This is a genomic window from Rhizobium sp. BK591, assembly GCF_014195045.1.
GTDB lineage: Bacteria > Pseudomonadota > Alphaproteobacteria > Rhizobiales > Rhizobiaceae > Rhizobium > Rhizobium anhuiense.
The window spans coordinates 229,187-286,225 of the sequence record NZ_JACIAZ010000001.1; the positions used below are offsets into that span (position 1 = coordinate 229,187).

The 57,039-nt window shown below is 60.9% G+C and carries 52 protein-coding genes, 1 tRNA gene and 1 pseudogene (2 of these 54 only partly in view); 27 read left to right on the forward strand and 27 right to left on the reverse strand.

The window, feature by feature from the left end; translation table 11 throughout:
* The 4 genes from FHX10_RS01055 to FHX10_RS01070 form a co-directional block, all read right to left on the reverse strand.
* A protein-coding gene (locus FHX10_RS01055; protein ID WP_063474444.1) for an NAD-dependent epimerase/dehydratase family protein crosses the window boundary here: on the reverse strand, positions 1–809 show its 5' portion. The gene continues 148 nt to the left of window position 1, outside the view; the window shows 809 of its 957 coding nt (coding positions 1–809); it begins with the start codon at positions 807–809; the stop codon falls past the left edge of the window.
* An 831-nt stretch (positions 810–1,640) separates the two neighbouring features.
* A complete protein-coding gene (locus tag FHX10_RS01060) occupies positions 1,641–2,501 on the reverse strand; it encodes a DUF1236 domain-containing protein (RefSeq protein WP_063474445.1) in 861 nt (286 codons plus the stop codon).
* Positions 2,502–2,600: 99 nt separating this feature from the next.
* A complete protein-coding gene (locus FHX10_RS01065; RefSeq protein ID WP_063474446.1) occupies positions 2,601–2,996 on the reverse strand; it encodes a DUF1236 domain-containing protein in 396 nt (131 codons plus the stop codon).
* Positions 2,997–3,136: 140 nt separating this feature from the next.
* A complete protein-coding gene (locus tag FHX10_RS01070) occupies positions 3,137–3,409 on the reverse strand; it encodes a BON domain-containing protein (RefSeq protein ID WP_063474447.1) in 273 nt (90 codons plus the stop codon).
* Positions 3,410–3,653: 244 nt separating this feature from the next.
* On the opposite strand from FHX10_RS01070, the gene FHX10_RS01075 reads away from it, so the two are divergent.
* Complete coding sequence (locus FHX10_RS01075; RefSeq protein WP_047611492.1) at positions 3,654–3,929, forward strand: DUF982 domain-containing protein; 276 nt, start codon at positions 3,654–3,656, stop codon at positions 3,927–3,929.
* A 45-nt stretch (positions 3,930–3,974) separates the two neighbouring features.
* Here the strand turns inward: FHX10_RS01075 and FHX10_RS01080 are convergent, their stop codons facing one another.
* The gene (locus FHX10_RS01080; protein WP_063474448.1) at positions 3,975–5,351 is read right to left on the reverse strand and encodes a DUF882 domain-containing protein; all 1,377 of its coding nucleotides are present in this window, start codon (positions 5,349–5,351) and stop codon (positions 3,975–3,977) included.
* A gap of 416 nt (positions 5,352–5,767) precedes the next feature.
* Here FHX10_RS01080 and FHX10_RS01085 point away from each other — a divergent pair, with 416 nt between their 5' ends.
* Positions 5,768–6,706 (forward strand): sialate O-acetylesterase, encoded by a 939-nt coding sequence (locus FHX10_RS01085; RefSeq protein WP_063474688.1) that lies wholly within the window; start codon positions 5,768–5,770, stop codon positions 6,704–6,706.
* A gap of 74 nt (positions 6,707–6,780) precedes the next feature.
* Here FHX10_RS01085 and FHX10_RS34890 read toward each other — a convergent pair whose 3' ends face one another.
* Both FHX10_RS34890 and FHX10_RS01090 read right to left on the reverse strand, forming a co-directional pair.
* The gene (locus FHX10_RS34890) at positions 6,781–7,143 is read right to left on the reverse strand and encodes a hypothetical protein (protein WP_245294557.1); all 363 of its coding nucleotides are present in this window, start codon (positions 7,141–7,143) and stop codon (positions 6,781–6,783) included.
* 816 nt (positions 7,144–7,959) lie between these two features.
* The gene (locus FHX10_RS01090) at positions 7,960–9,174 is read right to left on the reverse strand and encodes a phosphotransferase family protein (protein WP_063474449.1); all 1,215 of its coding nucleotides are present in this window, start codon (positions 9,172–9,174) and stop codon (positions 7,960–7,962) included.
* Between the two features lie 199 nt (positions 9,175–9,373).
* Between FHX10_RS01090 and FHX10_RS01095 the strand changes: the two genes are divergently transcribed.
* On the forward strand, positions 9,374–9,574 hold the full coding sequence (locus FHX10_RS01095; protein WP_063474450.1) for a hypothetical protein: 201 nt from the start codon (positions 9,374–9,376) through the stop codon (positions 9,572–9,574).
* A 99-nt stretch (positions 9,575–9,673) separates the two neighbouring features.
* Complete coding sequence (locus FHX10_RS01100; RefSeq protein ID WP_143541105.1) at positions 9,674–9,901, forward strand: hypothetical protein; 228 nt, start codon at positions 9,674–9,676, stop codon at positions 9,899–9,901.
* Between the two features lie 138 nt (positions 9,902–10,039).
* Here the strand turns inward: FHX10_RS01100 and FHX10_RS01105 are convergent, their stop codons facing one another.
* Entirely contained in the window at positions 10,040–10,393 is a 354-nt protein-coding gene (locus FHX10_RS01105; RefSeq protein WP_063474452.1) for an RT0821/Lpp0805 family surface protein, read from the reverse strand.
* 197 nt (positions 10,394–10,590) lie between these two features.
* Between FHX10_RS01105 and FHX10_RS01110 the strand changes: the two genes are divergently transcribed.
* Positions 10,591–11,040 (forward strand): hypothetical protein, encoded by a 450-nt coding sequence (locus FHX10_RS01110; protein ID WP_063474690.1) that lies wholly within the window; start codon positions 10,591–10,593, stop codon positions 11,038–11,040.
* 64 nt (positions 11,041–11,104) lie between these two features.
* Positions 11,105–11,218: pseudogene (locus tag FHX10_RS35635) on the forward strand (transposase domain-containing protein); the annotation flags it as partial.
* A 578-nt stretch (positions 11,219–11,796) separates the two neighbouring features.
* Here the strand turns inward: FHX10_RS35635 and FHX10_RS01120 are convergent.
* From FHX10_RS01120 to xylF, 4 genes are all read right to left on the reverse strand, one after another.
* Positions 11,797–11,873: transfer RNA gene (locus tag FHX10_RS01120), tRNA-Arg, on the reverse strand.
* A gap of 204 nt (positions 11,874–12,077) precedes the next feature.
* Complete coding sequence (locus FHX10_RS01125) at positions 12,078–12,860, reverse strand: ATP-binding cassette domain-containing protein (RefSeq protein WP_047611477.1); 783 nt, start codon at positions 12,858–12,860, stop codon at positions 12,078–12,080.
* A 14-nt stretch (positions 12,861–12,874) separates the two neighbouring features.
* Positions 12,875–14,188, reverse strand: a complete 1,314-nt coding sequence (locus tag FHX10_RS01130; RefSeq protein WP_063474454.1) for a sugar ABC transporter permease — start codon at positions 14,186–14,188, stop codon at positions 12,875–12,877.
* Positions 14,189–14,452: 264 nt separating this feature from the next.
* Positions 14,453–15,493 (reverse strand): D-xylose ABC transporter substrate-binding protein, encoded by a 1,041-nt coding sequence (gene xylF, locus FHX10_RS01135; protein ID WP_047614359.1) that lies wholly within the window; start codon positions 15,491–15,493, stop codon positions 14,453–14,455.
* Between the two features lie 229 nt (positions 15,494–15,722).
* Here xylF and FHX10_RS01140 point away from each other — a divergent pair, with 229 nt between their 5' ends.
* Positions 15,723–16,946 (forward strand): ROK family protein, encoded by a 1,224-nt coding sequence (locus FHX10_RS01140; protein ID WP_063474455.1) that lies wholly within the window; start codon positions 15,723–15,725, stop codon positions 16,944–16,946.
* Between the two features lie 129 nt (positions 16,947–17,075).
* On the opposite strand, the gene iolG is transcribed toward FHX10_RS01140, so the two are convergent.
* On the reverse strand, positions 17,076–18,068 hold the full coding sequence (gene iolG, locus FHX10_RS01145) for an inositol 2-dehydrogenase (protein WP_063474456.1): 993 nt from the start codon (positions 18,066–18,068) through the stop codon (positions 17,076–17,078).
* A gap of 313 nt (positions 18,069–18,381) precedes the next feature.
* Between iolG and FHX10_RS01150 the strand changes: the two genes are divergently transcribed.
* Positions 18,382–18,663, forward strand: coding sequence for a hypothetical protein (locus FHX10_RS01150; RefSeq protein ID WP_063474457.1), 282 nt, complete (start codon positions 18,382–18,384; stop codon positions 18,661–18,663).
* Here FHX10_RS01150 and FHX10_RS01155 read toward each other — a convergent pair whose 3' ends face one another.
* Positions 18,664–19,134 (reverse strand): hypothetical protein, encoded by a 471-nt coding sequence (locus FHX10_RS01155; RefSeq protein WP_063474458.1) that lies wholly within the window; start codon positions 19,132–19,134, stop codon positions 18,664–18,666.
* A 74-nt stretch (positions 19,135–19,208) separates the two neighbouring features.
* Positions 19,209–20,213: a LysR family transcriptional regulator gene (locus FHX10_RS01160; RefSeq protein ID WP_063474691.1), complete on the reverse strand. Its 1,005-nt coding sequence runs from the start codon at positions 20,211–20,213 to the stop codon at positions 19,209–19,211.
* 271 nt (positions 20,214–20,484) lie between these two features.
* Between FHX10_RS01160 and chvE the strand changes: the two genes are divergently transcribed.
* The 6 genes from chvE (at position 20,485) to araD (ending at position 28,810) form a co-directional block, all read left to right on the forward strand.
* Positions 20,485–21,549, forward strand: coding sequence for a multiple monosaccharide ABC transporter substrate-binding protein (chvE, locus tag FHX10_RS01165; protein WP_047611463.1), 1,065 nt, complete (start codon positions 20,485–20,487; stop codon positions 21,547–21,549).
* Between the two features lie 96 nt (positions 21,550–21,645).
* Positions 21,646–23,184, forward strand: coding sequence for a multiple monosaccharide ABC transporter ATP-binding protein (gene mmsA / locus FHX10_RS01170; RefSeq protein ID WP_063474459.1), 1,539 nt, complete (start codon positions 21,646–21,648; stop codon positions 23,182–23,184).
* Positions 23,181–24,392: a multiple monosaccharide ABC transporter permease gene (gene mmsB, locus FHX10_RS01175; RefSeq protein WP_047614346.1), complete on the forward strand. Its 1,212-nt coding sequence runs from the start codon at positions 23,181–23,183 to the stop codon at positions 24,390–24,392. Before mmsA ends, mmsB begins: the two co-directional genes overlap by 4 nt.
* A 119-nt stretch (positions 24,393–24,511) precedes the next feature.
* On the forward strand, positions 24,512–25,507 hold the full coding sequence (gene araD1 / locus FHX10_RS01180) for an AraD1 family protein (RefSeq protein WP_063474460.1): 996 nt from the start codon (positions 24,512–24,514) through the stop codon (positions 25,505–25,507).
* A gap of 68 nt (positions 25,508–25,575) precedes the next feature.
* Positions 25,576–27,009 (forward strand): aldehyde dehydrogenase family protein, encoded by a 1,434-nt coding sequence (locus FHX10_RS01185; protein WP_047611439.1) that lies wholly within the window; start codon positions 25,576–25,578, stop codon positions 27,007–27,009.
* A gap of 61 nt (positions 27,010–27,070) precedes the next feature.
* Positions 27,071–28,810, forward strand: a complete 1,740-nt coding sequence (gene araD / locus FHX10_RS01190; RefSeq protein ID WP_047611438.1) for an L-arabinonate dehydratase — start codon at positions 27,071–27,073, stop codon at positions 28,808–28,810.
* A 136-nt stretch (positions 28,811–28,946) separates the two neighbouring features.
* Here the strand turns inward: araD and FHX10_RS01195 are convergent, their stop codons facing one another.
* Genes FHX10_RS01195 through FHX10_RS01205 form a run of 3 tightly spaced genes read right to left on the reverse strand, consistent with a single transcriptional unit; the run spans position 28,947 to position 32,134 of the window.
* The gene (locus tag FHX10_RS01195; RefSeq protein ID WP_063474461.1) at positions 28,947–29,771 is read right to left on the reverse strand and encodes a transglutaminase domain-containing protein; all 825 of its coding nucleotides are present in this window, start codon (positions 29,769–29,771) and stop codon (positions 28,947–28,949) included.
* Between the two features lie 12 nt (positions 29,772–29,783).
* Positions 29,784–30,725, reverse strand: a complete 942-nt coding sequence (locus FHX10_RS01200) for an alpha-E domain-containing protein (protein WP_063474462.1) — start codon at positions 30,723–30,725, stop codon at positions 29,784–29,786.
* Positions 30,725–32,134 (reverse strand): circularly permuted type 2 ATP-grasp protein, encoded by a 1,410-nt coding sequence (locus FHX10_RS01205; protein ID WP_047611432.1) that lies wholly within the window; start codon positions 32,132–32,134, stop codon positions 30,725–30,727. Before FHX10_RS01205 ends, FHX10_RS01200 begins: the two co-directional genes overlap by 1 nt.
* Before the next feature lie 362 nt (positions 32,135–32,496).
* On the opposite strand from FHX10_RS01205, the gene FHX10_RS01210 reads away from it, so the two are divergent.
* On the forward strand, positions 32,497–33,399 hold the full coding sequence (locus FHX10_RS01210) for a DMT family transporter (protein ID WP_063474463.1): 903 nt from the start codon (positions 32,497–32,499) through the stop codon (positions 33,397–33,399).
* 160 nt (positions 33,400–33,559) lie between these two features.
* Here the strand turns inward: FHX10_RS01210 and FHX10_RS01215 are convergent, their stop codons facing one another.
* From FHX10_RS01215 to FHX10_RS01225, 3 genes are all read right to left on the reverse strand, one after another.
* Complete coding sequence (locus FHX10_RS01215; protein ID WP_063474464.1) at positions 33,560–35,239, reverse strand: DEAD/DEAH box helicase; 1,680 nt, start codon at positions 35,237–35,239, stop codon at positions 33,560–33,562.
* Between the two features lie 246 nt (positions 35,240–35,485).
* Positions 35,486–36,601, reverse strand: a complete 1,116-nt coding sequence (locus FHX10_RS01220) for a DNA alkylation repair protein (RefSeq protein ID WP_063474465.1) — start codon at positions 36,599–36,601, stop codon at positions 35,486–35,488.
* Positions 36,602–36,741: 140 nt separating this feature from the next.
* A complete protein-coding gene (locus tag FHX10_RS01225; protein WP_183844618.1) occupies positions 36,742–37,770 on the reverse strand; it encodes a LacI family DNA-binding transcriptional regulator in 1,029 nt (342 codons plus the stop codon).
* A 160-nt stretch (positions 37,771–37,930) separates the two neighbouring features.
* On the opposite strand from FHX10_RS01225, the gene FHX10_RS01230 reads away from it, so the two are divergent.
* On the forward strand, positions 37,931–38,878 hold the full coding sequence (locus FHX10_RS01230) for a dihydrodipicolinate synthase family protein (protein WP_047611424.1): 948 nt from the start codon (positions 37,931–37,933) through the stop codon (positions 38,876–38,878).
* A gap of 197 nt (positions 38,879–39,075) precedes the next feature.
* On the forward strand, positions 39,076–40,461 hold the full coding sequence (locus FHX10_RS01235) for an MFS transporter (RefSeq protein ID WP_063474468.1): 1,386 nt from the start codon (positions 39,076–39,078) through the stop codon (positions 40,459–40,461).
* 172 nt (positions 40,462–40,633) lie between these two features.
* Here the strand turns inward: FHX10_RS01235 and FHX10_RS01240 are convergent, their stop codons facing one another.
* Positions 40,634–40,942, reverse strand: coding sequence for a hypothetical protein (locus FHX10_RS01240; protein WP_063474469.1), 309 nt, complete (start codon positions 40,940–40,942; stop codon positions 40,634–40,636).
* Between the two features lie 295 nt (positions 40,943–41,237).
* On the opposite strand from FHX10_RS01240, the gene FHX10_RS01245 reads away from it, so the two are divergent.
* Positions 41,238–44,603 (forward strand): response regulator, encoded by a 3,366-nt coding sequence (locus FHX10_RS01245; RefSeq protein WP_184389036.1) that lies wholly within the window; start codon positions 41,238–41,240, stop codon positions 44,601–44,603.
* On the opposite strand, the gene mnmD is transcribed toward FHX10_RS01245, so the two are convergent.
* A complete protein-coding gene (mnmD, locus tag FHX10_RS01250; protein WP_063474471.1) occupies positions 44,600–45,340 on the reverse strand; it encodes a tRNA (5-methylaminomethyl-2-thiouridine)(34)-methyltransferase MnmD in 741 nt (246 codons plus the stop codon). The two genes, FHX10_RS01245 and mnmD, sit on opposite strands and share 4 nt — an antisense overlap.
* On the opposite strand from mnmD, the gene FHX10_RS01255 reads away from it, so the two are divergent.
* The 8 genes from FHX10_RS01255 to FHX10_RS01290 all read left to right on the forward strand — a co-directional run bounded on the left by FHX10_RS01255 (position 45,339) and on the right by FHX10_RS01290 (position 51,105).
* Positions 45,339–46,517: an NAD(P)/FAD-dependent oxidoreductase gene (locus FHX10_RS01255; protein ID WP_063474472.1), complete on the forward strand. Its 1,179-nt coding sequence runs from the start codon at positions 45,339–45,341 to the stop codon at positions 46,515–46,517. The genes mnmD and FHX10_RS01255 overlap by 2 nt on opposite strands.
* 114 nt (positions 46,518–46,631) lie before the next feature.
* Positions 46,632–47,339, forward strand: coding sequence for a DUF1045 domain-containing protein (locus tag FHX10_RS01260; protein WP_063474473.1), 708 nt, complete (start codon positions 46,632–46,634; stop codon positions 47,337–47,339).
* Between the two features lie 111 nt (positions 47,340–47,450).
* Complete coding sequence (gene puuE / locus FHX10_RS01265) at positions 47,451–48,374, forward strand: allantoinase PuuE (protein WP_063474474.1); 924 nt, start codon at positions 47,451–47,453, stop codon at positions 48,372–48,374.
* Positions 48,374–48,874, forward strand: coding sequence for a 2-oxo-4-hydroxy-4-carboxy-5-ureidoimidazoline decarboxylase (gene uraD / locus FHX10_RS01270; RefSeq protein ID WP_028758997.1), 501 nt, complete (start codon positions 48,374–48,376; stop codon positions 48,872–48,874). Before puuE ends, uraD begins: the two co-directional genes overlap by 1 nt.
* The gene (locus tag FHX10_RS01275) at positions 48,871–49,233 is read left to right on the forward strand and encodes a DUF86 domain-containing protein (protein ID WP_047611413.1); all 363 of its coding nucleotides are present in this window, start codon (positions 48,871–48,873) and stop codon (positions 49,231–49,233) included. Before uraD ends, FHX10_RS01275 begins: the two co-directional genes overlap by 4 nt.
* Positions 49,234–49,237: 4 nt before the next feature.
* Positions 49,238–49,738, forward strand: a complete 501-nt coding sequence (locus FHX10_RS01280; RefSeq protein WP_028758999.1) for an ureidoglycolate lyase — start codon at positions 49,238–49,240, stop codon at positions 49,736–49,738.
* Positions 49,735–50,091 carry a hydroxyisourate hydrolase gene (gene uraH, locus FHX10_RS01285; RefSeq protein WP_063474475.1) on the forward strand — a complete coding sequence of 119 codons (357 nt, stop codon included), beginning with the start codon at positions 49,735–49,737 and terminating at the stop codon, positions 50,089–50,091. Before FHX10_RS01280 ends, uraH begins: the two co-directional genes overlap by 4 nt.
* Positions 50,092–50,364: 273 nt before the next feature.
* Entirely contained in the window at positions 50,365–51,105 is a 741-nt protein-coding gene (locus FHX10_RS01290; RefSeq protein WP_063474476.1) for a metallophosphoesterase family protein, read from the forward strand.
* A 120-nt stretch (positions 51,106–51,225) separates the two neighbouring features.
* Here FHX10_RS01290 and FHX10_RS01295 read toward each other — a convergent pair whose 3' ends face one another.
* From FHX10_RS01295 to FHX10_RS01310, 4 genes are all read right to left on the reverse strand, one after another.
* Positions 51,226–52,971 carry a flotillin family protein gene (locus tag FHX10_RS01295; RefSeq protein WP_063474477.1) on the reverse strand — a complete coding sequence of 582 codons (1,746 nt, stop codon included), beginning with the start codon at positions 52,969–52,971 and terminating at the stop codon, positions 51,226–51,228.
* The gene (locus FHX10_RS01300) at positions 52,968–53,615 is read right to left on the reverse strand and encodes an OB-fold-containig protein (RefSeq protein WP_063474478.1); all 648 of its coding nucleotides are present in this window, start codon (positions 53,613–53,615) and stop codon (positions 52,968–52,970) included. The genes FHX10_RS01295 and FHX10_RS01300 overlap by 4 nt, the downstream gene beginning before the upstream one ends.
* A gap of 5 nt (positions 53,616–53,620) precedes the next feature.
* Positions 53,621–54,760, reverse strand: coding sequence for a PspA/IM30 family protein (locus FHX10_RS01305; protein ID WP_373289053.1), 1,140 nt, complete (start codon positions 54,758–54,760; stop codon positions 53,621–53,623).
* A 95-nt stretch (positions 54,761–54,855) separates the two neighbouring features.
* Entirely contained in the window at positions 54,856–55,467 is a 612-nt protein-coding gene (locus tag FHX10_RS01310) for a CDP-alcohol phosphatidyltransferase family protein (protein ID WP_063474479.1), read from the reverse strand.
* 201 nt (positions 55,468–55,668) lie between these two features.
* On the opposite strand from FHX10_RS01310, the gene FHX10_RS01315 reads away from it, so the two are divergent.
* On the forward strand, positions 55,669–57,039 hold the 5' portion of the coding sequence (locus tag FHX10_RS01315) for a bifunctional alpha/beta hydrolase/class I SAM-dependent methyltransferase (protein ID WP_063474480.1). It continues 414 nt past the right edge of the window; the window shows 1,371 of its 1,785 coding nt (coding positions 1–1,371); it begins with the start codon at positions 55,669–55,671; its stop codon lies off the right edge, out of view.

Sequence of the window (57,039 nt, forward strand, 5' to 3'; positions counted from 1 at the left end):
GGTGACGGCTCGAAGACGATCGGCACGCCGCCGACGAGTCTGGAGACATATTGCGCGACCTCCAGAACCGAAATCTCGCGATCGTTGCCGACGTTCAGGGGACCCTTGTAGTCGGTTTGATTGATCCAGAAATAGCGCGCGAAACCGTCGACAATGTCGTCGACATAACCCCAGCTGCGCGACTGCAGGCCGTCGCCGAACACGGTAATCGGGCGGCCCGAAAGCGCCTGGGTGATGAAGTTGGAGACGGCGCGCCCATCGTCGGTGCGTGTCCGCGGACCATAGATATTGAAGGGGCGGACGACTTTGACATCGAGCCCTTGCGTGCGCTGCATCTCGAACAGCAGCGACTCCGTGCACCTTTTGCTCTCGTCATAGGACGAGCGCGGACCGGTGCAGTCGACCTGACCCTTGTAGGATTCCGGCTGCGGCGACACCAGAGGATCGCCATAGACTTCCGAAGACGAGGTGAAACCGAAACGTCCGCCCTTCTTCAGCAAGTCGAGCAACCGGAATGCCCCGAGAAGATTGGCGGAGATCGTCCTCTTCGGCTCCTTCATGTACCACGGCGGCGATGCCGGGGATGCAAGGTGATAGATTTCGTCGAACTTATCCGAGGTCTGCAGCGTCTCGACGTCGGATTTCACGAAGTGGAAACGGGGATCCCGGATGTGCGCGATATTTTCGAAAAGCCCCGTCCAGAGGTTGTCAACAACGACCAACTTCTGAATATCCGTCCTCAGCAAAAGTCGATCACACAAGTGGGATCCGATGAAGCCAGCCCCGCCAGAAATCAATACGCTTTTCATTGCTTCGTGCCTCGTGACTTGAGATTAAGCTGATTGTTTATTAGCATTACCTGTAATGCATGACAATTATTTAGAAGAGTTCTAAGAATTACTCGCCTATTAATGTTAATTGTTAGATGTGCCTACTTTAAAGTGTTTCTGCCGATGCCGCGCTCGATCACGAGCTGCCGGGCCGGACTGGATGCTGCCGATGATCGTCGCGCGATCATCACGACCTGCCCGAACTTGACTATCCGTTCCATGAGACGGCCCCACCATTTGCGGTTCGACGAAGGAGTCGGCATGGTATCGACAACCACTCAGACGCGTTCCGGACCCAGAGAGCTGAGGTTGTCTCAACGAAAAGCATGTCTGTCGGTGCAGACACCGCATGCCTGATGTGCGCTATATTTTCGAAAGATCCGCTGCAATGATTGTCAACAACAGCCAGTCTCTGGGTATCATTTTCCAAGTAGAAGTCGTCACATAAATACGATCCGATGAAGTCGAACCCGTTTCTCACGCCATCTCGCTTCGTTACTTGAGGATATAGTATTGTTATTACAGTGATCGAACGTTTTGTATGGGCACGAAGTCCGGGGTGGGTCGGACTTTGGTCTGAATTTTGCGCGTGGAAACGATCGTCATCGTCATTCGACTATCCGCCGCGCGTCTTTTTCAGGCGGGGAGATAACGCGCTAAGGCATTGAATCAAGCTCATTGTTTCCGAAAATCGGTTTCGATTTTCGGAAAGCACGTGTGGCGGTGCCCGGCTCTCCGCATAGCCCGAAACGAACTTTCATTCATCGGTGCCGGCGCCGCAAAAGACGCCGCCGGCACCGTCTGCTTCGTTTAGACCTCGATAATGTAGACGATCGTCAATGCATTGGGATCGACGATCACGATGCGGCCGTCTGCAAGGATGAAGAAGCGGTAGCCTTCATATTGCGGAACGATCTTCACGATGCGCGTCGGCAACCGCTCGAGCCGGACCTTCTTCGGAATCTTCGTTCCGACGGAGACCGTGAAGTTCACTTCTTTCACCGGCTCGACATGCACCTCTTTCACCGCCGTTCGAATTTCGGTCTGCTGTTCGACCGAGATGTTGACGTTGGTCTTGGTGTTCGTCTGGTTGTTCGTCGTGGTGTTGTTCACGTTGGTTTCGGACGAACTCTTGTTCGTCGTCGCGTTCTGGTCGGCAGGTTGCTTTGACGCATCACCGCTCTTGGTGGCGCTGCCGCTATCCGTGCCTTCCGCCGGCTTGGCATTCTGCATGCTGCTCTTCGAGGTGGCGGTGCCGCTGCCATCCGTGGTGGCGGACTTTCCGGCTGGCTTCTGTTCGGCCGTGGCGCCGCCGCTGGCGTCTTGCGATCCGGATTTGGTTTCGGTCGAAGACTTGCCGGATGCACTTCCGCTCTTCGCGTTATCGTTCGAAGGCTGCTCGGCGTTCTTCTGCATGTCGGAACCCTGGCCGGATTTCTGCTGCGTTGACTGGCCCTTGCCTTGCGGGCAGGCTCCGGAAGCGTCGGGGGTGCAGTCGGTGCCTGTCTTGCCGGCGCCGGATTGCGCACCGGCGTCCATGCCCATCTGAGAACCGGGCTGCGCCTGGCCGCTGCTCTTGGTGTCCTGCTGGGCTGCGGCCGGCAGTGCTGCAAGCGGCGATACGCCAAGCGACAGCGCGGCCAGGATCATGGTGAGATGGTTGCTTTTCATAATCGATCTCCGAAGTTTGAACACGCCATACCGCCCGCATTCCCATGCGTCGCATGCGTGCCCTAATGGTTGGAAAGGGCGGCCGCAGCCGCTCGTCGGTCACTGGATGACCTGGATGACCTTCCGGGAGGAAGGTTCGACGATCACACGCTGTTCGTTGACGATCGCGTATGCATATTTCGGATCGTCGGGAATTGGCGTCACCACGACGGTCTCCGGCAGAGGCTGCCCGACGACGACCTTCTCCTTCACAACGACGCGTTCGGCCGGAGCCGGAGCCTGCTGTACATAGGTCACCACCTTCTGCGGCGGCGGGTCGATGACGCTGCCCGCCACGCCGCCGACGATGCCGCCGACAGCAGCACCGACCGGGCCGCCGACAATCGCGCCCGTTGCAGCACCACCCGCCGCGCCTGTGACCGTCGATGACTGCGCAAAGGCAGATGTCGATGCCAACAGGACGCTGGCGGCAATTCCTACTGCTTTGATATTCATCCGTTTTCCTCCTTCAATGCGGTTGGTTCCGCTGGTGAGCCAAACCTGAAAATGGAGGAAGTGTTCCCGGGCTGGGACTTCATGCCGGGGCTGGCCCGGACTATGGTCCTAGAGCCTCCAGCCCGGCCGGACAGTGTCCGTCATTGCGTCGGGAATCGACTCAACATCCGATCCTGAACGTTCTCCGGGCCGACGATCATCGCTGCCAGCGAGATGGCTTTTTCCCGGGCTTCGGGTTTTGTTATATAGCCTTCGAGCAGCACGACAGGACCGAGCATCCTGATCTCGATGGCGCTGCTGTCGAGATCCGGATCGGCGGAAAGGGCTGCTTCGATTGTTGCGATGGTCGATGCCGAACTATGGCCTTGCGGACAGCGCTCTTCATGGCTGTGGTTTTCGGGGCCGAACTTCATATACTCCTCCTGTTCCGTCCCCTCCACGGACCTTACGTTGCCTCAACCCACTATATGAGCAGCGGGTCCTCAGGCCGCCAGTCCGACTTAGGTCCGGCTTTCCCTCGCTGCCATCCTGCCTAGATTCTCCTCATCCTTGTTGAAAGGACATCAGGGAGGTTCGGTCGTTGTAGCTGAACTCCAGTCAGAACCTCCCTGGTGAAGCATCAGGTGCCGATCGGCGCGAGATAAAAGGCGGTTATCCATGCAAAAGATCGGCATAGTGGATTGGCGCAGGAGCGAAGACTTCGCGCCTGTGATGCTTGTCATCGGCGGCAAGCCCAGGCTGGTTCGCTCTCTCCATGAGGTCGCCGACGCCCTTATTGCCGCCTGGCCGACAGACGACGGCAAGGAATATATCGCAGCCATAAAAACATGCCTGGATGCCATCCAGGGCAATATTCCGGCCACGGTAGCCCGCGCCGCACTCATTCACGCTGCGGAAGAAGCCGGAATTCGCGTCATCGCGGTCGTTCACTGAGATTTTTGCAAGCTCGTGCAGCGCATCAAGCCTTGATGATTGCGGTCAGCCCTCCGGGGGCGACGCAAACCGGCTCGCATCGAACAGGTCTATGGCGGCGACCGGAGTGATGTCCTGACCTGAGGTCGCGGCATCGACCTCACGATGAACCGTGCGGGGGGAAACGCGAGGCGCGTTCAATTCCATCACCTCGCCGGGAGAATGCAGCGCCCATTTCATCAGCGCCGCGTCCGTGGTCGTTTCAAAGAAACTTGCTTCTTCCCAGGAAGCGGTCATCGGCAGGGAGGCGATCATATCCGCGCCCTGCTTGGAGGCCTGGTGTGCAACACGGAGAGGTTCGAAGCGCGCGTAGCCCGGCAATGCGGGCGCAGGTCTGGCCGGAAGCACTTCAATTGGGCCGATCGATGCCGTCTCCAGTTTGTCATCCACATCAGCGTCGTGCTCAAGGGCAGCCGGCCGCATCGCCGGTATCGGAATCGGCAAAGATGCAAGATCCCCAGCGGACCGTTTGTCATCCTGCTCGACCGCGCCGGTCTGCAGCGCCAGCGCATTCAATGCCCGGCTGCGGGGCGTGGGCAGAAGCGCCGTCATGAGCTTATTGTCTGTGGTGTCGCCGCCCGGCCCGGTCGCCGCGCCCACCTCTTCGTCTTCTCCAGCGGTGCTGGCGATCTGGATCGAGGTGGAGCTGCCGCGCTTCCTGTAGTTCGCAACCGCCTGATTGTATCCAGGCAGCGGCCGGCCATCGGCAGGGAGATGCATCGTCTGCCCGTTCGGGAACAGTCGGGCGAGTTCCTGCCGGGACATGCGGGGCCAGGCCCTGACATTGCCGACGTCGAGATGCACGAAGGGCGATCCCGAGGTCGGATAATATCCGACGCCGCCGCCCTGCATCTGCATGGCCAGCGCCCGCAGCGTCGAAAGCTTCACGCCGGGAACGTAGAAATCCATCGCCTTGCCCAGCATATGCTGGCTCTTCTTGGCGACGCCCGTGCTGCGCGAGCGGTTGCGGAGCATGTTGTTGGTGGTGGGCGAACGATAGGCGGAGACGATATGGATATAGTCCTTGCCGCCGCTGCGCTTATACACCTCCCAGACCAGGTCGAGCAGCCGCGGATCCATCCGGGTCGGCTCGTTCCTTCGCCAGTCGCGCAGAAACCGATTGATCTGGGCAAGGCCTTTGGGATCGAACTTTCCGTCGCGCTTATAGGTGATCGTGGCCCGCTCGCCGGTATGGGTAAAGAACAGCTTCAGGGCCCGGTCTTCGGCCGAGGCAACGGATGCCGAGCCGACAAGCGCCGGCAGCGCAAACAGAGCCGGCAGAATGGTCTTCGCGACCAACCGTTCCGCACGCGACAGCAGCGTGGCAATTCCGCCCAAGCCTGCGCCCGATAATCCTCGCACTGGATACTTCAACACGAACAATCCCGCCTACACCAAACACGCGACGATGTGCGGGAACCTCCGCATCCATCACGCCCAGTAAAGCCAGCTTATGGTCAACAAATCGCTAACAAGCGTAACCGGTGCTCCGCTCCTACACTGTCCTCGCCGCCCCAATCCGCCTTTCTATGGACGAGCAACGGGAGTTTTCTCCATAGCAGGCGCGATCTCTCACCCAACCGGATTATTGAAATCACCGGTCCGGTCTATATTTGAGCAGGTTTCGGCGACCCTATGAGAAATAGTCGTCGATTGGGCTCGATCTTCGCGACGAACGCTCTTTTAAAGATCATGCCCGAAGCAAGCGGATGTGGCTGGTGTAAAGGAACCCTCATGGCTGGAGCAGCCTTGATCGGTCTGAGGCTCCATGTCATCGGATGATGTTTGAAGGTAACGGCATGCGCAAAACAATGGCAGTCGGCCTCGCCGCCTTGATCGCCATGTACTTTCTCGGCGGCATGAGCGCGAGACATGAGACATTTCCTTGGCCACAACTTTCCGCGATGAGGAAAATGGTTGGCGGAGAGAAGGCGACTGCTCCAAGCCGTTATACGTTCGACGACAAGGAACGACTCATCGGGGATGAATCAAAAACGCTTGTGACCTGCCCGGCTCAAACTGACCGAACGGCTGTCTTACTCATTCTTGGCCAATCGAACGCGGCCAACGACAGTGGACAACGGTACAAGTCAAATTATGGCGCTCGCGTTATAAACGCCTTTGACAAACGGTGCTTCATCGCCGCGTCGCCACTTCTTGGATCGACCGATACCAAGGGAGAGTATTGGACGCTTCTTGGCAACAATTTGATCGCATCGGGACAAAATGACAGCGTCATCCTCGCACCCCTCGCATATTCCGGATCTGAGGTCGCACGATGGGCGAAAGGCGGTGACCTCAATCCTATGCTGGTCGATACATTGAAACAGCTTCAGGATTCCGGTTATCGGATAACGAACGTCCTCTGGATGCAAGGAGAGGCGGACCTCGTTATCGGCACCACTGCGGAGGCCTACCAGAACCGTTTCATGTCGATGGTTGACACATTGCGTCAGTACGGCGTCGAAGCACCGGTTTACATTTCGATCGCATCGAAATGCCTCGAACCGAGCAACGGCGGCTTCAAGGAGCATATTCCGGACAACGCGATAGTACGGGCGCAACTGGCCCTATCAAGAAGCGGCCCCGGTATCCGAGAGGGCGTCAATTCCGACGCGTTGCTCGATGGAGAAGACCGCTACGACGATTGCCATATCGGGGGCACAGGCGCGGAGAAACTGTCGCGGGCCTGGCTGAACCTTTTGCGCGGCGATGGCCGACTGGAAACCTCGCGATAATCTTCCCAGAACCGGTTTTCGCGCCTTAGCGAGCTTCAGCTTCAGGCTCTGAAAGCTGAACAAACTCTATGTCCTCAGAAGTTTGGACTATTCTCATGGCCCTCCAACTCAGGGCACCCCCTGATGTTGCCGAAACCGATCGTTCGCCGGTCGCCGGATTCATCCAGACCTCTGAGCACGATGATATTCTCATCCTGCTGTATAATCTCGCTACGATAGATACCGGCCCGAATCGCCCGGTTTTTCGCTTGGCTTATATTGCATTGCCCGGGCGGCGGAGTGACATGCCAGTATCTCGTACCTTGCCCATCCGAATGCCATCCGCCGGAAGCAGCGAATCCCGACAGACTGGATAGCAGTATGCCAGATGCCAATATCATGCTGCCTAGAACCAGTTTCATGTCATCTCCGTAAGCTGCGGCAGGGCTCGTCTTCATTCTGCTTGTCCTGTTTTTCAACGGACAACCGGGTTTCCCATGGCGTCACCACCACATTAAGTGGCTCGCGCTAACACTGTGCTAACGCCGGTTTCGGCGGCAATTTGCGGATATTGGCGCGGGTTGCGCCGGCGTTGCTCGCCGAGGATCAAAAGGAGCCCCGCCGAAACGCGCCTATTTGTGGAAAGGACGGACCGCACAGGAAGGAAGGGAAGCGGACAACCCCAGTTATGGGGCGCCTGTGCGATCCTTGTGCTCTAACAGTAGATAGCCGGAAAAGTTCCTTAAGGTTCCTGACCAATGAATGGCTCCGAACCGGCAGGAGAGGGCGGATCGCGAAGATTGCAAGGGGTGTGCTGCTGGAGACAGGAGACTCCTCTGCGCGATCCGCTCCGAGCCAAGTAACACTTTTGTATGACAACAGTTCCGGTGTAATTCTGCGCGGCAATAGTATTGTCGACTTCAAGGGACCTGCTAATGCCAAAAAAAGGACCCCGCTTCTGAGCGGGGCTAAGGTTGAGGTGGGCCGAACAGCTAAATGTCGTGTGGCTGTTGTATAACAAATCTCCGCACGGCCCGAAGGTATTACGATCAACGGAGCAAATTGTTCCGTGCCGACAGATTTTTTTAATCAGTCGCACAATTCGTTCCGCCACTTCGGGCTCCACGTCCTGGCGAAGCCATTCTTTAGCAGTTTCTTGTCGACTTCAGGCCGTGCTCGGCCAGCAGTCTTTCAGCCAAAGGTCGCTTCCCGCAGCGGCATCGGGCGTTCGGCTTCCGGGCGTGGATCACCCGATCCAAACCCGGATATGCTCTCTAACTCCCCGCCCTCAGCAATGCCGCCGTCCGCCTTAGCCAGTCGGCGGGATCGTGGCGGTGATAGACCTGTTCCGACGGCTCGATGTTGTCCAGGAACCGCCGATAGATCACGGCCTGCCTGGCCGCGGCAATGGGCGCGAGGAGGCCGGCCGCACGAGCGGGCTCGCAGCCGGGCAGCCGGGCCAGCCATGCGCGAGCCCAGTGCTCCTTGATCGTCTCCACGTACTCGGATGCGACGCGGTCGAGAAATGCCGGCTGGTCTAGCATCGGATGGCCGATCCCGCTGTCGCCCCAATCAAGTAGAGTAAGGGTTCGTTCTGTTCCGCGAAAGTTGCCGGGATGAAGATCGCCGTGGACCAGCGTATCAGGCAATCCGCAGGACTCGAGCGCGGCAAAGCGGTCGGCGAGACCGCTGACGAAACGCTGGAGCAGCGTAAGCTCGTTCCGAGGCAGCTCCTCGCTTGCACGCTCCGTCACATCGCCGATCGCAGCGATCAAAGCCGGACCGCCCCAGTCCGGCAGTCCCATGGAGCGCAATTGATCAACGCGGCCGGTCCACGATGACTGCAGCTCAACCAGTAGGGTCACCATCTCGAGCAGTCGCGGCAACGGCGCCTCGTACATGTCCTCGCCCGCGATTTCTGCGAGCAGCATGCGTCCGCCGTCGTGGCCAAGCAGTTCCGGAACGGGACGGCCGGCCAATGCTGTGATGACGCGCGGCTCGTGCGCGAAGAATGGCGGCACGACTTTTAGCCATACAGTTTGGCGGGCGACAGGAATGCGCCAGATGCTGGATAGATTCCAGCTTCGGATCTGGACAGGCATCCCGGCGGGCGCCAAGCCATGCCCGGCTAGTATGCGCGTCGCCCAAGCGAGATCGGCGGCAGGCCCGCCGGGTTCAGCGTAGCTTTGGCGCAGCGGGTGGGGCTCGAGTCGCCCTGCCCAGACCTCGGTCGGAACGGACTGTGCGACCTCGGCCAGATACGTGACCTCCCCACCGTGCGGTCGGTCGCGAACTGCCTCCAGCAGCCGCAGGATCGTGACATCGATCCCATAGTATTCGCGGACGGCTAGGACTACCGACTGCGCATCCTGCCACCAAGGAAGATCAACCGGGACCAGTGCCAGTCGGCCGATCACGGCACCCTCTGGCGTAACGAGCACCAGACGGGCGACACGCGGCGGCGGCTCCGATTGCTTTTCGCCGTCCATGGTTCCCCTCGCGACTCCCCAAACACAAAAGCGGGATGACGTTGGCGCAATGTGACCGTAGTGACAACGAATCCTTGCTACGACTCGTTCTGGTGTCTAGCTTTTCGATGCTCGCGCATCCGCGCTCCGCTGCATGACGCAGTTCGCTACCGCAACATTATCTCCGAGCATGCTCTCCCTGAAATGACGAGGATCTGACATGCTTGCTGAACGTCATACGACACCGGAATCCAACCCCGTCGACGCAGCTATGGCCTGGCACGGAGGGGATCCGCGCGCAACCATCGATGCTCTGCTCAAGGATCGGGAACGGCTGTGCGAACAGCTTGCAATGGCCCAGGCATGCATCAGCAAGGGCTATACGCGCGGTTGGCTGCCCGGCGCTGAATTCGAGGGGTGATGACGATAACTGCGGAGACGAGCAGCATCCCGGGGTTCGTCGCAGAACTTGTACGGCAAATGAAGTTGACCGCCGACCGCGGGCGAAATCGAGAGCTTGTTGCCTCGTGCGATGATCACGGTGCGCGATCTGCGCCAGCAAGCTGGCATCCCTCGAAGTGGTACCGAACACGATGCAATCGTCCGGCTGGATATCGTGGCAAAAGGCATCGTCACATTTTCCCAAGCGAATATTTCGGCAACCCGTCGCGAAGCGGCAGATTTGGTCCGGAGTTTCTGGATCATTGTCGACAGCGGGACCATAGTGACCTTGAAGCCGTCGCGGTAAAGCAACAGCGATCGTCCTCCCGTGTGATTTAGGCTAGTAGCCTCCCCGGCGCATGGGGGGCGTCCTTGCGATTGATCGTTATTCGAAGAGAGCACGGCGAAGATGCCGTTGGCGCGAGACCGGACGTCGAGCGCTACCCTATTGGCGGCCCAGTTTCCAACTGTCCCCAGACGGACAGGCTACGCCGTTGAAGCGCGTCATGCCGTCGAGCGATTGCCGACTGGTTACAAAACCGCGACATCCGTCCGGCCCATCGTTACTGGCATCGATCTGTTCGATAACGCCCGCGCTGCCCGTCGATGGGTTGGCCCAAGCAAGCGCAGTCGCACCGACAGCACCGCGACCGACTGTATCTGCGATCACCGCTTGATCGGTCAAAGGCGTCTGGTGCTGGATTGCTGACTGGGCGAGGGGAGTCTCAAGCGGCTCGATATGAGAGCACGCCGCCAAGGCCGCGATGCTCATTGCCGAGATGAAGTGCTTCGGAGTCATCGCTCGGATAAAGCGCTTTGCCTGTTGTGTTTCAAGTTACGAATAGTTCACATTCTGGCGAGGTCTGAAGAAAACGAGGTCGCGTTTCAACCGTTCGCTACGATTACCGTGATGACCAAGTCTCCGTTGCTCGCCCAAGCGACACCCAGTAGTCTCGTCGTCTCATCGACATATCGACAGTGGCACGCATCGATTCCATGGCAATTCTCTTCAAAACAACAATCAGCGAAAACACCGCATTCGAGATGATCGAACGGTCACTGTCAGGTGTTTACCAATATGACGGTTATCTCAATGTCGTTAGCGATGCGGGCGAGACGGCATTGTCTTGGGGTCCGGCAATGCATGCCGAAGAGTTCAAGGCAGAAGTCAGCCAAATCCTGCGGCAGACTTGGGATGCTGCCTGCTTCTGGGTCATTTATGAGCGCCGCGAAGACCGGAAGGATCCAGAAGGGACTGACATCCGTAACGCGGCTTTCCGCCTGACGCGCGGATACAGCGGCGTTATCGTTGTCACGCTCAGCCTCCTCGGGAAGCGTGACAGCGCCAACGACCTGGAACTCGTCTTCGTCTGCTTCGAGCAGGATTTTCACAGGAGGAATTTTCGCGTGCGCTATGAGGGTAAGCCGATACCAAACCCGGACTGATGTTGCGAGGACGTGTGCTCACGCGCGCGACCCGTTCTACGTTCGATTTGCAGACGAGGGCAAGGCACGAGAACTGGCGACCATCGCTTCGCTCATCGAGACCGGCAAACTCAATGCCGTCGATCCGCAGACCTATCTCACCGCCACACTCACTGCCATAGATAAGCTATTGCCGTGGAAGGAAATCACAGACTTCGACTTTGACGACGGCCCGCTTAAGATGTGTTGGAACTGGCAACACCATCGCACGCAGGATGCTCCGACAGAGTACCTATGCCCATGATCAATCGGGAGGTTGGCCGCCCGCGAACCGTCGGTGCCGAGGGTTAAGGGGGATTCCCGAAAACGAGTTTGAAAAGGGTGCTCCGGATCAGGGGCAGACACCCTTTTCGTGCTGAGTTTTGCAGTCTCAGCGGAACGGAAATTAGCAGAGAGATTGCTGTCTACCATCGGACCGAAGTCCGACTCACTCGCAATAATTCGTCGATGTCAGCAGCCGAGGTGACACCATCAATTGAGTTGCATTGTGCCTCTACGTCAGGGTTGTGGCGGACGCTTCGAGGGTCAACGCGCTTACAAAAAAACAGGCGCAGGAAGGATTGCGCAGGGCCTACATCCATGCTCTCGCGTCCGAGGCGCGCGTGCCCGCTTGTTGAAGTGGAGGGCCGAGCTGTCTCCTCGTCGGCCATGGACCCTCGACCAGGTGAAAAGGCTAAGGGGGCGCAGCTTATGGCTATGGGGCAGTCTTCAAAACGGTGGCGCACCCGACAGGATTCGAACCTGTGACCTTTGGAATCGGAATCCAACACTCTATCCAGCTGAGCTACGGGTGCATGCCGAAGGCGGTTTGAATCGCCTGTCCGATGGGTGGTTCTTAGCCTAGCTTGCGGCCGGCTTCAATCGCGAAATTCTCAGAAATACCGATGCTTGCGGTTTGGCGGGTGTTTTTATCCGTCAGCCTGTGAGAACGCATAAAAAACTCCGCCGGCCTTGCGGGCGGCGGAGCGTTGTTGTCGTGGGCTGTCGCCTGGTGGCGGTCAGATCTGCATGGCGCCGGGGCCGGGGATGGCTTTCGGCGGCACCTTGCCGAGGATGATCATGCCCAGCACCTCGTCCTTGGTCACGTCCTCGGTGCGGGCGTGGCCCACCACCTGGCCGTTCTTCATCACCGAGACGCGGTCGGCGAGGTCGAAGACGTCGTGGATGTCGTGGCTGATGAGGAAGATGCCAATGCCTTCCTTCTTCAGCTGCTTGATCAGTTCGCCCACCTGCGCCGTCTCCTGGGGGCCGAGCGCTGCCGTCGGCTCGTCCATGATCAGGATGCGGGCGTTGAAGAGGATGGCGCGGGCGATCGCCACCGATTGCCGCTGGCCGCCCGAGAGCGCCTTCACCGGCTCCTTGAAGCGTTTGAAGTTGGGGTTGAGCCGCCCCATCACTTCGCGGGCCGAGGCCTCCATCGCCACGTCGTCGAGCGTGCCCCAGCGGGTCTTCAGCTCGCGGCCGAGATAGAGGTTGGCGGCGGCGTCGACATTGTCGGCGACGGCGAGCGTCTGGTAGATCGTCTCGATCCCGTATTTCTTGGCATCGCGCGGATTGCGGATGTCGGCCGGCTCGCCGTTGATCAGGATCTCGCCGCCATCGCGCTTGTAGGCGCCGGAGAGGATCTTGATGAGCGTCGACTTGCCGGCGCCGTTATGGCCGAGCAGGGCGACCACTTCGCCGGGGTAGAGATCGACCGAGGCATTGTCCACGGCGTGAATGCCGCCGAAGGCGATCGAGATGTTTTTCAGTTCCACGAGGGGAGTGCGTTGATCAGCCATATCCAGGGCTCCTCTCACTTGGCACGGGCGCGGTAGACGGTGTCGAGCCAGACCGCCACGACAAGGACGGTGCCGACGACGACGCTCTGCAGCGGCGTGTCGACATGTGCGAGCACCATGCCCGACTGCAGCGACTGCATGACGAGCGCGCCGAGCATGGCGCCGGCGATGGTGCCGGTGCCGCCTGCCAGCGACGTTCCGCCGATAACGGCGGCGGCGATGGTGTAGAGCTCGTCGAGCGTGCCCTGCGAGTTCGTCGCGGCGTTGAGGCGGGCGGTTGATATCGCCGCCGCGATGGCTGCGAGTACACCCATCAGCGCGAAGATGCGCACCGTCACCCAGCGGGTCTTGATGCCGGCGAGTTCGGCCGCCTCGGGGTTGCCGCCGATCGCGAAGACATAGCGGCCGAAGCGCAGGCGTGTCGCGATGAAGGTCATGATGATGCCGACCACGATGGCGATCAGCACCGGCACGGCGATGCCGTAGGGAATATCGAGGCCCGTTTCCGGCCAGGGGATATTGTTGGTCTCGGCATATTTCTTGGCGATATTGATCGGCCAGTAATAGCTGTTGGCGATCGAGACGGCGCCGAGGATCAGGAAGCAGCTGAGGATGGCGAGGAAATATTCCGCCCAGATCGGCCGGCGCGGAAAGCCGAAGCGGCGGCGCTGATGGCGCGAGCCGATGATGCTGGCGATGACGAAGAGGCAGGCGGCGATGCCGACGATCCAGCTCCAGGTGGCGCCGATCGAGCCTTCGGCGCCGCCACCCATGATGCGGAAGGTCTGGTCCATCGGCGCAACCGTCTGGCCGCTGGTGACGAGCCAGGTCGCGCCGCGCCAGACGAGCAGGCCGCCGAGGGTGACGATGAAGGAGGGAACGTTCAGGAAGGCGATGATGACGCCCTGGAAGGCGCCGATCAGGAAGCCGGCTGCGATGCCGATCAGCAGCGTGATCGCCCAGGTGAAGGGGCTGTCGAAGCCGATATATTCCGGCAGGATCTTGGCCTGCGTGACACCCATGATCATGCCGCAGAGGCCGAGCACGGAACCGACCGAAAGATCGATGTTGCGGGTGACGATGATCAGCACCATGCCCGTCGTCATGATGGCGATGTCGGTCGTCTGAACCGAGAGGTTCCAGAGATTGCGCGGGGTCAGGAACAGGCCGCCGGTGATGATGTGGAAACCGATCCAGATGATGATGAGCGCGCCGATCATGCCGAGCAGGCGTGTGTCGATCTCGGTGGCGCGGAAGAAGCGGGTCACCGGATTGGCTTCCGCCGTTCGCGGCCCGCTTGATGTTGTGGATTTTACCATTTCGGCCATGGGTTTGCCGTTCCCCCACTGTGTTTGGACGGACGCGCCGGCGTGCCCGAATCTGCCATCGGCGTCATGCGTCTGTTCTTCAACTAACCATCGCGATGCTTGCGGAAACCGGTCGCGTGGCGTCGCGACACCCTTCCGGCAGGGAATGAAAACCCGCGATGGTGCGGCGAGGCGGAGAAAACTTCGTCGTTGGAATTCTCATCCGCGTCCGGCGCCGCAGCGATGTTGCGCTGCGGCGCCGGCAATTTCAATTACAGCCGCGGCTTACTTGCAGGCAGCGACGGTGTCGGCCTTGACGCCCTGGCAGGCTTCCGCCTTGGAGATCCAGCCGGCGTCGATGACGACGTTCAGGTTGTCCTTGGTGATCGCCAGCGGCTTCAGGAAGACCGACTGCATTTCAACACCCTTCGGGCCGCCCTTGAAAGCCTGGGCGCCGTCGATCTTGCTCATGTCCTTGCCGCCGGCGAGGTCTAGAGCGATTTCTGCGGCGCGCTTGCCGAGTTCCCGGCTGTCCTTCCAGACGGAAACCGTCTGCGTGCCGAGAGCGATGCGGTTCAGCGCCGCCTTGTCACCGTCCTGGCCGGAAACCGGAACGGAGCCGGCAAGACCCTGCGCGTCGAGCGCTGCGATCGCGCCGCCGGCCGTGCCGTCGTTCGAAGCGACGACGGCGTCAACCTTGTTGTTGTTGGCGGTCAGGAACTGCTCCATGTTGCGCTGGGCGTTCTCCGGCAGCCAGCCGTCGGTATAGGCTTCGCCGACATTCTTGATCTTGCCGGCGTCGATCGCGGCCTTCAGCACTTCCTGTTGGCCCGAGAACAGGAAGTCGGCGTTCGGGTCCGAAGACGAGCCCTTGATGAAGACGTAGTTGCCTTCCGGCTTGGCCTTGAAGACGCCTTCAGCCTGCAGGCGGCCGACTTCCTTGTTGTCGAAGGTGATGTAGAAGGCAGCCGGGTTTTCGATCAGGCGGTCGTAGCCGACCACCGGAATGCCTTCAGCAGCGGCCTTTTCGATGGCCGGGCCGATTGCGTCGGAGTCCTGAGCGAGGATGATCAGCGCGTTGGCGCCTTGCGAAATCAGCGATTCGACGTCGGTGAGCTGCTTTGCGGCAGAAGACTGCGCGTCAGCGGAAATATACTTGGCGCCCTTGGCTTCGAGAGCCTTCTTGATGGCGGCTTCGTCCGTCTTCCAGCGCTCTTCCTGGAAATTCGACCAGGAAACACCGACGACGAGATCGGCAGCCATGGCAGCGGTATGTACGGAAACGAGGATGGCAGCGCCGGCCATCAATTTGAAAATAGACTTCATAATGTCCTCCCGAGTGAGTTGCGGCCGGCCCAGCCCATGCTTCCTCCGGCCACCGCGAAAAAGCCTGTCGGGAAAGGTTTGGATTTTTTTCTCGACAGTCGAGAAATTTAGTGTCAGAGATTTTTTCAACTGTCAACACTGCACTACCGGCTTAATTCGCTTGCGCAACAGCAGCCGGAGATGCAGTGGAAACCACGGGAAGAGCAAGCAGGAGGAGAGGGCGGCATTCATGCTGACCAAGTCGAGCACGGAGCTGGTCCGGCAGAGAAACAGCGTGCTCGTGCTGTCCGTGCTGCGCCGCCACGGCGCGCTCGCCCATACCGAAATATCCGATTCCACCGGGCTTTCCTCAGCCACCATCTCGGCGATCACCGCCGACTTGGAAAAAGCCCAGATCATCGAGAAATCCGAGCAGCAGCCGGCAAGCGGGCGTGGCCGGCCGCGCGTGCTTTTGCGCCAGCGGCGCGATTGCGGCTATCTCATCGTCGTCATCATCTCCTCGGATGCGGTGCAATATTCGCTTGTGGATTATGCCGGCAAGCTGATCGACCGCTTCAGCGAGGAGCGTTCGCATGATCCGGCGGGTGCCGTGCGCTTCGTCGCAGCAGTACGCGCCGGGCTTTCGCGCATTCTCGATCGTTCGAAGATTACGCAGGAAAAGGTGCTGCTGATCTCGATCAGCAGCAAGGGGCTGGTCAACTCCACCGAGCCGGTTCTAGTCTGGTCGCCCATCTTCGGCAGCGAGCAGATCGATTTCGAATCGGCGCTCCGGCCGGAATGGCAGGCCAAGGTAATCCTGGATAACGAGACGCTTTTAGTCGCCGCAGCGCTCGGCGCGCGTGAAGAAAATATGAAGGGCGCCGATTTCCGCTCGCTCGCCGCCCTTTCGCTCGGCCACAGCATCGGGCTCGGCATCGTCCGGCGCGGCAACCAGACGGGCCAGGAGATCTCGGCCCCCAATTTCGGGCACATGCTGCATATGGCCAATGGCGGCCTCTGCCGCTGCGGCACACGCGGCTGCATCGAGGCCTATGCCGGTTTTTACGCCATCCTGCGCAGCGCCTTCGAAGTGCCGCTCGATACCATCCCGGCCAAATTCGTGCCGGTGGCGGAACTCGACAAGATCGCCGCCAAGGCGCGCCAGGGTCACCGCATCTCCGCCTTCGCCTTCCGCCAGGCAGGGCTGGCGCTCGGCAACGGCCTGTCGCGCATGCTGAGCCTGACCGAGCGCATGCCGATCGCCATCACGGGCCCGGGCACACGTTATTACGACCTTCTCCGCCAGGGGATCGAAGAGGGCCTCGGGCAATCGCATGTCGTGCGCATGGAGGGCATGCCCGAGATCAGGGTGGTCCCCGAAGAACAGATCCTCGTCTTCGAAGGCCATCTGAACCGGGCGCTATCGGTGATCGATCAGGATATCGTACTCTCGGGCGTACAGAGCGCGGAATGAGGGCGCGTTGCTGAAATGCATGGGGAGCAGGTGTCCTTTCTCCGACATAGAGTCAAACGCCACCAAACGCGAAATGGCCGGGCAAATGCCCGGCCATCTCATGCATGGCTTCCGGTCGGGAGAGGGCCGTCAGCCGATCTTGATGAGCTTGCCTTCCTTGACGGACTGAACCGCGGCATCGGCGAGCGCCAGCGCTGCGAGGCCATCTGCGCCAGACGGCGAGATCTTCGAACCCTTCTCGATCGCGGCGATGAAGGCTGCGATCTCGTTGGCATAGGCTTCGGTGTAACGGGTCATGAAGAAATCATGCAGCGGCGGGCGGGTGTAGCCGTCGCCGTTTGCCACCTCGATCGAAACAGGACGCTGGTTTTCGGCCGCAGCCATGCCCTTTGCGCCATGCACTTCGATGCGCTGGTCATAGCCGTAGGTGGCGCGGCGGGAGTTGGAGATCACCGCCTGCTTGCCCGATTTCGTCTGCAGGATCACCGAGACGCTGTCATAGTCGCCGGCTTCGCCGATCGCCTTGTCGACGAGCACGGCAGCGGTCGCCAGAACCGAGACCGGCTCTTCGCCGAGCAGGAAGCGGGCCATGTCGAAGTCATGGATCGTCATGTCGCGGAAGATGCCGCCCGAGCGCTTTATGTAATCGACCGGCGGGGCGCCGGGGTCGCGCGAGGTGATCGTCACCATCTCGACATCGCCGATCTTGCCGTCGTCGATGACCTTGCGCACGGCCATGAAATGCGGGTCGAAGCGGCGGTTGAAGCCGACCATCAGCTTGGCGCCGGTCTCTTCCACCACCTTGATGCAGGACTTGACGCGGGCGACGTCGAGATCGATCGGCTTTTCGCAGAAGATCGCCTTGCCGGCGCGGGCGAAGCGTTCGATCAGGTCGGCATGTGTATCCGTCGGCGTGCAGATGACGACGGCGTCGATATCCTTGGCGGCTTCGATCGCCTCGATGGTGCGGACTTCGCAGCCATAGGCGGAGGCGATCGCTTCGGCAGCCTGCGGAAAGGCGTCGGCGACCGCGACGAGCGTCGCATTGGCGTCGCCACTGACGGCCTTTGCATGGACCTTGCCGATGCGGCCGGCGCCGAGAAGACCAAATCTCACTGTCATTCTAACCTCCCTTGAATTCGGAACAAATAAACCGAATTGCCAAAAATCTGGAATTTTCATTCCATCTTCTGCGGACCACGTCAAGCCCGCGGATCTTTCACATTTGCAAGATTCGAACCAGAGCCTTCCTGGTCGGATTGAAGTCTTCTACCGGGCCGGGTTTTGGTCGAGGCAGAGCCGATAGTCTCTGATCCTGGCGTAAAGATGCCCGGTCTTTCAGCCAAGAGAATACTTTAATCTGATCAGGAAAGGTTCTAGAGACAATCGCAGCACGGGCCGAAGGCGGTGCGACATATGCGACCGCGGGGCAGGAATGCAAATCATCGATCCGAACCATCCGGCATACCGTCATCTTTGGGTGCGTGTTGCCATTATTGCCGTCTGCTTCGGCTGGGCCGTGGTCGAATTCGTCACCGGCGATCCGTTCTGGGGCGTGCTCGCGGGCGGGGCAGGCGCCTATTCCTTCTATATGTTGTTCTGGACCTTCAATCCGCAGCCGCCGGTCATCGAGCCACCCGTGCAGCCCGACGCCGAGGACGAGGACGAACCCGCGGCGACCGCTGAAAAACCTTCGAAGGACGGGCCCGCGGAATAGTCAGCGGCCGATTCGGCGCAGTGCTTCGTCGATCAGCAGGTTGGCCAGCATCATCCGCTTCGTCGCATTGTCGCGGAAGGGCAGCGCGACGCCATCGGGGTGATTGGCCCGGGCGAAGGCGCGGCGCTTCTCGCGCAGTGTCAGCGGCGTATCGGCGGCGGAGATCGCCAGTTCGGCGGCAACCTCCTGCGGTGTCGTGCGGGCGAGATGATCCGGCATGGCGGGCTCGGCTGGAGGCGCAGGCGCCGGCTTTTCCACGACCCCAGCGGCGGCATCGAGATCCAGATTGTCGAAATAGGCCTGGCCGACGCGCTGCGAGGCAGCTGAGACGCCCTCCATGACATCGAAGGCAAGGCCGGTGCCGAGGCCGGAAACGCGATGGGCGGCCGGCGCATCGGCGTCTTCGGCCGTCTCGTCCTCCGCCTTCAGCCGCTCGAGGACTGATTGAAATACCGACTGCCCGAACAGCATCACGCCTCCCTTTCGAAGCAGGTATTAGAAGAGAGCAAGATGGCGCAGGGCTTGCGGGCTTGTCCGCCGGCTTGTCAGCCGGCCTGCTTGCGGCTCTCCTCGAGGATGATGTCGTAGAGCAGCCTTGCGCTCGGCGGCAGCGCCCGTTCTCTCGCGGTGATCATGCTGTAGGGCTTGACGTTGATGTCGAAATCGATCGGCAGCATGCGCACATCGGAGGCATTCGAGCTCTGGCTCGCCAGGAACTGGGCGACGTCGACGGCGACGGGCGCGATCGCATCGGTTTCGCAGATGATGGCGCAGGTCAGAAGCAGCGACGAGGTGTTGACGATATTCTCCGGCAGCGCCACGCCACGCGACAGGAAAACGTCCTCGATCGTGCGGCGCAGCAGCGTGCCCGGCGGCTGGAACACCCAGTCATAATCCCTGACGTCGGAAAGGCTGCTCACCTTCTGTTTCATCAGCGGGTGGCGGTCGCGCACGATCAGGCAAGCCCGCTCGATACCGATCTCCGTCACCTCGAAGAGGCGCGGGTTGAGATCGTCGGGGATGCGGCCGATGATGAAGTCGTGGCGGGCGGCGAGCAGCTCGCGGGCGAGCACGTTGCTCGTCTCCACCTGGATATTGATCTCAATGCCCGGATAGGCCTTGCGCACCTTGTTGATCGCCGGCACGACGAGGCTCATGGCGGGTGCGGTCACCGAGCCGATGAAGACCGAGCCGCCCTTGCCGCTTTTCAGCTCGCCGATCTCGCGGCTCGCCTCGCGCAGCTCCAGAAGGATCTTCCGGGCCCTGCGCGCCAGCGCTGCGCCGAAGGTCGTCAGCACCACGCCGCGGGCCACGCGCTCATAGAGCGAGGTCTTGGTGATTGATTCCATTTCCGACAACATGCGCGACGCGGCCGGCTGCGAGATGTTCAGGACTTCCGCAGCTGCGGAAATCTGTCCACTATCTTCGATTGCGACGATCATCCGCAGGTGATTCAGCTTAAGTCCTGCACGCAAAAGGCTGTCATCGCCGAAATTATCACTGTGGATATCGACGTAGTCCATCGAAAATGGCTCGGAAACGATCGTCATGGTTGCAGCCTCCTCGCTGCGCTCCATCAAAAGTAATACTTTTTAACGATATACCAAAATTGTTATGCACGTTAGCACTTATTCTATTTGACAGTTATAGGAATCCATACCAGTTTGCCGCCGTGTGCTGGTTGGCACTCAACACGTGTGAGATCGTGGAGGAGACCTACTTCGTTTCTCACCATCTGAAGTAACTATCCAATACGGAACCTGCCACAGTTTCGGGGCGGGCGATTTTTCGTCCGCTGCTCTATTAACAAGGGAGAGAGAAATGAAATCCATTATCTCATTGATGGCTGCGGCTGCCTTCGGCGTCGCTTCGTTCGTTGCACCGGCGCTCGCCGCGGACAAAGGCACTGTCGGTATCGCGATGCCGACCAAGGCTTCGGCCCGCTGGATCGACGACGGCAACAACATCGTCAAGCAGCTCCAGGCTGCCGGTTACGGCACTGACCTGCAGTATGGCGACGACGACATTCCGAACCAGCTTTCGCAGATCGAAAACATGGTGACCAAGGGCGTCAAGGTTCTCGTCATCGCTTCGATCGACGGCACGACGCTTTCCGACGTTCTCCAGAAGGCACACGATGCCGGTATCAAGGTCATCGCTTATGACCGTCTGATCCGCGATTCGGGCAACGTCGACTACTACGCAACCTTCGACAACTTCCAGGTCGGCGTTCTGCAGGCTGGCTCCATCGTTGACGGCCTCGGCCTCAAGGATGGCAAGGGCCCGTTCAACATCGAACTCTTCGGCGGTTCGCCGGACGATAACAACGCCTTCTTCTTCTATGATGGCGCAATGTCCGTCCTGCAGCCCTACATCGACAGTGGCAAGCTCGTCGTGAAGTCCGGCCAGACCGGCATGGACAAGGTCGGCACGCTGCGTTGGGATCCGGCAACGGCCCAGGCCCGCATGGACAACCTGCTCTCGGCTAACTACACCGATGCCAAGGTTGATGCCGTCCTGTCTCCCTATGACGGTCTGTCGATCGGTATCATTTCCTCGCTGAAGGGCGTTGGTTACGGTACTGCGGCCCAGCCGCTGCCGATCGTCACCGGTCAGGACGCTGAAATCCCGTCGGTCAAGTCGATCATTGCTGGCGAACAGCATTCGACGATCTTCAAGGACACCCGCGAACTCGCCAAGGTCACCGTTGCCATGGTCGATGCCGTGATGTCCGGCAAGGAGCCTGAAGTCAACGACACGAAGACCTACGATAACGGCGTCAAGGTCGTTCCGTCCTATCTGCTGAAGCCGGTTGCCGTCGACAAGACCAACTACAAGCAGATCCTCGTCGACAGCGGTTACTACACCGAAGACAAGCTGAAGTAAGTTGAGCAGGAGGCCGGAGCCCGCGCTTGCGGGTTCCGGCCTTCGATTTTATGATTACCCGGCCATTAAACGGCTGGGGGCGCTGGAACTTTGACTATGGACAATACCATCCTCGAGATGCGGAGCATCACCAAGACGTTCCCGGGCGTCAAGGCGCTGGAGAACGTGAACCTCAAGGTTCGCCAGGGTGAGATCCACGCATTGGTGGGCGAAAACGGGGCCGGCAAATCGACCCTGATGAAAGTGCTATCAGGCGTCTATCCCACCGGCAGCTATGAAGGCGACATCGTCTATGAAGGCGAGACGCGCAACTTCAAGGCCCTGAGGGACTCCGAAGAAATCGGCATCGTCATCATCCACCAGGAACTGGCGCTCGTGCCGTTGCTGTCGATCGGCGAAAACATCTTCCTCGGCAACGAGAACGCCAAGAACGGCGTCATCAGCTGGGATGAGACGTTCAACCGCACGAAGCAGCTGCTCAAGAAGGTTGGCCTGCAGGAATCTCCGAACACTTTGGTGACCGACATCGGCGTCGGCAAGCAGCAGCTGGTCGAGATCGCCAAGGCGCTGTCGAAGAGCGTGAAGCTGCTCATCCTCGACGAGCCCACGGCCTCGCTCAACGAAAGCGATTCCGACGCTCTGCTCAACCTGCTGATGGAGTTCCGCAAGCAGGGCATCACCTCGATCATCATTTCCCATAAGCTGAACGAGATCCGCAAGGTCGCCGACCAGATCACGGTCCTGCGCGACGGCATGACCGTCAAGACGCTCGACTGTCACGCGGACGAAATCAGCGAAGACATCATCATCCGCAACATGGTCGGCCGCGATCTCGAAGACCGCTATCCGCCGCGTTCGGTGCCGATCGGCGAAACCATTCTCGAAGTGAAGAACTGGAACGCCTATCACCAGCAGCACCGCGACCGCCAGGTTCTGCACAATATCAACATCACAGTCCGGAAGGGCGAGGTCGTCGGCATCGCCGGCCTGATGGGGGCAGGGCGCACCGAATTCGCCATGAGCCTGTTTGGCAAGGCCTATGGCCACAAGATCTCGGGCGAGGCGCTGATGTACGGCAAGCCGGTCGACGTCAGTACCGTGCGCAGGGCGATCGACGCGGGTCTCGCCTACGTTACCGAAGACCGCAAGCAGCTCGGCCTCGTGCTCAACGACACGATCCTGCACAACACGACGCTCGTCAATTTGAAGGCGGTGTCGAATGCGTCCGTCATCGACAGCGTCAAGGAATCGCGGGTTGCGACCGACTATCGCTCGAAGCTGCGCATCCGCTCCTCCAGCATCTTCCAGGAGACGGTCAATCTTTCCGGTGGCAACCAGCAGAAGGTGGTGCTGTCGAAATGGTTGTTCTCCAATCCCGATGTTTTGATCCTCGACGAGCCGACGCGCGGCATCGATGTTGGCGCAAAATACGAAATCTATACTATCATCAACCAGCTTGCCGCCGATGGAAAGGGCGTTCTGATGATCTCGTCGGAAATGCCCGAATTGCTTGGCACTTGTGACCGCATCTACGTGATGAACGAAGGACGCATCGTCGCTGAACTGCCGAAGGGAGAAGCAAGCCAGGAAACCATCATGCGCGCTATCATGCGCTCAGGGGAGAAGAAGCAATGACACCGATCAATCAACCCATCGCTGAGCAGGGGCGTGTCGTCTCCATCGGAGACTATGTTCGCGGCAACATCCGCGAATATGGCATGTTCATCGCGCTCATCGCGATCATGGTGTTCTTCCAGTTCTCGACCGGTGGCGTTCTCTTCAGGCCGCTCAACCTGACCAATATCATTCTGCAGAACTCGTTCATCGTCATCATGGCGCTCGGCATGCTGCTGGTCATCGTCGCCGGCCATATCGATCTGTCGGTCGGATCCGTCGTCGGCTTTATCGGCGCTATCGCCGGCGTGATGACGGTGCAATGGCACACCAATTATGTCCTGGCGGGTATCGTATGTCTTGCCATGGGCGCGCTTGTCGGCGGCATCCAGGGCTATTTCGTCGCTTATCACAAAATCCCGTCCTTCATCGTCACGCTGGCCGGCATGCTGGTCTTCCGCGGCCTGACGCTGTTCGTGATGACGGCATCGGGGACCGGCACCAGCATCGGTCCTTTCCCGCCGGCCTTCCAGCTGATCAGCATCGGCTTCCTGCCAAACGCTTTCGATATGGGCGGCATCAACTCGACCTCGATCATCCTCACCGTCGTCGGCGCCGTCGCCCTCTTCTATCTGGCATGGCGCAAGCGTCTGTCGAACGAGAAGCATGGCAACGACGTTGAGCCGCTCGGCTTCTTCCTTGCCCAGAACGCCCTCGTCACGCTCGCCATTCTGGCGCTCGGCTATCAGCTGTCGATCTATCGCGGCTTCCCGAACGTGCTGATGGTCATGCTGGTCCTGGTTGCTGCCTATGCCTTCATTACCCGCCGCACGACGATCGGTCGCCGCATCTACGCCATGGGCGGCAATGAGAAGGCGACGAAGCTTTCCGGTATCAACACCGAGCGGCTGACCTTCCTGACCTTTGCCAATATGGGTCTGCTCGCCGGACTGGCTGGTCTGATCGTTGCCCTGCGTCTCAACTCGGCGACGGCCAAGGGCGGCTTCGGTCTTGAACTCGACGTGATCGCCGCCTGCTTCATCGGTGGCGCATCCGCCCAGGGCGGCGTCGGCAAGGTGACCGGCGCTGTCATCGGCGCGCTGATCATGGGCATCATGAACAACGGCATGTCGATCCACGGTCTCGGCACCGACTCGCAGCAGATGGTCAAGGGCGCCGTGCTCCTCGCCGCCGTGTTCTTCGACGTCTATAATAAGAACAAGGGCTGACCGCTTCCGAAGCGCCAGCCAGGCATTCGCAGTCATATGAATGATGGATTCCGGCTCCTGATGGAGCCGGACAGGCGGAGCTTTTTCCTGTCTTCGCCGAAACGAGAAGGATCGAAGACGTGCTTATTTCCCAGATCAAAGGTGCCAACGGAGAGATCGTCGTCGCCGTGCGTGAGCCGGGCGGCGCTGCAAAGTCGGTCAACAATGCCGGCAGCGTCTATGCGCTGGCGATGGAAGCCGCAGACGGCGGCAAGTCGCTTGCCTCAGTCATCGAGGCCCATGGCTACGGCGCTGCCGTCGATCTTGAAAAGGCCTATGCGGAGGGCCGCTTCCTTCCGCCGATCACCCATCCCGATGCCGCCCACCTGCATCTGACCGGCACCGGCCTGACGCATCTGGGATCGGCGGCAACGCGCGATTCCATGCACAAGAAAACCACCGAAGCCGCCGAGGAAACCCTGACGGACTCGATGAAGATGTTCAAGATGGGGCTGGAGAACGGCAAGCCGAAGGCCGGCGAGAAGGGCGTGCAGCCCGAATGGTTCTACAAGGGCAACGGCTATGGCACGGCAGCCCCCGGCGCCCCGCTGATCTCGCCGTCCTTCGCGCTCGACGGCGGCGAAGAGCCTGAAATGGCTGGCATTTACGTGATTTCCAAGGACGGCTCGCCGTTCCGCATCGGCTTTGCGCTGTCGAACGAGTTTTCGGACCACGTCACCGAGCGGATCAACTATCTCTATCTGGCCCACTCCAAACTGCGCCCGGCCGCCTATGGTCCGGAAATCCGCATCGGCGCCGCCCCGGACGATATTCGCGGCACCTCGCGCATCAAGCGCGGCGACAAGGTGATCTTCGAAAAGCCGTTCCTCTCCGGTGAGGCGAACATGTCGCACACCTTCGCCAATCTCGAATATCACCATTTCAAATACGGCCTCTTCCGTGTGCCGGGCGATGTTCATGTCCATATGTTCGGCACGGCGACCCTTTCCTTTGCCGATGGCGTCAAGACCGAAGAGGGCGACATCTTCGAGATCGAAGTCGCCGAATTCGGCCTGCCGCTCCGCAATCCGCTTGCAGTGGCCGCCGAGGAAGAGATCGCCGTCCGGCAGCTCTGATTTCAAGACCTGGCCGCATCCGGCGGCCGGATCATGCTCGTAAACGGTAAAGGAGGCTTGTTAAGCCCATGACCATTTATCAAAACCTGATCGCCGGCGAATGGGTCGGCTCGAACGCGACGAAGAATATCAATCCGTCGGACACGAACGAAGTCGTCGGCCTCTATGCCGACGGCAGCGCTGAAGACACCAGAAACGCCATTGCCGCCGCCAAGGCCGCTTTCCCGGCCTGGTCGCGTTCCGGCATCTGGGAACGCCACGTCATCCTGAAGAAGACCGGCGACGAGATCATGGCGCGGAAGGACGAACTCGGCGCGCTGCTCGCCCGCGAGGAAGGCAAAACGCTGCCGGAAGCCACCGGTGAAGTGATCCGCGCCTCGCAGATTTTCGAATTCTTCGCCGGCGAAGCGCTGCGGCTGGCTGGCGAGGTCCTCCCCTCGGTTCGCCCGAACATCGGCGTCGAGATCACCCGCGAGGCGCTTGGCGTCATCGGCATCATCACGCCGTGGAATTTCCCGATCGCCATCCCCGCCTGGAAGATCGCGCCGGCACTCTGCTACGGCAACACCATCGTCTTCAAGCCGGCCGAACTGGTGCCCGCCTGTTCCTGGGCGATTGTCGATATCCTCAACCGCGCCGGCCTGCCGAAGGGCGTCTTGAACCTCGTCATGGGCAAGGGCTCGGTCGTCGGTCAGGCCATGCTCGAAAGCCCCGACGTTCACGGCATCACCTTTACCGGTTCCACCGGCACCGGCCGGCGTGTCGCCGCCGCCTCCATCGAGCATAACCGCAAGTTCCAGCTGGAAATGGGCGGCAAGAACCCGATGGTCGTGCTCGACGATGCCGACCTCAACGTCGCCGTCGAGGCCGCCGCCAATTCCGGCTTCTTCTCCACCGGCCAGCGCTGCACGGCGTCGTCGCGCCTGATCGTCACCGAGGGCATTCACGACAAGTTCGTCGCAGCGCTCACCGACAAGCTGAAGACGCTGGTCGTCGACAACGCGCTGAAGGCCGGCACCCATATCGGTCCGGTCGTCGATGAGCGGCAGCTGAAGACCGATACCGACTATATCGAGATCGGCAAGTCGGAAGGCGCCAAACTCGCCTTCGGCGGCGAGGTCATCTCGCGCGACACGCCCGGCTTCTATCTGCAGCCGACGCTGTTTACCGAAGCGACCAACCAGATGCGGATTTCGCGCGAGGAGATCTTCGGGCCTGTGGTCTCGGTGATCCGGGCGAAGGATTACGACGAGGCGCTTGCCATCGCCAACGACACGCCGTTCGGCCTTTCGGCCGGCATCGCCACGACCAGCCTGAAACATGCGACGCACTTCAAGCGCAATTCCGAGGCCGGCATGGTGATGGTCAACCTGCCGACGGCAGGCGTCGATTTCCACGTTCCCTTCGGCGGCCGCAAAGGTTCGTCCTATGGCCCGCGCGAGCAGGGCAAATACGCCGCCGAATTCTACACAACCGTCAAGACCGCCTACACGCTGGCTTGAAACAAAGGCGATGTCCCGGACCGTACGAGGCGGTCCGGCGACATCCTGAAGGATAGAGACGATGAAGAAGAAAGCGGAATGGCCGCGCAAGCTGAGGTCGCAGGAATGGTACGGCGGCACGAGCCGCGATGTGATTTATCACCGCGGCTGGCTTAAGAACCAGGGTTATCCGCACGACCTGTTCGATGGCCGGCCGGTGATCGGCATCCTCAACACCTGGTCGGATATGACCCCGTGCAACGGTCATCTCAGAGAACTCGCCGAAAAGGTGAAGGCGGGCGTATGGGAGGCCGGCGGCTTCCCGCTTGAGGTGCCGGTATTCTCGGCGTCGGAAAACACCTTCCGCCCGACCGCGATGATGTATCGCAACCTTGCCGCGCTCGCGGTGGAAGAGGCGATCCGCGGCCAGCCGATGGACGGCTGCGTGCTGCTGGTCGGCTGCGACAAGACCACGCCGTCGCTTCTCATGGGAGCGGCTTCCTGCGACCTGCCGTCGATCGTCGTCACCGGCGGACCGATGCTGAACGGCTATTTCCGTGGCGAACGCGTCGGCTCGGGCACGCATCTGTGGAAGTTTTCCGAAATGGTGAAGGCCGGCGAGATGACGCAGGCCGAATTCCTCGAGGCGGAAGCCTCGATGAGCCGTTCGTCGGGCACCTGCAACACCATGGGCACCGCGTCCACCATGGCTTCCATGGCCGAGGCGCTCGGCATGGCACTGTCAGGTAATGCCGCGATCCCGGGCGTTGATTCCCGCCGCAAGGTCATGGCGCAGCTCACCGGCCGGCGGATCGTCCAGATGGTCAAGGACGACCTGAAGCCCTCCGACATCATGACGAAGCAGGCTTTCGAGAACGCCATCCGCACCAACGCGGCCATCGGCGGATCGACCAATGCCGTCATCCACCTGCTCGCCATCGCCGGCCGTGTCGGCATCGATCTTTCGCTTGATGACTGGGACCGCTGCGGCCGCGACGTTCCCACAATCGTCAACCTGATGCCGTCGGGCAAATACCTGATGGAAGAGTTCTTCTATGCGGGCGGCCTGCCGGTGGTGCTGAAGCGCCTCGGCGAGGCAGGTCTTCTGCACAAGGATGCGCTGACGGTCTCCGGCGAAACCGTCTGGGACGAGGTCAAGGAGGTCATCAACTGGAACGAGGACGTCATCCTGCCGGCTGAAAAGGCGCTGACATCTTCGGGCGGCATCGTCGTGCTGCGCGGCAATCTCGCGCCGAAGGGCGCGGTGTTGAAGCCTTCGGCCGCCTCGCCGCATCTCCTGGTGCACCGGGGCAGGGCCGTGGTGTTCGAGGACATCGACGACTACAAGGCCAAGATCAACGACGATAATCTCGACATCGACGAAACTTGCATCATGGTCATGAAGAACTGCGGGCCGAAGGGTTATCCCGGCATGGCCGAGGTCGGCAACATGGGGCTGCCGCCGAAGGTGCTGAAGAAGGGCATCCTCGACATGGTGCGCATTTCCGACGCGCGCATGTCCGGAACGGCTTACGGCACCGTCGTGCTGCACACCTCTCCGGAAGCAGCCGTCGGCGGACCGCTGGCGGTCGTGAAAAATGGCGACATGATCGAGCTGGATGTGCCGAACCGTCGCCTGCATCTCGACATTTCCGAGGAAGAACTGGCGCGGCGGCTCGCCGAATGGCAGCCGAACCACGATCTGCCCAAATCAGGCTATGCCTTCCTGCATCAGCAGCATGTCGAGGGGGCCGATACCGGTGCGGACCTCGACTTCCTCAAGGGATGTCGCGGAAACGCTGTCGGTAAGGACAGCCACTGACAGCGTAGATCCAGGATTGGAAATCGATGAAAGGCGGGGCATCACCCCGCCTTTTTTGCACTTGTTCAATGAGAAGATGGCGGCAATTTTGACGTGCGACGCCTCCCGAAATAAGGTGGATTTCGGGAGTGTCCAGTCAGCTCTGGCTTTGACTTTGCATCTGGCCGCCGTCTTCTACCTTCACGGTGACCGACAACGTTTCGCCCGGCGTACCGATGCGCATGCCTGAAATCGGCGCGGCGTCGCGGTAGCAGAGGCCGGAGGCGATCCTGACGTACCGGGCATCCGGGCAGATCTCGTTGGCGGGATCGAAGCCGACCCAGCCGAGGCCGGGAATATGGGCCTCGGCCCAGGCATGGGTCGCCGCCTGCTCGACCTTCTCTTCCATCATAAGATAGCCCGAGATGTAACGCGCCGGCACCTGCAGGGCGCGGGCGGCGGCAATGAAAATGTGCGCGTGGTCCTGGCAGACGCCGCTCTTCTTCTCCAGCGCCTGTTCGGCCGTCGTCTCGGTGTTGCTGGTGCCGGGCTTGTAGTCGACCGTCTCGTGGATTGCCGCCATCAGCGCATGCATGCGGGCAAGCTCGTTATCGCCTCCGACACCCTTGATCAGTTCCTTGACCAGCTTGCCGCCCTTGGTCAGCGGCGTGTCGCGCAGAAACAGCCAAAGCGGGCAGAAGCCGGTATGCGGGCCGGTGACGCCGTTGTTGTCCTCCGTCTCGACCTCGCCTTCGGCGAGAATGCGCGTCACGTCCTGCTCGCCTTCCAGCGAGACCAGATTGACGTGATTGCCGTACTGGTCGTCATACTCGACCTCGGGTACGGCACCCTCTACGTTCAGCGCCCAGGTGAGGACTTTCTGATGGGGGCTCGTCGGCGGCGTCAACCTCAGCCGTTGCAGCGAGAACTGCGTCGGTCCGTCGTAGCGGTATTCGGTGAGATGGCTGATCTTCATTCTCATGTTCTGATCCGCTTATACATAGAACCGGTAGCCGTCGGAAATTTCCGCACCGAGCTTGTTGTTGCGCGCGACGAAATCCTCCAGGAATTCGTGCAGGCCCTGATCCATGATATCCCGGATCGCTCTCGTCTGCAGTGTGGTGCGGATTGCGTCCGCCGTATCGTGAGCGGCGAGCCGCTCCCCGTAATCCGTGGCGAGATAGCCGAGATTGCTGACGATCTTCTCATAGCAATAGGCAAGCGAGCGCGGCATCTGCACATTCAGCGTCAGAAAGTCGGCGATGTTCATCGCCCGGTATTCGCCGTCATAGGCCCAGCTATAGGCCCGGTGTGCGGAGACCGAGCGCAGGATCGATTCCCACTGCACATTGTCGAGAGAGGAGCCGACTGATGAGACCGAGGGCAGCAGCACGTAATATTTCACGTCGAGGATGCGGCTGGTATTATCGGCCCGCTCGATGAAGGTGCCGATGCGGGCGAAATTATAGAGTTCGTTGCGCAGTGTCGAGCCGTGGAAGGCGCCGCGGATGAGGCCGGCACGGCGCTTGATGACGTCGATCACCTCCGGCATGTCGGCCGCCTTGACGCGCTTTTCGAGCAGAGACTTCAGCTCGATCCAGCATTCGTTGGTGGCTTCCCAGGTCTCGCGCGTCAGAGCCGTGCGCACCATGCGGGCATTGTTTCTGCCGGACTCGATGCAGGACATGACGCTCGACGGATTGGCGCGATCGCGCAGGAGATAGTCGATCGCGTCGGCATTGGTCAGCTTTGCGTGGCCCTCGTCATAGGCCTCGCGCACGCCGGCGCTTTGCAGCACGCCATCCCAGTTGTCATCGCCGGTGCTGCTGCGGGTCAGCGACATGCGCAACCCGGCATCGATCAGGCGGGCGATATTTTCGGCGCGCTCGATGTAACGGAACATCCAGTAGAGGCCGTTTGCGGTTCTTCCGAGCATCAGTCCTCCAATACCCAGGTGTCTTTGGTGCCGCCGCCCTGGCTGGAATTGACCACCAGCGAGCCTTGCTTCAGCGCCACGCGGGTGAGCCCGCCCGGAATGATCTGAACCTTGTCGGATACAAGCACATAGGGGCGAAGGTCGACATGGCGCGGCGCGATGCCCTTGTTGACGAGGATCGGCACGGTGGAGAGCGACAGCGTCGGCTGGGCGATGTAATTGTTCGGCTTGGCCTTCAGCTTCTCGGCGAAATCGGCGCGTTCCTTCTTCGATGCCGTCGGTCCCACAAGCATGCCGTAGCCGCCGGAACCGTGCACTTCCTTGACGACCAGCTCCTCCAGATGTTCCAGCACGTATTTCAGGCTTGATGCTTCCGAACAACGCCAGGTCGGCACGTTTTCGAGCAGGGCCTTGCGGCCGGTATAGAATTCGACGATCTCGGGCATATAGGAATAGATCGCCTTGTCGTCGCAAATGCCGGTGCCCGGCGCATTGGCGATGGTGATGTTGCCGGAACGGTAGACATCCATGATGCCGGGAATGCCGAGCGCGGAATCGGCCCGGAAGGTCAGGGGATCGAGGAAGTCGTCGTCGACGCGGCGGTAGAGCACGTCGATCGCCTCGTAACCGCGGGTCGTCCGCATCTTCACCTTGCCGTCGATGACGCGCAGATCCGAGCCCTCGACCAGTTCGACGCCCATCATGTCGGCGAGGAAGGAATGCTCGTAATAGGCCGAATTGTAGATGCCGGGGGTCAGCACCGCGACGCGCGGCTTGCCGGTGCAGCCGGGAGGAGCAAGCGAGGCGAGGCTCTGGCGCAAGAGATAGGGATAATCCTCGACACGCTGCACCTTGTTCTTGTGGAACAGTTCCGGGAACATCTGCATCATGGTTTCCCGGTTTTCCAGCATGTAGCTGACACCGGAGGGCGTGCGGGCGTTGTCCTCAAGCACGTAAAACTGGTCCTCGCCGGTGCGCACGATGTCGGTGCCGACGATATGGGTGTAGACGCCGCCGGGCGGACGGAAGCCGATCATCTCGGGGATGAAGGTGACGTTGTTCTCGATCAGTTCGCGCGGGATGCGGCCGGCGCGGATGATCTCCTGCTTATGGTAGATATCGTCCAGAAAAGCGTTGAGTGCGATTACCCGCTGCTCGATGCCCTGGGCGAGCTTGCGCCATTCGCGGGCGGAGATGATGCGGGGAATGATGTCGAAGGGGATGAGTTTTTCGGAACTGTCGGCATGGCCGTAGACCGCGAATGTGATGCCGGTCTTCCGGAAGATGTTTTCCGCATCGCGGGACTTGGCAATCAGATGCGCCCGGTCTTGGCTGTTGTACCACTCGAAGTATTTGTCATAAGGCGGGCGAGGGCTTTCGTCCCCGGTAATCATTTCATCAAATGCCAAAAGCGCGGCTCCCCTTTTTTGTTCATTTGAATACAACGCAAATGGCAATGCAAGAACCATGCGCAGTTCGGGGAAAAGATTTCGCGCTGCGAGAAACGGGTGAAAATCTGGGCATTTAACGTGATGCGCTGCGGCATGGCGGATATTCATCCAAGGTGCCTGCGTAAAATCTGAGCATATGACCGTTTTTCGTTCAGCCAAGGCGATCGAATATGGCCATGCGCGCGAGGCTCGCCGACCTCTGCAGAACCGCCATCGGGTCCTTGCATCAGCGAAATTTCAAATAAGCATCAACGCTTCGCCTTTGACTGCGGCTACGGGGTGCCGCTATCAGCACAGCGAAGCTTTTATTGCGAGCCGCCATGTCCCTCGATCGCCTTGCCCCCGCCGTTTTCGTCCTGCTCTGGTCCACGGGCTGGGTGGTGGCGAAATATGCCTCGCTGCATTCCGAGCCCTTCACCTTTCTTTCGATACGTTACGCGCTGTCGGCGGCGGCGTTTCTGGCGCTCTGCCTGGCGGTGCGGGCGCGATGGCCCAAAAGCCGGGCGACAGCGCTGCGCGCCATCTATTCCGGTTTCTTCCTGCATGGTTTCTATCTCGCCGGTCTCTGGTGGGCGATCGCCAACGGGGTGCCGGCCGGCATATCGGGCATCATCGCGGCGCTGCAGCCGCTGTTGACGGCGATGGCGGCTCCTTTCCTCATCGGCGAGCGCTTGCAGCAGGCACAGAAACTTGGCCTTGCTCTCGGCTTCATCGGCATTGCCATTGCGATTTCGCCGAAGCTGCTCGATCCGGCGACCGCCGATCTCACCCATGCCGCCCTGCCGCTGGCGATCAACCTCGTCGCCATGGCGTCCGTCACCTACGGCACGCTCTACCAGAAGAAACACCTGCAATCCGGTGACCTCAGAACGATCGCGACCCTGCAATATATCGGCGCGCTGATCCTCACCCTGCCGCTTTCGCTCATCTTCGAGCATCAGCATTTCGACGGCGCCGCGCAGGCCTATGGCGCGCTCATTTGGTCGGTTTTCGGCCTGTCGATGGGCGGGGTCGGACTGCTGCTTCATCTGATCCGTCGCGGCCAGGTGTCCCGCGCCGCCTCGCTGATCTACCTGATGCCGCCGACCGTCGCGCTCGAGGCCTTCATCGCCTTCGGGGAACCGCTGACCCTGCCGTTGATCCTCGGCACCGTGGTGGTCGTGACAGGCGTTTATCTCACCAACCGCCGGGCGGTCAGCGAGCATAGGCCGGTCGAGGTATAGAGCCTGTGCGTTCTTTCGGACGCAGAAAAGACACCCTAACACTTTCAACCCTCGCATCATGCTTTCTGAAAATCGATTCCGATTCTCGGAAAGCATGATGCGGAGATAACAAAAAGGCCGGAGATATCCCCGGCCTTTCCGCTTTTCAGTCGTTCAACGATCAGGCGCGTTCGCGGCGCTGGCCGCTGCCGTTGCGGGAGCCTGAGCCACCGCGGCGGTTGCCGCCGTTGCCGTCGCGGCGTGGTTCGCCGCCCTGGGCCTGCTGCGGGCCGCGGTCTTCGCCGTGCTTGCGGGCCGGGCGGCCGTGGGCATGGCGATTATTGCCGCGGTGATGACCGCTCGGTTCGCCATTGGCGTGGGCGCCGTGATGCGCCGGACGCTGCGGCTTTGCCGAGGGGCGGAAGTCGGAGGTTGCGACCAGATCGTTATCAGGACCGAGATCCGGGGTCACTTCGCCGCGGCGCTGGCCGCGGAAATCCTCGTTACGGCTGGTCGGGCGCTCGGGGCGCGGGCGGCGCTCCTGGCGGCTGCCGCGATGCTCGGAGCGATTCTGGTCGCCACGGCCTTCGCCGCGACCATTACTTTCGCGACCCTGGCCGCCATTGCGATTGCGGTTGTTGCCGTTGCCGTTGGCACGACGGGGTGTGGCATTCATGTTTGCCGGAGGTTCGCCGCTTGCGACGGTGATATCGATGCCCATCAGGCGTTCGATGTCACGCAGCAGCTTGGCTTCGTCAGGGGCGCAGAAGGCGATGGCGATGCCGTCGCGGCCGGCGCGCGCCGTGCGGCCGATGCGGTGGACATAGGCGTCGGGCACCTCAGGCAGATCGTAGTTGTAGACGTGGCTGACGGCCGGGATATCGATGCCGCGGGCGGCGACGTCGGTGGCGATCAGCGTCTTGATGCTGCCGTCGCGGAAGGCCTTCAGCGCCCGTTCGCGCTGACCCTGGCTCTTGTTGCCATGGATCGAGGCAACGGAATAGCCGATGTTCTCGAGATGCTTCATCAGCTTTTCCGCACCGTGCTTGGTGCGCAGGAAGACGATGGCGCGGCCATCCGGGTTTTCAGTCAGCGACTTGCGGAGCAGTTCCGTCTTGTCGTTCTTGCCGCCGACGAAATGGACGTATTGTTCGACCTTGTCGGCAGCCTTGCCCGGAGGCGTAACTTCGACTTTGACGGGATCGACGAGGTATTCGCCGGCGAGATCGGCGATCGCCTTCGGCATGGTGGCCGAGAAGAGCATGGTCTGTCGCTTCTTCGGCACCATCTTGGCGATCTTGCGCAGATCATGCACGAAGCCGAGGTCGAGCATCTGGTCGGCTTCGTCGAGCACGAGATAGCGGACCGTGGTCAGCGTGATCGCGCGGCGATTGACGAGGTCGAGCAGGCGGCCAGGCGTGGCAACGAGGATATCGGTGCCCTTTTCGAGTTGAAGCTGCTGCTTGTTGATCGAAACGCCGCCGACGACGACATTGATGCGCAGCGGCGACTTGCGGATGAACTTCTTCAGGCTCTCGGCGATCTGGTTCACCAGTTCGCGGGTCGGGGCCAGGATCAGCGTCCGCGTCGTGCGGTTGTCGGGACGCCGTTCGTCGGCGAGCAGCTTTTCGATGAGAGGCAGGCCGAAAGCGGCGGTCTTGCCTGTGCCGGTCTGGGCGAGGCCGATCAGGTCGCGGCCTTCGAGGAGGAGAGGAATGGCATGTTCCTGGATGGGTGTCGGCGTTTCGATGCCGAGCTGGAACAAAGTAGCGACGATCGGCTTGGAGACACCAAGCGATTCAAAATTAGTCAAGGCATAACCTTTCGGGGCGCCACAACGACTATTGCCGGAACGCACCATGCGATCCGGTTTCATTCTGGCGTCAAGAACCCCGCGTGAAGTGGGAACTTGTGAGTTGGAAAAAGCTTTCCAGCGCTTCTGGCCGCTCATGGGAGTGCGGCGCTCTATCGAAATGCGCTTTTGTCCCTTCTTCCTGCGTCCGTATTTTTTAGCAGGGGCACGCTCACGCGGCGGCCGGAAGGGTGAAAGCTGACCCGCATTTGGGCTAGTTCGCGTGGAAAGTCAAGTGCGGTGCACAAGAAAGCCTTAGCCTGGGTCAGCTGAGGGCATGACGAGGACGAAGCTTTCCGATGCGGTCTCCGCGCCGTTGACGAGGATGGCGATGCGGTGTTCGCCGGGATAATAGCGCCGCGTCGTGATTGGCCGCATGGCGTGGCGGCGCTCAATCGTCCGGCTTTGCCCGGGCGCGAGCGTGATCGTCTTGCACTTGAAAACCTTGGGCGAGAGCGAACCGTCGCCCTTCACATGGTGGATGGCGTAGTCGATCATCAGCGATTGCGGGATCTCGCCGGCATTCGTCAACCGGATTTCGAAATCCAACCCTTCGCCGAACATCACCTCACCGTTTACGAGCCGTAGTTCGCATTGGAGCGAAGCGGTGGCGGCGAAGCCGAAATTGGCGAGCGCCTGCGCGTGGCCCTTCTTCAGAAGCGTGCGCGAGGCGTGTTTCAGCAGCCAGCGGCGTTCGGGCGAAGCGGCATCGATATGACAGGCGATGAAGGCGGCGACCATATCGGGGTGATCCTTGGCGACGTCGTTCAGGCTGTTGGCGACGGAACGGCGCACATAATCCTCCGGGTCATCCATCAGCGCGGTCAGGATGGGCAGGATCGGCGCCGGGTCCTTTACGAGCTGCGGCAGGCGCATGGCCCAAGGAAGACGTGGCCGCGTTCCCTCGCTCGCCAGCCGGCGCACATGCCGGTCGGGATCGCCGACCCAGCCGGAAATGATGGCGAGTGCGCGTTGCTGGTCGCGGTGGATGAATTGCCGGATGCCGAATTCGGCAGTGAAATGCGGCGTCAGCGCCTTCAGCAGGTCGAGGCCGAGATCGAAATGATCAAGGCCGCGCGCAGCGATGAACTGATTGACCGGCAACAGCATCCAGCCGGAGAGCCCCTGCCTGCCGGTGGCGGGCAGGCTTGCCATCAGAATGGCTGCGGCCTCGCGGAAATCATCGGGAAGCGTCGCAAACAGGGCGTCGCGGATCAGCGCCGAGCGCTCCATCAGTTCCAGCGCCGTGAGGCCATTGGTCGCCAGCGTCACGAAACGGTCTCTGTCGAAAGCCGACGCGTTGCCACCAATACGATCGGCCATATCGCCGACCAGCGCTTCATGCAGCAGGTTCTTCAGCGGTTCCGGCATGCTGGGGTCCTTCCTCTATGCGGCGGCCGCATGAGGGCGGCTTGGTCTGCGAAACAGCTGGCCTTTGTTGGAGAATAGAGTGATCGCATCCACCCGAGCAATCGGGTGCAGATAGCGGAAGCGCGCGACTTCGCGACCTTTCAACGCAACGGTGCCGTCGATTTCCTTGGAATGAGGGTTGGGGCCGAGATCCGAATGCGCTCCTCGGCAGGACTGTTGTCACCTGCAAGAAGATCAAGGGCGTTTGATGCAATTTGCTCGAACGGCACCCGTAGTGTCGTGAGCGGTGTGGGGAGGTGGCTGACAATCGGAATGTCGTTATAGCCTACGATCGAGATGTCCTGCGGCACGGAAAGGCCAAGTTTCGTCAGTCCCGACAAAGCGCCGATGGCAGTATTGTCGTTGACGGCGAAAACGGCGGTTGGACGTGGACTGAGATGCATCAGTGTCTCGACGGCTACCGCACCGGACTCGATGCCGAATGTCGAGGGAATGATGTATGAGGGATCTGCATTCAATCCAGCCTCTTCCAGGGCGTGGCGGAAACCCTCCACGCGCCCCCGCGAACTGGAGGCATAGGATGGACCGGCAATGACGCCAATTCTGCGGTGGCCGAGATCGAGGAGATGGCGGGCCGCGAGGTAGCCACCGAGCCTGTCATCGCCGACTGACGAGAGGCTGTGGCCATCCGTTCGGAGCGCCAGGACATAGGGAATGCCGCGTTTTGCCAGCTCGTCCGGAAAGTCATCGTCTTCCCGCGCTGTCGAAAGAATCAATCCATCGACACCCCGCTTCAACAGAGACTCGGCCGCAAGCCGGTCTGCTCTTGGCTTGTCGTCGGTCGTTGCGACAATCGCGAAGCGGCCACTACGGCTGCAGGCCTTGGCCAGCGCTTCGTAAAGCATGGCCATGACCGTATCCGTCAGCCTGGGTACAATCACCCCGACCGTCATCGTGTTGCCGCGCCTGAGGCTCGCTGCAGAAACATCGCGAACGTATCCGAGCTCTTCGGCAACCTTGCGCACGCGCCGCGCGGTCTCACTGTCGGAGCGCGGAAGCCTCTCGTCCAGAATGCGGGACACGGTAGACTTGGAGACGCCGGCTGCGGCAGCCACGCCGTGAATAGTGACGCGGGTCTGTCCCAGAACTTCATCCGCTTTTGAATTCATTGAGCCTTTTCCATACGAGTCGGCATTGGGCCGCCGCTCTCAGCATGCACCAAAAAAGATATTGACTCCAGGAAATTCAAGAACGATAGTGGGAACGTTCCCGTAAACGATCCTATAGCGATCGCGAGTGAACCGCGATCGCACGAAGGAGGAGACCAATATGCAACCGATGGATATGCGCGGGCTGAGCCCGGCCCCCGTTACCGCTTTCACCCGTGACGGCGAAGTTGATCACAAAGCCAACGCCAAGCTCGCCAAATGGCTGGTCTCGATGGAAGGCGTCAAAAGCCTCGTCATCCTCGGCCATGCCGGCGAGGGCACCTTCCTCACGGAAGAGGAGCGCCTTGCTCTCATCCGCACATATGTTGAAGCAGTCGACGGTGCCGTTCCGATCATTGCCGGGATTACCGGTGAAGGCACGAAGGTCGCCGCTGAAGAGGCCAGGAAATGCAAAGCCGCGGGTGCCACCGGCGCACTCGTCTATCCCAACCACGGCTGGCTGCGTTTCGGCTTTCAGAAGGGAGCGCCTCAGGATCGCTACAAGGCAATCTGGCAGGAGTCCGGCCTCCAGTGCATCCTGTTCCAATATCCCGACGCCACCAAGGCATCTTACGATCTCGATACACAGCTTGCGATTGCCACACAGGAAGGCGTCGTCGCCACCAAGAACGGCGTGCGCAATATGAAGCGCTGGTATGTCGAAATTCCAGAGCTGAAGAAGGCCAATCCAAAGCTGCAGGTTCTGAGCTGCCACGATGAATGGCTGCTGCCAACCATGTTCGATGTCGATGGCCTGCTCGTCGGCTATGGCAATATCGCGCCGGAGTTGCTCATCGACCTGATCAAAGCCGGCAAGGCGCAGGACTATCCGGAAGCGCGCAAGATCTTCGAGCGCCTTCTTCCGGTGACGCGTGCCGTCTATCATCGCGGCTCTCATATGGAAGGCACCGTGGCCCTGAAACTCGGCCTCGTGCACCGCGGTATCCTGGACCACGCCACGATCCGCGAGCCGCTGAAGAGCCTTGGCGACAAGGCAGAAGCGGAGATTTTTGCTGCCTTCGACGCTGCCGGTATTGGTCGCGTTGACCAACTGCTGGCTGCCGAGTGACCTCTTTGACGCCCCTGCGCAGGTCGCAGGGGCGCATTGCAAAGGGAGGAGGAAGTCATGGAAACCCGCCGAGGCAGGTTTGAACGTCTTTGAAGGCCATTGCTCTGACAGGACAAACTGACGCGCAGTAGCAACCATCAAGCAGGAGCGCCCCTGGCCGGGAGAGTGGTAGGCCACGGGGCGAGAAGGAGGAACCAATGAATGTCATGCAGCCTATACCGGCTGAGACGGCGAATGCCGCTGATCCTCAGGCCGAAATCAGCGCTCGTCTGGAGCGCCTCCCCATCACCCGCGAGGTGTTCTGGGCGCGCAATATCGTCGGCGCCGCAACGTTCTTCGACGGCTACACGGTCATCGCTATCGCTTATGCCATGCCCGTCCTCGTCCGCGAGTGGGGCCTGAGCCCCTCACAGACCGGCATGATCCTATCGATGGGCTATCTGGGACAGTTGATCGGTGCGATCCTGTTTGGCTGGCTTGCCGAGAAGGTCGGCCGGCTGAAAGTTCTTCTCTTCACGATCCTGCTCTTCGTCAGCATGGATGTCGCATGCCTGTTCGCTGCCGGGGCCGGCATGATGATGGCCTTCCGTTTCGTCCAGGGGATCGGCACCGGCGGCGAGGTCCCGGTCGCCAGCGCCTATATCAACGAGTTGATCGGGTCGAAGGGGCGCGGCAAGTTCTTCCTCCTTTATGAGGTCATGTTCTTGTTGGGCCTCGTCGGCGCCGGGCTGATCGGCTACTTCATGGTACCGGTTTACGGTTGGAAGGCGATGTTCGTCGTCGGCCTCGTTCCCGCAATCCTGATGATTCCGCTGCGCTGGTTCCTCAAGGAATCACCGCGTTGGCTGGCTGCCAACGGCCGATACGGCGAAGCAGACGCTATCGTCACCCGCATGGAAGAAAGCGCTCGTGCCGCCGGCAAGGAACTGCCCGAACCGAAGCTCATCCAAGCGCCGGTCCGCCGCACGTCGGACTGGCGCGAGCTCTTCCAGGGCGTTTACCTGAAGCGGACGCTTTCCATCTGGGCAATGTGGTTTACCGCCTATACGGTGGCCAACGGTACGATCACCTGGCTGCCGACCCTTTATCGACAGGTCTTCAACCTGCCGCTTCAAACCAGCATCTTCTATGGTTTCCTGACGTCAGTCGGCGGCGTGATCGCGGCTGTCATCTGCGCGCTGCTCATCGATAAAGTGGGGCGCAAGCGTTGGTACACGGGTGCGCTGCTTCTCGCTCCCGTGCCGCTGCTGGCCCTCGCATGGCTCGGCGCGACCTCTCCCATCCAGGTTTTGGTTCTTGCCGGTCTCGCTTATGCGATCGTCCAGACCGTCACATTTTCCTTGTACCTGTACTCGGCAGAGATCTACCCGACGCGCCTCAGGGCACTGGGAACAGGAACCGGTAGCGCCTGGCTTCGCTTGGGGTCATCGACCGGCCCGATCCTCGTCGGCACGGTGATGTCTTCCATGGGCATCCAGTATGTCTTCGTGAGCTTCGCAGCCATTCTGATCGTCGGTGCAATCATCACCATGCTGTTTGCAATAGAAACCAAGGATCGCGTGCTGGAGGAGCTTTCTCCGTAACGGTTCAAAATGTGGTCTGATTGGCTTTGATCTGGCGGATGAAAATCCGCCAGTTTCATTTGATTGCCGTTGCAGCAATTCAAAGTGTTACAGCGCCGCACGTCTGAAAGCCGCGCGGCGCTGTCATGGACCGGCGTCTGCGAAGGTCAAGCGGCGCCGAATTGAGGCTTCTCTATTCCGGGCAGACTTTGACGCGGTAGGGATCGCCCCAGCGATCATGCCGCCATTCGAGATGGCAATAGGACGGCCGGTAATAGGTCCTATAGACGGGATAGGGGCGATAAACAGGATAGGCGGGATAGACAGGGTAGGCGGGACGGGCGGCCTCGGACAGCAGCGCGCCGCCGACGACGCCGGCGGCAAGGCCGCCCCAGAAGGCATCGCGTGGACGGGCATCGGCGGTGGTAGCGGTGGCGAGCGAGGCGCCGGCAAAGGTCAGCGCGATCAGGCCCGTCGCCATGGTCTTATGAAAAACGGACATGCTATTTTCCTTTCATGGCTGGCTTTCAATAAAGCCATGTCGAGACTCGGCCTGGATCACGGCGCCGCAATGGCCGCGCAAGCCGTTTCGGCATTAAATTTTTGTCATGATTTCAGCGGATCCCCTGCTTTCAAGTCTGGGCGGTCAAGGTGAGTTGTCTTCAACTTGGCGAGCCGGAAATTGGCGAGCCGGCCCGTAAAATTTCGCTATCGAAATTTATGGTTAAAACCTTGTTAAAAGCCTTGGCGTTATAGTTTTTGTAGTCGATATTTCATTCATTGCTGGAGCTATATTTTTGAAATCAGCCGGGGACCTTCTGGAGTTGGCTTGCCGCCGGATCGCTGATCTGGATACCCCGGCCTATGTCAAGAACAGCGAGCTGCGCTATATCGCCGTCAACGAGGCCTATGCCCGTTTTCTGGGCCGCGAAATCTCCGATTTCATCGGCAGACGCAGCCGCGAACTCTTCGACCGTCCCGAGGAAGAGGAGCGCGAGGACAGGGAACGCCGCGCGCTGGTGTTCGGCACCGAGGAAAGCGCCATCTGTTTCGATGCGGCAGGCCTTGGCCATGAGCGCATTCAGATCGAAAGCTTCTCTCCGTCGCCGGAGCGGGCCTATGTGCTCGGCATTTTCGAAGTGCGCGAGGCGCCGCGCCGCGCCGTTGGCGATAGCGGTGTCGCCGCCGATTTCGCTCGCGTGCGCGAGGTGCTGGAAAAGCTTGATCATCCGATCGGCATCTTTGCCGGGGACGGCCGCCCGCTGGTCGTCAACGCCGCCTACAGTAATGGCGCGAAGCCTGCGGCCGCCGGAGATTCGGCCTGGGGCGAGAGCGTCAACGAACTCGACGTTCTCCGCACTGTCCTGGAGGACCTACCGGTTGCAGTCTTCGTGCGCGATGACGGGCACCGCCTGGTCTATGCCAATAAATATTACGACACCTTCAGCGGCCACGACCGCTCCCAGATACTGGGAATGACCGAATATGAAATGTTCGGGCCGGAAGGTGGCGAGGCGATCTACCAGGAAAACCTGCTGGCGTTGAAGTACGGCACGTCGGTGGAGATCGAAAGCGAAATGCCGAGCAAGAGCGGCCACGTCTATTCCGTCATCTCGCGCGTCAACCGCGTCATGACGGCGGACGGCCGCACTTATGTCGTCGGCTCTTTTTCCGACATCTCGCCGCTCAAGGAACGCGAAAAGGCGCTGATTGCGTCGCGTAAGCAGGAAGAAATCCTGCACCGGGATATCGAAAGCATCCTGCGTTCGCTGCCGGTCGGCGTGCTGATCCTCGATAACGACCATCGGATTCTCTACGTCAACGACGAATTCTACAGCATCTGGGATCTGCCGCTCGACGATCGCTTCGACGGTCGCCACTTCATCGACGTCATCCGCCGCAATTACGAGCTCGGTCGCTACGACGGCACGCAGACGCCGGAGGAAATCTACGCCTTCCGCAAGCACCTGTTCGAGACAGATGAGCCGGAGCCGATCGAACTCGGCTGGGCGGGCAGCAAATCCGTCATCTTCGACAGCCGCCGCCTCTCCCACGACCGCATCCTGCTTTCTTATGCCGATATTTCGGCGGTGCGCGAACGGGAAAAGGAAATCCACGAGGCGCGTGCGGCGCTGGAGCAGGTCGGCGAGATGATGCGCGATGCAACGCGCGCCATGTCGCAGGGGATCGCCATCGTCCAGGACGGCATCATCAAGCTATCCAACGAAGCGCTTTCAGAGATCCTGCGCATTCCGGCCCCCTATATCGAGCCAGGCGTGAGCTGGCTCGGGCTCTTCGATTTCTGCGCGGTGCGCGGCGATTTCCATGATGCGGCGGCCGAGATCCTGCAGGGCTGGCGCGCCAATATTGCGGCGCGGCAGCCGATTTCCACCGTCTTCCATGTCGCCGGGGAACGCTGGGTCAACATGGAGGCGACGGTCAGCGAGGGGCAGCATTGGGTGGCGCTCTTCACCGACGTCACCGAGCTGAAGAGCCGTGAGGAGGAACTGCGGCAGCTGCTGTCGCGCGCCGAAGCCGCCGACCGCGCCAAATCCGAATTCCTCGCCAATATGAGCCACGAGATCCGCACGCCGATGAACGGCGTTCTTGGCATGGCGGAGCTGCTTGCCAAGACCAATCTCGACACGCGCCAGAAGACTTTCGTCGACATCATCGTCAAATCGGGCAATGCGCTGCTGACGATTATCAATGACATCCTCGACTTCTCGAAGATCGATGCCGGACAGATGAAACTGCGCAAGGCCGCCTTCGATATTACCGAAGCGGTGGAGGACGTGGCGACACTCTTGTCTTCGCATGCCGCCGAGAAGAACATCGAGCTGCTGGTGCGGGCCGCACCCGACCTGCCTGCCGCCGTGATCGGCGATGCCGGGCGTTTCCGTCAGATCGTCACGAATCTCGTTGGCAACGCCGTCAAGTTCACCGAGCGTGGCCACGTCTTCGTCGATCTCGGCTTTCAGGCCGCCGACGGCGGCGAGATCATGGCGAGCATCCGCATCGAGGATACCGGTATCGGCATCCCGCCGGAGAAACTCGAATCGATCTTCGACAAGTTTTCGCAGGTGGACGCCTCCTCGACCCGCCGGCATGAGGGAACGGGCCTCGGCCTTGCGATCACTGCCGGGCTCGTCGACCTTTTCGGCGGGTATCTCAACGTCGAAAGCGAAGGCAACAAGGGCTCGGTCTTCACCGTCAATCTGCCGTTTGCGGTGGCGGCCGCCCGCATCGAACCGAAGCCGTTGCCGATCAACGTGCAGGGCGCGCGCGTCCTCGTCGTCGACGACAATGACGTGAACCGGCGCATTCTGACCGAGCAGCTTGCTCTCTGGGGTTTCGACGGCGTGGCCGCCGAAGGCGGCGGTACCGGCCTTGCGATCCTCGAGGCGGCGGCCGATCTCGGCATTGCCGTCGATGCCGTGGTGCTCGACTATCACATGCCCGATATGAACGGGGCCGATGTCGCGCGCCGGCTCCGCGCCGATCCCCGCTTTGTCGAATTGCCGATCATCTTCCTGACGTCGATGGATATTTCCGGCACGGAAAAGGAATTCGCGGCGCTCAACGGCCACGCGCATCTGATGAAGCCGGCGCGCGCCAACGTGCTGCGCAACACCGTCGTCGAAGTGGTGCGCGCCAGCCGCGTCAAGCAGGCCTCCGAGGCCGAGATCGCCCGGCTGCAGAGGGAAGCGGCGGCACCGGCAAAGCCGCCGGCACCCGCGCCGCAGAAGCGGGCGGCCGAATTCGTCGACGTGCTCGTTGCCGAGGACAACGAGGTCAACCAGATCGTCTTCACGCAGATCCTGCAGGGAACGGGTCTTTCCTTCCTCGTCGTCGAGAATGGTGAGGCGGCGGTCGCTGCCTGGGAGCGGCATACGCCGCGCATCATCATGATGGATGTCTCCATGCCCGTCATGAACGGCCATCAGGCGACCCAGACGATCCGCGAAAGGGAAAAGGGCCAGGGGCACCGCGTGCCGATCATCGGGGTCACCGCCCATGCGCTCGAAAGCGACCGCGAGCTTTGCCTCGACGCCGGCATGGACGATTACATGTCGAAGCCGATCAGCCCTGAACTATTGGAAGAGAAAATCCGGCAATGGCTCGGAACGAGCGAGCAGCAGCCGGAGCGCAGCAGCTATTAATCCGCGCGCTGACCGGGGGACGCCTTGATACCGCAGAGCATTTCGCGCTTGCCGGCGAAGCCTTGGCGGCGCTCGACGGCAAAACCGGCGGCAATGAGGTTGCGGCGCACGAAGCCGGCCGCCGCATAGGTGGCGAACGTGCCGCCGGCGGCACTTTTCTCGCAGACGAGCCGCATCAGTTCCTCCGACCACATGTCGCCGTTGCGTGACGGGGCGAAGCCGTCGAGATACCAGGCGTCGAAGCCGGGCTTTGCCGCGGCGACACCGTCGAGCGCGCGGCCGCAGACGACGCTGAGTCGCGTCTGAGGATCGAGATCGAGCGAGACGGTTCCAGCAGGCGTCTGCGGCCAGGCCGCCGTCAGCGCCTCGCGCTCGCTATCGATCTCCGGCCAATGCGACAGCGCCCGGCCGATCTCTTCGCCACGCATCGGATGGAGCTCGAAGGAGATGAAATGCAGGTGCTGGCCGCCGGCTCGGTGGAGCTTCCACTGCCGCCAGGTCTCGGCGAAGTTCAGGCCGGTGCCGAAGCCGAGCTCGCCGATCATGAATTCCTGCCGCCCGTTCCAGCGCTCAGGCAGGCCGTTGCCGGCGAGGAAGACGTGGCCGCATTCCAGCCGGCCATCCGTCTGGCAATAAAAATGATCGCCAAAGGCGGTGGAATAGGGCATATCGCCGTCGCGCCATTCGAGCGGCTGCGGCGCGCCTGCGCCAATCTGATCGGGGTTCACGTCTGTCATGGAAAAAGCCGATAATCCTCAGCAGGTCTCAGGTCAATCATCCTCGGAATTGCTGATCGTCGGCGGCGGCATCATGGGTCTCTGGGCGGCCGTCCACGCCGAGCGCCGGGGCATCCGTACCCTTATTGCTGACGCCGGCAGATTGGGCGAAGGCGCAAGCGGCGGCCTGCTCGGCGCGCTGATGCCGCATATGCCGGATCGGTGGTCTGAAAAGAAGCAGTTCCAGTTCGATGCGCTGGTCCTACTCGAAGCCGAAATCGCAGCGCTCGAAGCAATGACCGGGCTTTCCGCCGGTTATACCAGGTCCGGGCGGCTGATCCCGTTGCCGAAGCCGCATCTCAACCGCATAGCGTGCGGCCATTTCGAAGACGCCGAGCGCCATTGGCGGGCGGGCGAGCGCCGCTTCCACTGGCATGTGCTCGACAGTCCGCCGGTCGATGGCTGGATCGAGCCGTCCGCCGGCAAGAGCGGCTTCGTGCACGACACGCTCGCCGCGCGCGTTGCGCCGCGGTTGCTGATCGCGGCGCTTACCGCCTTCCTGCGGCGGGCAAAACACGTGCGGATCATCGAACATGCCAGGGTTGCAGGCCTTGATCCCGATCGCGGCACCGCCGAAATAGGCGGCGAAAGCTTGGCTTTCAGCCGCTGCATCCTTGCCGCCGGCTATCAGTCCTTTCCGCTGTTGCAGGAGCTGACGCCCGGGCTGAAGCAGCCGCTCGGCCAGCCGGTCAAAGGGCAGGCGGCTCTGTTGAAAGCCGATATCGACCCGTCGCTGCCGACGATCTTTCTCGACGGGCTCTATGTCGTCGCACATGAAGGCGGGCACGTGGCGATCGGCAGCACCAGTGAGAACCGCTTTGACGATCCCATGTCGACCGACGCCCAGCTCGACATGCTGATCGAGACGGCGCGGGTGATCGTGCCAAGCCTTCGCGACGCCCCGGTCGTCGAGCGCTGGGCGGGGCTTCGCCCGAAGGCGATCGACCGGGATCCGATGACCGGTCGCCACCCCGATCACCCACGCCTGATCGCGCTGACCGGTGGCTTCAAGGTCAGCTTCGGCCTAGCGCACCGGCTGGCGGAGGCGGCGATAGCAATCGCAGGCGATACAGATTGCGGATTTTTGTTGCCGGAAAGCTTCGCAATTTCAAGCCACATCGCGGCGGCTTCACGTTAAACGTGAATTAGGCGCCGCTGCGTTTCGTTATTCTGTCATGCAAATCACCTATCTGCTTGCGCATCGACAGCGCCTGAAGTCAGCGGCGCTCACTTCCTTGATGGAGGAAATTGCATGCGCTATGCCATTTGCTTCACGCCCCCGGCGAGCGACCCGCTATCGCTCGTGGCCGCCAGTTGGCTTGGCCGCAACGTGTTTTCGGGCGATATGGTGGAGCCTCCGGCCGTTCGTGGTCTCGGCATTCACGAGATCGCCTTCCATACCGCCGTGCCGCGGCGCTATGGTTTTCACGGCGTTTTGAAGACGCCATTTCACTTGTCTCACGAGATGTCGGAAGCGCAACTCTTGCGCGATCTGATGCGTTTTTCCGGGACCTTCGTTCCCTTCCAGATTCCGCGTATCGAAGTCGCCCGGCTCGGCAATTTCTACAGCCTGCTGCCGAGTATTCCCTGCGAGCAGATCCAGTATCTCGCCTCGGCGATCGTGCAGGAATTCGATCGTTTCCGCGCGCCGCTGAGCGAGGCCGAGATCGAACGCAGCGATCCGGACGGGCTGTCGGCGACGCAATTTGCCAATCTGCATCGCTGGGGTAGCCCTTACGTGATGGAGGAGTTCCGCTTTCATATGCCGGTGACAGGCCCTGTCAACGCGATCGACATGCCGCGCATCGAGCCGGCGCTGCAGACGATCTTCGAGCCTGTGTTATGCGAGCCGGTCACGGTTTCCAACGTGGCGCTGATGATCGAGGAGGGCACCGGCGGCCCTTTCCGCGTTCATTCGCTGCATCCGATGGGCAAGGTCAGCGCGCGCAAGATCGCCTGAATATCCAGGCTAAAGATTTGTTCCGTAATGGGAAAATCCCGTTGCGCAGTTTCCGTCTCGACATTCCGGCTGCGGATGCTACCGTTCCCCGTCTTTTCAGAAGGTGATTTGATGGTATCCGAGACCTATCCGCGCAATCTTGTCGGTTATGGGCGTTTGACGCCCGATCCGAAATGGCCGGACGAGGCACGCGTCGCCGTGCAGTTCGTCATCAACTACGAGGAGGGCGGCGAGAGTTCGATCCTTGACGGCGATCCGGCTTCCGAAAACCTGCTGTCGGAAATCGTCGGCGCAGCCGCCTGGCCTGGGCAGCGCAACCTCAACATGGAATCGATCTACGAGTATGGTTCGCGTGCCGGCTTCTGGCGGCTTTGGCGGATGTTCACCGATCTCAAGGTGCAGGCGACCGTCTACGGCGTGACGCTGGCAATGGCCCGCAACCCCGAGGCCGTCGCCGCGATGAAGGAGGCCGGTTGGGAAATTGCCAGCCACGGCTACCGCTGGCTGGAATACAAGGATTTTCCTGAAGATCTGGAGCGCAAGCATATCCTCGAAGCCGTGCGGCTGCACACCGAACTCACCGGTGAGCGGCCTTACGGCATGTATCAGGGCAAGCCTTCCGACAATACGCTTCGGCTGGTGCAGGAGGAGGGCGGTTTTCTCTATTCCTCCGATTCCTATGCCGACGACCTGCCTTATTGGGTGAAGGGCGTCGACGGGAAACCCTTCTTGATCATCCCCTATACGCTCGAAACCAACGACATGCGGTTTGCGACGCCGCAGGGCTTCAACGCCGGCGATCAGTTCTTCACCTATCTGAAGGATGCCTTCGATACGCTTTATGAGGAAGGCAAGGCGAGCAGCCCGAAGATGATGTCAGTCGGCCTGCATTGCCGTCTCGTCGGGCGCCCGGGCCGGGCGGCGGCACTGAAGCGGTTCATCGAATATGTGCTGAAGCACGACAAGGTCTGGATTCCGCGCCGCATTGAGATCGCCGAGCACTGGCACAAGCATCATCAGCCGGATGCGCTCTGATGATGTCGCGCGAGGATTTTGTCTCCCGCTTCGGCGGCGTCTTCGAACATTCGCCTTTTATTGCCGAGCGCGCCTATGACGCCGGCCACCTGCCGGCGCCGCTGACGGCATCAGGCGTGCATGCGGCCCTTGTGGCCGTCTTCCGGGCGGCAAGCCGAGAGGAGCGTCTCGGCGTGCTGCTGGCTCATCCCGATCTTGCCGGGCGCCTCGCCATAGCAGGCGAACTCACCGAAGACAGCCGGAAGGAGCAGGCCGGCGCCGGTCTCGACCGGCTGAGCCCGGCCGAACACGGCCGCTTCACCGAACTCAATTCGGCCTATGTCGAAAAATTCGGCTTTCCCTTCATCATCGCCGTCAAGGGGCTCGGCAAAGACGACATCCTGTCGGCGTTCGAAACTCGCATCGGCAACGATCGGGACGAGGAATTTGCGACCGCGACGGCGCAGGTCGAGCGGATCGCGCTGCTACGGCTGACATCGATGCTGCCGGAGGCTGAATGAAAGAGCGGCGCGCTATCGATTATCTCAACGAGATGTATGAGGCAGCATCCGAAGCGCTGTCTTTCGTCGGGGGAATGGATGAGGCGGCGTTCGCCGGGGACAAGCTCACCTTCAAGGCGGTTGCCTTCTGCCACTTCACCATCGGTGCTGCGGCGTCCCGCCTGCTCGTCACACATCCGGAATTTGCGACCGAGCATCCCGACCTGCCATGGACGAAAATCTGTGGCACGGGCAATCGCATTCTCGAGGACGTCTTCGATCTCAATCCCTCCGAAATCTGGGAGGCGACGTATCGCACGCTGCCGGAACTTCTTTCCGCGATCGACGCTGTCCGTTACTGGCATGCCCAAGGCGAGTGAAGCCATGTCCGAATTTCTCGAGATCCGCCCGCTCACCAAATCCGCCTTCGCACCCTTCGGCGAGGTGATCGAAGCCGATCCGGCCTCGATGCGGCTCATCAATGGCGGCACGACGGAGCGTTTTCACGCGCTGGCCGCCGCTGAAGCGACAGGCGAAGGCGCACGCGTCATCATCAACCTCTTTCGTGGCCAGCCGCGTGCCTTCCCCTATGAAATCACCATGATGGAGCGGCACCCATTCGGCAGCCAGAGTTTCTCGCCGGTCTCTGGCCGTTCCTTTCTCGTCGTCGTTTCCGAGGACGAGAACGGCCGTCCGCACAGGCCGCAGGTGTTTCTGGCGCGTGGCGATCAGGGCGTGAACTACCGCCGCAACGTCTGGCATCATCCGCTGATGGTGCTCGGCCAAGCCTCAGATTTCCTGGTTGTCGACCGCGATGGGACGGGCAATAATCTGGAAGAATTCTTCTTCGAAACCCCTTACATCATCAAAGAGCCAGCCCCATGACCGGACTGACCACGCATGTTCTCGACACCGCCCTCGGCAAGCCTGCCGAGGGTCTGAGGATCGATCTTTTCCAGCTCGACGGCGAGATCCGCAGACATCTGAAGACGGTCGAGACCAATGCCGACGGCCGGGTCGCCGGTGGCCCCATCCTGGTTGGCGAAGGCTTCCGGGCCGGCATTTATGAACTGGTCTTCCATGCTGGCGACTATCTGAGGGCGAGCGGCACGCCGCTGCCGCATCCTGCCTTCCTCGACATCGTGCCGATCCGCTTCGGTATCGCCGATGTCACGGCGCACTACCATGTGCCGCTGCTGATTTCGCCCTATGGCTATTCCACCTATCGAGGGAGTTAGAGCCTTTCCTGGTCAGATTGAAGCATTCTGTTGGCTCAAACGGAGTTGGATGGTCGACCGGCCGGCGCGCGTCGTAGCCCAGCTCTACGGCCAAGCCGGCCGGTCGATCAGCCGGCCCGTTTCAGCCAACCCGAAGGGCTGGGCATCTTTCCGCCAGGATCAAAGGCGATCGGCTCGGACGTACCAAGAGGTATGCCCTTCGCCAATCGCCTCTGCCCTGACGAAAACCTGCTCCGGCAGAATGCTTCAATCTGACCAGGAAAGGCTCTAAAAATGCGGTTTGCGGCAATTGCGGATATCCACGGCAACCATCTGGCGTTGGAGGCGGTGCTTGCGGATATTCGTGCGCAGGGCATCGATGAGATCGTCAATCTCGGCGATTTCTTCAGCGGACCGCTCGAGGCGGGCAAGACGGCAGACCTGCTGATGCCGCTTAGCCTGACCTCGGTTCGCGGCAATCACGACCGCTACCTCATCGAACAGGATCCGGCTTCCATGCATGCCTCGGATGCCGCCGCCTATCGGCAATTGTCGTCGTCGCATCTCGATTGGGTGCGTAGCCTGCCGTTCGATACCGTCTATCGCGGCGAGGTCTATCTCTGCCATGCGACGCCGAAGGACGACAATCTCTACTGGCTGGAATCGGTTTCCCCGGAGGGCTTCGTCTTCCAGAAACCGATCGAAGCGATCGAGGCGCTGGCGGAGGGCGTCGACCTGCCGCTGATCCTCTGCGGTCACAGTCACATTCCCCGAGCTATCATGCTTTCCGACGGCCGCCTCATCGTCAATCCCGGCAGCGTCGGCTGCCCGGCCTATGACGACGAACTGCCCTATTACCACAAGGTGGAGGCCGGTCATCCGCTGGCCAGCTATGCCATTCTGGAAAAGACGGCGACCGGATGGACATGGCAGTTCCGAGCCGTCGCCTATGACCATAAGGCGATGTCGGCACTGGCCGCCGAAAGGGGCCGTGCCGACTGGGCAGGCGCGCTAGCAGCGGGTTGGGTGAGATAGAGCACGATGCCGAAAAGTGTGAACGGCTTTCGGCATCGTGCGCTAACTATTTAATTTAGAACAGGATTCAGATTTTAGGCCGAACCGGCCTGATCTAGTCCAGACCCGTCAGCGCGGCGATCATTTCTCCTTTGGTGCCGGGGGGACGATCGGCTTTGCCGGGGCTGCAGCCGGTGTTGCCGGCTTTACCGGGGCTGCGGCAGGTATTGCCGGTCTTGCCGGTTTTGCGCCATCGAGATTTCCAAGGAGGGACGAGATGGCGTCGTCGCCCTCGAAGCCGGCCTCCTTCAACAATTTGTCGAGGATCGGTTTGTTGGCCTGATAGGAGAGGAGCTGGCCTGCCAGTCCTTCGCCGAGGCCGATGCCGGTTCCTCCGGTCGCGCCGTTTCCGCGGCCGAGCATGCCGCCGGTATCGAAGATCCTGATATCGGAGATCTTCTCGATCGGCTTGACCGCCTCGGCGAGTGCTTCGGGAATGATGCGGATACGCTCGCGGGTGATCTCGAACTCGATGATGGCAGCGCTCAACTTGTTGCGGGCGTCGTTAAGCAATGCCTCGCTCTCGGCAGCGGCCTTGCCGGTTTCGAGAATACCCTTGGCCTTGATGATGGCCGCATCCGCTTCGGCGGTCGCAAGCGTCTTGATGGCCTCGGCCTGGTCGCTTGCCGCCTGTTTTTCGGCCTCGGCGCCGACGGTGACGGCGGTTGCTTCCGTCTCGGCCTTCTTGCGCGCGTCGATGACGGCGATCTGCCTTTCGCGTTCGGCGATCTCGATCGCCTTGGCGGTGCCGACCTTTTCCTCCGCCGCTATCGCCAGCGCGCGGGCCGCTTCCGCAGCTGCCTTCGCTTCGGATTCTTCGCGGCTCTTGTTGGCAACGGCGATGGCGCTCTCCTGCGCCACGATCTGCAGATCACGCTTGGCTTCGGTGTCGCGCTGCTGGACGGCGCGGGCGGAATCGATGTTGGCGCTTTCGCGGGCCTGCTTGGCGGATGCCTCGCGTTCAGCGATCGCCTGTTCGGAGGCGATGCGGGCTTCCTCTTCGGCGCGTTTGGCGGCCTGTTCCTGCTGCGCGGTTTCGGCGCGTGTCGCCGCGGATTTGTTGGCGATGTCGCGTTCCTGGCTGAGCTCGGCTTCCCGCTTCGTCCGCTCGATGGTCAGCGATTGCTGGCGGGCCTCGAGATCCTTCTGGGCGATGGCGACTTCGGTATCGCGAACGATCTCGTTTCGCTCCTTCTTGCGTCCCTCGGTGATGCGGGTCAATGCGGCGAGACCTTGCGCATCGAAGAAGTTGTTGGCGTTGAAATGCTTGATATCGGTCTGGTCGAGGCGGGTCAGCGACACGGATTCGAGCTCGAGGCCGTTCGACTGGAGATCGGCGCCGACGGCTTCCTGCACGGCCTTGACGAAATCCATGCGCTGTTCCTGCAGCGCGTCGAGGTTCATCGTCGCGGCCACCGAGCGAAGGCCGTCGACGAATTTCGCTTCGATCAGGATGCGAAGCGCCTCGGCATCATTGGTCCGGTTGCCGAGCGTCTGGGCGGCAAGCGCAATCGAGGAGGCATCGGGTTTTACGCGCACATAGAACTCGGCGCCGATATCGACGCGCATGCGGTCCTTGGTGATCAGCGCATCACCTTCACCGCGGCGAACTTCGAGCCGCAGCGTCTTCAAATTGACCCTGGCGATCGAGTGGAAGATCGGCAGGACGACCGAACCGCCGTCGAGCACGACCTTCTGGCCACCGAGGCCGGTGCGCACATAGGCCTCATCGCGGCTGGAGCGTGTGTAAAGAGAGGCGAGGACAAAACCGATGCCGAAGATCAGAACAATCCCAATGCCGGCTGGTAGAATAACGTCGTATATCATTGCTGGTCCCTCAAAGATTGATTGTCCGCATCGGTCGGGTCGGCCAGTGCGGGAATGGCGATATATACATCTGCCGTGCGGTCGACGAGGAGAACCTCGGTGCCGACCTTCAGAGGCTCCTGATCTCTGGCGGCCTTGGCTCTCAGCACGTGCCAGTTTCCATGCTGGTCCTTGACGCGGACGCGTCCTGGCAGCCCCTGATCGAGCGGGCCGAGCGATACTTCGGCCGTCCGGCCGATGAGCGCGTCGAGATCGACGGCATAGGTCTCGTCATGCGGCACGAGCCGCGCCACGGTCCTGCTCGACGCCCTGACCATGGGGATGGCAACCAAGATGGCGGGAAGAGCGGCGACGGTGGCGGGAAGCGGTGCCCAGAAAGCATTGGCGACGGCCTGTATGGCAAAGCCCGTCATGGCGAAGAAGCCGAGCGCCAGCATGATGAGGATGAGCAGGGGAACACCGCCGAGATTGAGCCAGGACAGGTAGCCCGCAAACCCGTCATGGCCATGGAAATCCGGTTTTCCTAGAAATTCCATGATCGAAAAACCCATGACGGTCGCGAGCATCTCGATCGCGGTCAGGCCGGCGAGGACCGCGGCGGCGATGGCGAAGGGGGCACATTCGGGGGCGAAGAGAAGTGCCATCGCCGTTACCGGTTATCCGCCTTGAAGCGTGCGAGGCGCGCTTCGATCGCCTGTTCGCGGTGCAAGCGGTCGAGTTCGTCCAGCTCCGAACTATGGGCGTGCTCGCCTGATGGAACACCGGTCAGCCGCGACACCGCCGCCGCAGCCCGGGCAGCATCGGCGCCCGGCGCGGGCCGGCTGTGACCTGCTGCGGCGTCTTCGGGATGCCTGGCGATGCTGCGCTTGAAATCGGCAAGGCGGGCGTCCGCCTCGCGGCGCGTGGCGAGCACGGCCTGAAGGGCTTTCTGGCCCTCGTCCAGCTGCTCCCTGGCATCGGCCAACGCCTTGTCGAGCGCCGCGATCTGGGATTCGAGATCGATCTGCCGGGCGACGCCGGCCTTTGCCAGATCATCGCGCCCGGAAGAGACGGCGAGGCGGATCTTCTGGTCGAGCGCGTTCATGTCTCCGACGATCTCGTCCTTGCGGCTCTGGATGCGATATTCCTCGGCACGCGCCTTGCCGAGATCGGTGCGGGCCTCATCCGCTGCCGCATCGATCTCGCGGATCGCCTGTTCGATGACGGCGATCTTGTTGACGCCTTCCGCCTTGTCGACCGCCGCATTCGCGATGCCCGCGATCAGGCGGCCCATGCGGGAAAGAATGCCTTCATTCGTCATGTTTTCCTCCATCCGAGCGGAATTCGGCGTGACGCCGATGTGAATCTCGTAACGATCCTGGCCGGCCACAAGATAGGCCGGAAAAATACTCTCCCATCCCCTGGAATAGCCCGCGACATCAAAGGGTACGGCAACGCGCCCGTGCACTGTGGCGATCGTTAGATCCGCGGGGCCTTTGATGGCGAAAAGCTTGTCGTCGAGCGGCAGAAGCGGGGGATCGGCACTCGCGCCGCGATTGGCGGCGAAATCGCGAAGACCGAGTGTCACCAGCCGCGCCGGCAGCCCCGTCTGCTCGCGGACGGTTTCATAGGCAAGTTCATGCAGGAGGACGAGATTGGCGCCCGCCCTGTCGTCGATGCGTTCGTTCAGGATGTCGATCATCCTGCGATAGGCGGCAAGAGTATCGTCCAGCGCCTGCCGGGCCTGTTCATCAGGCGCCAGCGTGTAGCGCAGCAGCGATAGGTGCGGTGTCTTGCCTGTGTTCGCCATAGGATAAAACATAAAGCACCGCTTTGGTGCTTTCAAGGGGTTGTGCTAAAAATACAACCTAAGCTTAACATGGCGTTAGAAGGAGAGGCAGCGTCCTATCGGGCGGCGGTATGCGCCTCGCGAATACCGGCGCTGATACGGTTGATGATGGTCCATATGAGAAGGAGAGCCACCACCGCCCAGAGCCACGAAGTCCATGCTGCAAACGTACCGCCAACCGCGACAAAGATGCCGAGCGCGCCGAAAAGCACCGCGCGGTCGCTCTTGCCCAGCGGCCCGTCGTAACGCCGGCTTGCCCCGACCGTTTGACCCAGAACGCCGGCAAATTCCGTCAGCGCCGAGAGGAATATGACTGATAACGCCGGCACCAAGCCGTTCGGATCGATGAGCGCAAACGGCAAATACAGGGCGACATCCGACACGACATCACCGATCTCGTTCAGATAGGCGCCTAAAATGCTCTTCTGCCCATGTTCGCGCGCGAGCATGCCGTCGATGGCGTTGAGGCCCATGCGCAGGAGAAACCATACCGGCACCAGCAGGAACCAGTGCGGAAGCGGGGCGACGCTCAGAAAAAGGCCCAATGCAACCGAGACGGCGGCGGCAACTGAAGTCACCTGATTGGCGGTGACGCCTCGCGCCGCGAGGGAGCGCACCAGAGGGCGAAGAATATTCTGAAATCGGGACTTCAATTGATAAACAGACATGCTACCTCATTGGAATTTCGTGGCATTTGAACAGTCTATCCCGGCTCGGGCAGTGCAGATCGTCGCAGCTGTGAGGAAGGCCGCACTTCATATCGGTTCATGCAAAGGACTTACATTTGCAACTAGACTTTTGCAATGAAAGCAAATCACTGTGCTCGCCAATGGATGCAACCTATCCACCCATCAGAATTGGAGAAGAGCGTGCTGCAAACTGCCGATAGTGGGCAACCGTCCTCGACGGCCAGACCAATGCATGAATCAGAATTCGCATCGCATGATGGCACTCGGCTGTTTTATCGGGCGTGGCCTTCGACGAGCGCTGCACCGAAGGGCGTGATCATTCTTCTCCATCGCGGCCACGAGCATAGTGGCCGCGTCGCTCATCTCGCCACCGAACTCGGTCTCGATGATTTTTCCTTCTACGCCTGGGACGCACGCGGCCATGGGCGTTCACCGGGAGAGCGCGGCTATTCTCCATCCTTTGCTGCCTCGGCGCATGATCTCGATTGCTTCGTCCGCCATGTCAGCGAGACAAGCGGTACTTCAGTCGAAGACATCGCCGTCATTGCGCAGAGTGTCGGCGCGGTCCTCGCCAGCACCTGGGTGCACGACTATGCGCCGCCGATCCGTGCGCTCGTGCTTGCCTCGCCGGCCTTCAGCGTCAAGCTCTACGTGCCTTTTGCCAAAGAAGGCATCGCGTTCTGGGAAAAGCTCAAAGGTACATTCTTCGTCAATTCCTATGTCAAGGCGAGGTTCCTGACGCATGATCCCGAGCGCATCGCCTCCTACGAAACCGACCCATTGATATCTAGGCCGATTGCCTCCAACATCCTGGTGCAGCTCTATGAGGCGGCAGCCCGCGTCGTCGGCGACGCCCGCGCCATCACCGTCCCGACCCAACTGCTGATCTCCGGCAGCGACTGGGTGGTGCGACAGGCGCCGCAGCACCGGTTTTACGAAAACCTCGGCAGCCGGATCAAGGAACGGCATGTGCTTGCCGGCTTCTACCATGATACGCTTGGCGAAAAGGACCGCGCGATTGCGCTCGCCGAGGTCCGCCGTTTTATAGATGCGCGTTTTGCCGAGCCCCGGGCACCTGCCGACCTTCGCAACGCCCATATCCAGGGCTATACAAAGGACGAGGCCGACCGGCTTGCGAGCCCGCTGGACGCGACATCCCCACGTGGCATCTACTGGGCGCTCAGCCGCCTCAACATCAAGATCGGCGCCTTGGTGTCCGAGGGCATCAAGACCGGGGTCAAGACCGGCTTTGATTCCGGCTCGACGCTCGACTACGTCTACGAGAACAAGCCGCGCGGGCTCGGTCCCGGCGGGCGTTTGATCGACAAGGTGTTCCTCGAGGCGATCGGCTGGCGCGGTATCAGGCAGCGAAAGCTGCACTTGCAGGAGCTGATCGACCGCGCGCTGCAGCGCCTGAAAGCAGCCGGCCGCAGCACCCATATGCTCGACATAGCGGCCGGGCACGGCCGTTATGTGCTTGATGCGATCGAGGCGGCTGCCGTGCGTCCCGACAGTGCGCGGCTGCAGGACTATTCCCCCATTAACGTCGAT

Coding starts and splice junctions, on each gene's coding strand:
- FHX10_RS01060 (WP_063474445.1), bottom strand. CDS start 2,501: ATGAAAAGCAACCATCTCACCATGATCCTGGCCGCGCTGTCGCTTGGC.
- FHX10_RS01065 (WP_063474446.1), bottom strand. CDS start 2,996: ATGAATATCAAAGCAGTAGGAATTGCCGCCAGCGTCCTGTTGGCATCG.
- FHX10_RS01070 (WP_063474447.1), bottom strand. CDS start 3,409: ATGAAGTTCGGCCCCGAAAACCACAGCCATGAAGAGCGCTGTCCGCAA.
- FHX10_RS01075 (WP_047611492.1), top strand. CDS start 3,654: ATGCAAAAGATCGGCATAGTGGATTGGCGCAGGAGCGAAGACTTCGCG.
- FHX10_RS01085 (WP_063474688.1), top strand. CDS start 5,768: ATGCGCAAAACAATGGCAGTCGGCCTCGCCGCCTTGATCGCCATGTAC.
- FHX10_RS34890 (WP_245294557.1), bottom strand. CDS start 7,143: ATGAAGACGAGCCCTGCCGCAGCTTACGGAGATGACATGAAACTGGTT.
- FHX10_RS01090 (WP_063474449.1), bottom strand. CDS start 9,174: ATGGACGGCGAAAAGCAATCGGAGCCGCCGCCGCGTGTCGCCCGTCTG.
- FHX10_RS01095 (WP_063474450.1), top strand. CDS start 9,374: ATGCTTGCTGAACGTCATACGACACCGGAATCCAACCCCGTCGACGCA.
- FHX10_RS01105 (WP_063474452.1), bottom strand. CDS start 10,393: ATGACTCCGAAGCACTTCATCTCGGCAATGAGCATCGCGGCCTTGGCG.
- FHX10_RS01110 (WP_063474690.1), top strand. CDS start 10,591: ATGGCAATTCTCTTCAAAACAACAATCAGCGAAAACACCGCATTCGAG.
- FHX10_RS01125 (WP_047611477.1), bottom strand. CDS start 12,860: ATGGCTGATCAACGCACTCCCCTCGTGGAACTGAAAAACATCTCGATC.
- FHX10_RS01130 (WP_063474454.1), bottom strand. CDS start 14,188: ATGGCCGAAATGGTAAAATCCACAACATCAAGCGGGCCGCGAACGGCG.
- xylF (WP_047614359.1), bottom strand. CDS start 15,493: ATGAAGTCTATTTTCAAATTGATGGCCGGCGCTGCCATCCTCGTTTCC.
- FHX10_RS01140 (WP_063474455.1), top strand. CDS start 15,723: ATGCTGACCAAGTCGAGCACGGAGCTGGTCCGGCAGAGAAACAGCGTG.
- iolG (WP_063474456.1), bottom strand. CDS start 18,068: ATGACAGTGAGATTTGGTCTTCTCGGCGCCGGCCGCATCGGCAAGGTC.
- FHX10_RS01150 (WP_063474457.1), top strand. CDS start 18,382: ATGCAAATCATCGATCCGAACCATCCGGCATACCGTCATCTTTGGGTG.
- FHX10_RS01155 (WP_063474458.1), bottom strand. CDS start 19,134: ATGCTGTTCGGGCAGTCGGTATTTCAATCAGTCCTCGAGCGGCTGAAG.
- FHX10_RS01160 (WP_063474691.1), bottom strand. CDS start 20,213: ATGACGATCGTTTCCGAGCCATTTTCGATGGACTACGTCGATATCCAC.
- chvE (WP_047611463.1), top strand. CDS start 20,485: ATGAAATCCATTATCTCATTGATGGCTGCGGCTGCCTTCGGCGTCGCT.
- mmsA (WP_063474459.1), top strand. CDS start 21,646: ATGGACAATACCATCCTCGAGATGCGGAGCATCACCAAGACGTTCCCG.
- mmsB (WP_047614346.1), top strand. CDS start 23,181: ATGACACCGATCAATCAACCCATCGCTGAGCAGGGGCGTGTCGTCTCC.
- FHX10_RS01185 (WP_047611439.1), top strand. CDS start 25,576: ATGACCATTTATCAAAACCTGATCGCCGGCGAATGGGTCGGCTCGAAC.
- araD (WP_047611438.1), top strand. CDS start 27,071: ATGAAGAAGAAAGCGGAATGGCCGCGCAAGCTGAGGTCGCAGGAATGG.
- FHX10_RS01195 (WP_063474461.1), bottom strand. CDS start 29,771: ATGAGAATGAAGATCAGCCATCTCACCGAATACCGCTACGACGGACCG.
- FHX10_RS01200 (WP_063474462.1), bottom strand. CDS start 30,725: ATGCTCGGAAGAACCGCAAACGGCCTCTACTGGATGTTCCGTTACATC.
- FHX10_RS01210 (WP_063474463.1), top strand. CDS start 32,497: ATGTCCCTCGATCGCCTTGCCCCCGCCGTTTTCGTCCTGCTCTGGTCC.
- FHX10_RS01215 (WP_063474464.1), bottom strand. CDS start 35,239: ATGGTGCGTTCCGGCAATAGTCGTTGTGGCGCCCCGAAAGGTTATGCC.
- FHX10_RS01220 (WP_063474465.1), bottom strand. CDS start 36,601: ATGCCGGAACCGCTGAAGAACCTGCTGCATGAAGCGCTGGTCGGCGAT.
- FHX10_RS01225 (WP_183844618.1), bottom strand. CDS start 37,770: ATGAATTCAAAAGCGGATGAAGTTCTGGGACAGACCCGCGTCACTATT.
- FHX10_RS01230 (WP_047611424.1), top strand. CDS start 37,931: ATGCAACCGATGGATATGCGCGGGCTGAGCCCGGCCCCCGTTACCGCT.
- FHX10_RS01235 (WP_063474468.1), top strand. CDS start 39,076: ATGAATGTCATGCAGCCTATACCGGCTGAGACGGCGAATGCCGCTGAT.
- FHX10_RS01240 (WP_063474469.1), bottom strand. CDS start 40,942: ATGTCCGTTTTTCATAAGACCATGGCGACGGGCCTGATCGCGCTGACC.
- FHX10_RS01255 (WP_063474472.1), top strand. CDS start 45,339: ATGGAAAAAGCCGATAATCCTCAGCAGGTCTCAGGTCAATCATCCTCG.
- mnmD (WP_063474471.1), bottom strand. CDS start 45,340: ATGACAGACGTGAACCCCGATCAGATTGGCGCAGGCGCGCCGCAGCCG.
- FHX10_RS01260 (WP_063474473.1), top strand. CDS start 46,632: ATGCGCTATGCCATTTGCTTCACGCCCCCGGCGAGCGACCCGCTATCG.
- puuE (WP_063474474.1), top strand. CDS start 47,451: ATGGTATCCGAGACCTATCCGCGCAATCTTGTCGGTTATGGGCGTTTG.
- uraD (WP_028758997.1), top strand. CDS start 48,374: ATGATGTCGCGCGAGGATTTTGTCTCCCGCTTCGGCGGCGTCTTCGAA.
- FHX10_RS01275 (WP_047611413.1), top strand. CDS start 48,871: ATGAAAGAGCGGCGCGCTATCGATTATCTCAACGAGATGTATGAGGCA.
- FHX10_RS01280 (WP_028758999.1), top strand. CDS start 49,238: ATGTCCGAATTTCTCGAGATCCGCCCGCTCACCAAATCCGCCTTCGCA.
- uraH (WP_063474475.1), top strand. CDS start 49,735: ATGACCGGACTGACCACGCATGTTCTCGACACCGCCCTCGGCAAGCCT.
- FHX10_RS01290 (WP_063474476.1), top strand. CDS start 50,365: ATGCGGTTTGCGGCAATTGCGGATATCCACGGCAACCATCTGGCGTTG.
- FHX10_RS01295 (WP_063474477.1), bottom strand. CDS start 52,971: ATGATATACGACGTTATTCTACCAGCCGGCATTGGGATTGTTCTGATC.
- FHX10_RS01300 (WP_063474478.1), bottom strand. CDS start 53,615: ATGGCACTTCTCTTCGCCCCCGAATGTGCCCCCTTCGCCATCGCCGCC.
- FHX10_RS01305 (WP_373289053.1), bottom strand. CDS start 54,760: ATGGCGAACACAGGCAAGACACCGCACCTATCGCTGCTGCGCTACACG.
- FHX10_RS01310 (WP_063474479.1), bottom strand. CDS start 55,467: ATGTCTGTTTATCAATTGAAGTCCCGATTTCAGAATATTCTTCGCCCT.